Origin of the sequence: Streptomyces sp. NPDC018026 (assembly GCF_044327745.1) — a bacterium.
Classification (GTDB): Bacteria; Actinomycetota; Actinomycetes; order Streptomycetales; family Streptomycetaceae; genus Streptomyces; species Streptomyces rubrogriseus.
Window position 1 is genome coordinate 1 of sequence record NZ_JBIRFY010000012.1, and the last position, 57,198, is coordinate 57,198.

The window sequence follows — 57,198 nt, forward strand, 5'->3', positions numbered from 1 at the left end:
CTTGCGTTTCCGACTCTATCAGATCTTTCCGATCCGATTTCCTCGGTGCTTTCCAGGTTCCCGCTTTCGCGTTTCCCTTTCCGGCGGTTCCGACTTTATCAGAACTTTCGGGCCGGTCTTACCGGCCTTCGTTTCCGATTCATCGGGAGAGTGCTTCGTCGAATTCGTTGATTCGGAGAAGCTGATAGATGTTCGCTGCTGCCCTCTGGGGTGAACCCGTCTCCAGGCAACTGTTCGAATCTACCTCCCCGCTCGCTCCGTGTCAACGGCTCTTGCGGGAACGAAGAGGACACTAGCAGCTAGCCAGGGGTGGATGCACATCAGGCGGCCGTTGGCACCGTGGCGCTGCGTTCACCGGGCTCGACGTCACCCGTGTCGCCGCCGCGCACGGCACGGCCGCCCAGAACGTAGACGTAGGCCAGGAAGGCCAGCTCGGCGACGACGCCGATGGTGATGCGGGCCCAGGTGGGCAGGCCGGACGGGGTGACGAATCCTTCGATGGCGCCGGACACGAAGAGGACGAGGGCCAGGCCGACCGCCATGCCGATGGCGGCCCGGCCCTCCTCGGCAAGGGCGATGCGCCGCGTACGGGGACCTGGGTCGATCAGGGTCCAGCCCAGGCGCAGACCGGTGCCCGCGGCGACGAACACCGCCGTCAGTTCGAGCAGACCGTGCGGGAGGACCAGTCCGAGGAAGGTGTCGAGGCGGCCGGCCGACGACATCAGACCGAAGCCGACACCGAGGTTGAGCATGTTCTGGAAGAGGATCCAGATGACGGGCAGCCCCAGGAAGACGCCCAGGATGAGGCAGAGCGCGGCGGCCCAGGCGTTGTTCGTCCACACCTGTGCTGCGAACGAGGCCGCCGGGTTGCTCGAGTAGTACGTCTCGTACTGGCCGCCGGGGCGGGTGAGCTCGCGCAGTTCGCTCGGGGCGGCGATGGTGGACTGCACCTCCGGGTGGGTGCCGATCCACCAGCCCAGGAGGGCCGCGACGGCGGTCGACAGGAGGGCGGTGGGGACCCACCAGTGGCGGGCGCGGTAGACGGCCGCAGGAAACTGCTGGGTCAGGAACCGCGTGACGTCGCGCCAGGAGGCGCGTCGGGTACCTGTCACGACACTGCGCGCGCGGGCCACCAGTTGGCTGAGTCGTCCGGTCAGCTGGGGATCGGGCGCGCTGGACTGGATCAGGGACAGGTGGGTGGCCGTGCGCTGGTAGAGGGCGACGAGTTCGTCCGTCTCCGGACCGGTCAGACGACGCCGGCGCCGGAGGAGGGCGTCGAGGCGGTCCCACTCCGCGCGGTGGGCGGAGACGAAGACGTCGAGGTCCATCGGTGTGCCTGCTCCTCGGCTATCGTCGGCGGCTCGTCGTGGATCAGCTTGTCGTACTGCGGCGCGGTGCGTCCTCAGCTTGGCAGACTGGCGGGGACGGGGGCAGTCAGGGGAAGGACGGCGGGCGTGAGCGAGCTGGTGACGGGCGAGGCCGTGGCGCTGGAGCTGCGCCCCGCGAAGCTGCCCAGCAGGGCACTGGCCGTCCTGCTCGATCTGGCGGTGGCCGTGGCCGTTTACGTGGCGGTGACCGTCGCGCTGATGGTGGCCACCGCGTCCTTGGACGTGGCCGCGCAGACCGCGCTGTCGATCGCGACCTTCGTCCTCGTACTGGTGGGCGGGCCGATCGCCGTCGAGACGCTGAGCCACGGGCGGTCGCTCGGGAAGATGGCGTGCGGGCTGCGGGTGGTGCGGGACGACGGCGGGCCGATCCGGTTCCGGCACTCGCTGGTGCGGGGCTTGATCGGGGTGATCGAGATCCTGATGACGCTCGGCGTCATCGCTTGTGTCGCCTCGCTGGTGTCGGCGCGGGGACGACGGCTCGGCGACGTGTTCGCCGGGACCCTCGTCGTGCGGGAGAGGGTGCCGTTCTCGTCGGCGGGCTTCATGCCGCCGCCTCCGCCCTGGCTGGCGGGGCGGTTCTCGGGGCTCGACCTGTCCGCGGTGCCCGATGATCTGTGGCTTGCCGTCCGTCAGTACCTGGCGCGGATGGGTCAGCTGGATCCGCGGGTCGGCTGGGCCATGGCCGAGCGGCTCGCCGCGGACGTGGCGGCGCGTACGGGGGCTCCGGTGCCGCGGGAGGTGCCGCCGCCCGCGTATCTGGCGGCGGTGCTGCAGGAACGGCAGGCCCGGGAGGCCCGGCGGGCGTTCGGCGGCGCTTTGGCGGAGGAGACGGCTGCCGGGTCGGTGCCGGTGGCTCCGGCGCCGTCCGGCCGGCCGGCCGTACCGACCGCCCCGCCATCCGTGCCGACCGCCCCGCCGGTTGCCCCGCCGTCCGCGCCGTCCGCGCCGTCGGCGCCGTCGGCGGGTGGCGGCCTCGAAGCGCCGCGGGACGTGCCGTCGGATCGCCGCTCAGGTACCGGGTTCGTGCCGCCCGCGTAGGCAGGGCAGGCCGGGCCGCTCACGGGAACACGGACGGTGGTGTCTCCAGGTCCTCCAGCTCGATCCCGGGGGCCGCGAGCACGACGTCGCCGGCGATGTGCACGGCCTGCTGCTCGCCCGTGTCCAGGGCTGTGACCTGGTATTCGTCCACGGTGAGGGGGCCGTTGTCAGTGGCGTGTGCTTCTCTGTTCAGCAAGGCCCAGGACTGGTCCACGGTGCGGGGGGCGAGGACCGGGTCGGTGAGGGCGACGAGGCGTACACGAGTGGCTGATTCCGAGGGGGTGAGGCGCAGGAGACGGGCGACGGCGACGAGGAAGGCCGGGGAGGTGCCGGTGAAGGCGTGGGCGCGCGCATTGCCTTCGGTGGCATGGATTCCGGTGGGGTCGGTCCGGACCCAGGTGACGCCGTCGATGGCGGCGCCGCGGACCTGCCAGTCGGCGGCGTGGAGTTCGAGGCGGATGGGGCGGCCGAGTTCGTCGAGGGCGAGGTCGACGGAGCCGTGGTGGTCCCCGGTGGGCGTGGTCAGCCGGGAGACGTAGCGCCAGCCGGAGGGGCCGGGTGCGCATTGGAAGTGTTCTTCTGCGAGGGGGGTGTGGTCGTGCGGATCATGGAGCGAATAACGGCCGCGGGGCATGGGTGTCCTGGATGGTGACGGGCTGGTCCGGCCGCTGACGCGGCCGCGGCGCCAATGGGGCAGGCCCCCGGCACGGGGGTGCGGGGGCCTGCCTCGGAGGAACCGGTGACTCAGTAGCGGTAGTGGTCCGCCTTGTAGGGGCCCTCGACCTTGACGCCGATGTAGTCGGCCTGCTCCGGGCGGAGCGTGGTCAGCTTGACGCCGAGGGAGTCGAGGTGGAGCCGGGCGACCTTCTCGTCCAGGTGCTTGGGCAGCACGTAGACGTCGGTCGGGTACTCGTCGGGCTTGGTGAACAGCTCGATCTGGGCCAGGGTCTGGTCCGCGAAGGAGTTGGACATCACGAACGACGGGTGGCCGGTGGCGTTGCCCAGGTTCAGCAGGCGGCCCTCGGACAGGACGATGAGCACCTTGCCGTCGGGGTAGGTCCAGGTGTGGACCTGCGGCTTGACCTCGTCCTTGACGATGCCGGGGGTCTGGGCGAGGCCGGCCATGTCGATCTCGTTGTCGAAGTGGCCGATGTTGCCGACGATGGCCTGGTGCTTCATCTTGGCCATGTCCTTGGCCATGATGATGTCCTTGTTGCCGGTCGTGGTGACGAAGATGTCGGCCTTGTCGACGACCTCGTCCAGCGTGGTGACCTGGAAGCCGTCCATCGCCGCCTGCAGGGCGCAGATCGGGTCGATCTCGGTGATGATCACGCGGGCGCCCTGGCCGCGCAGGGACTCCGCGCAGCCCTTGCCGACGTCGCCGTAGCCGCAGACGACGGCGGTCTTGCCGCCGATCAGGACGTCGGTGGCGCGGTTGATGCCGTCGATGAGGGAGTGGCGGCAGCCGTACTTGTTGTCGAACTTCGACTTGGTGACCGCGTCGTTGACGTTGATCGCCGGGAACAGGAGGGTGCCGTCGCGGTGCATCTCGTACAGGCGGTGGACGCCGGTCGTGGTCTCCTCGGTCACGCCGCGGATCTCGGACGCCAGCTGGGTCCACTTCTGCGGGCTCTCGCCGACCGTGCGGGTGAGGAGTTCGAGGATGACGCGGTGCTCGTCGGACTCGGCGGTGTCGACCGAGGGGACCTTGCCGTCCTTCTCGTACTCGACGCCCTTGTGGACGAGGAGGGTGGCGTCGCCACCGTCGTCCAGGATCATGTTCGGGCCGCCGGTGGGGGTGTTGGGCCAGGTCAGCGCCTGCTCCGTGCACCACCAGTACTCGTCGAGGGTCTCGCCCTTCCAGGCGAAGACCGGGACGCCCTGCGGGTTGTCGGGCGTGCCGTTCGGGCCGACGGCGATGGCGGCGGCCGCGTGGTCCTGGGTGGAGAAGATGTTGCAGGAGGCCCAGCGGACCTCGGCGCCGAGGGCGACCAGGGTCTCGATGAGCACGGCGGTCTGCACGGTCATGTGCAGGGAGCCGGTGACGCGGGCGCCGGCGAGCGGCTGGGCCTCGGCGTACTCCTTGCGGATCGCCATCAGGCCCGGCATCTCGTGCTCGGCGAGGGTGATCTCCTTGCGGCCGAACGCGGCCAGGGAGAGGTCGGCGACCTTGAAGTCCTGTCGGCTGTCGACAGTCGTCATTACGGGCTGCTCCTCGGGTTGGGTCGAGGTGGGTACGGCTGACCTGCGCGGCGGCGGACACAGGGGTGCCCCGAAGAGGACACAGGCATGCCCGCGTACGCGCAGCGCAGTCCGTCGGAGGCCCTCTCTCCCTCGGCCGGTCCGTCCTGGACCGCCCGACCGCCATCAGCAGCGACGTCTGGCTCCGTCCCAAGCTACACCGCGGGCGCCCGCCGTCCCCAGTCCGCCTCCGAACACTTCCGGACGTTCACGCAGGGTGATGACGGTCGCGGGGCGGTCGGTCAGTGGGCGGCAGGCGGCGCGGTCGGGCCGCCGGGGGTCGCCTCGGGGTCGGGACCCTTGGCGGCCTCGGACTCGCTGTAGATGTCCGGCTCCAGGTAGATGACGCGGGCGATCGGGACCGCCTCGCGGATACGGGACTCGGCGGCGTCGATCGCGGAGGCGATCTCGGTGGCCGTGCCGTCGTGCCGGACGGCGATCTTGGCGGCGACGAGCAGTTCCTCGGGGCCGAGGTGGAGGGTGCGCATGTGGATGATGCCGGTGACGGTGTCGCCGGCCACGGCCGCGGCCTCGATCTGCTGGACCACCTCGACGCCGGCGGCCTCGCCGAGCAGCAGGGACTTGGTCTCGACGGCGAGGACCAGCGCGATCAGGATGAGCAGGATGCCGATGCACAGGGTGCCGATGCCGTCCCAGACGCCGTCGCCGGTGAGCAGGGCGAGGCCGACGCCGCCGAGGGCGAGGATCAGGCCGACGAGGGCGCCGAGGTCCTCCAGCAGGACGACCGGCAGCTCCGGAGCCTTGGCGTGGCGGACGAACTCCTTCCAGGACTTCTTGCCGCGCAGGGGGTTGGACTCCTTGATGGCGGTCCGGAAGGAGAAGCCCTCGGCGATGATCGCGAAGACCAGGACGCCCACCGGCCAGTACCAATGCTCCAGTTCGTGCGGGTGCTTGATCTTCTCGTAGCCCTCGTAGAGGGCGAACATGCCGCCGACGGAGAAGAGCACGATGGAGACGAGGAAGGCGTAGATGTAGCGCTCGCGGCCGAAGCCGAAGGGGTGCTGCGGGGTGGCCTCGCGCTGGGCGCGCTTGCCGCCCAGGAGCAGCAGACCCTGGTTGCCGGAGTCGGCGAGGGAGTGCACGGACTCGGCGAGCATCGACGACGATCCGCTGAAGAGGAACGCCACGAATTTCGCCACCGCGATCGAGAGGTTGGCGAGCAGTGCCGCCACGATCGCCTTGGTACCGCCTGACGCGCTCATGTGTCGCGTTGTCCCTTCGCCTTCAACTGTGGCCGGCTTTGCCCCGCCTTTGCGGTGCGCCATTGTTGCAGCCCGTGCGGGCCCCGGTGTGCCGGATGCCCCGTCGGGCGCGGGTCAGACGCGCACGGTGGCCCGGAAGAGCGTGCCGGTTCCGGACACTTCGGCCTTTTCGTGCGCCGGGACGAAGACGGAGCGGCCGGGGGCCAGTTCGTGCTCGCCCGCCCGTACGGTGCCTGCCGTGCAGAGCAGGATCTGCGGGGTGGGCAGGGTGAGGTCGTGGGTGCCGGTGCCCTCGGGCAGGACGTAGCGGCTCAGGCGGAACTCGTCGGTCGGGGTGTCGTAGACCTCTTCGCCGTCGGGGGACGCCTCCGGGCGCAGGATGCCGGGGTCGCCGGCCTCGAAGCGGACGATGCGCAGGAGTTCGGGGACGTCGACGTGCTTGGGCGTGAGGCCGCAGCGCAGGACGTTGTCGGAGTTGGCCATGATCTCGACGCCGAGGCCGTTGAGGTAGGCGTGGGGGATGCCGGCGCCGAGGTAGAGGGCCTCGCCGGGCTGGAGCCGGACGTGGTTGAGCAGCATCGCGGCGAGGACGCCGGGGTCGCCCGGGTAGTGGTGGGCGATGTCGGCGTACGGCCGGTAGGCGCCGCCGAGACGGTCGCAGGCGGCCGCGGTCTCGGTGACCGTGCGGGACATCTCCTCGGGGTCGGCGGTGAGGATGGCGGTGAGGACCTCGCGCAGGGCGGCGTCCTCGGGGTGGGCGCGCAGCAGGTCGACGTACGGCTTGAGGGAGGCGACGCCGAGGCCGTCGAGCAGGTCGGCCGTGTCGGCCGGGGCGCGGAAGCCGCACAGGCCGTCGAAGTCGGTGAGGGCGCAGATCAGTTCGGGCTTGTGGTTGGCGTCCTTGTAGTTGCGGTGCGGGGCGTCCAGGGGGACGCCGCGGCGCTCCTCGTCCTCGTAACCGGCCCTGGCCTGGGCGAGGTCGGGGTGGACCTGGAGGGAGAGCGGGGCGCCGGCGGCGAGGAGCTTGAGGAGGAAGGGCAGCCGGGGGCCGAACCTGGCCACGGAGGCGGCGCCCAGTTCCTTCTCGGGGTCGGCGTCCACGACCTCGGCGAGGGTGCCCCGGCCGGTGCGGGAGGGGGCGCCGGGGTGGGCGCCCATCCACATCTCCGCCTGCGGTTCGCCGGTCGGCTCGGTCCCGAGCAGGGTCGGGATCGCGGTGGTGGAACCCCAGGCGTAGGGGCGGACGGTGTTGTCGAGGCGGTCCATGGGCTCTCTCTGCCGGTGCGTGCGTGTGCGTGGGCGATGGTGCGCCGGGGTCAGGCTCCCGAGGCGAGCGCCAGGTAAACGGCGGCGAAATCCGTGATGGCGATCAGTTCGGCGAGGGTCTCGAGTTCGCCGCCCTCTTCCGGTTCCAGCTCGCTGATCGGCGTGTCGTGGCCGAGTGCCAGCTCACGGGCGTTGGGGGCGGCGGTGAGGCCACCGGTGGGCCGGTCGCGCAGGAGCACCACGCGTGCGTGGAGGGCGGCCGGTTCCTCGACGCGGTCGCGGAAGAAGTCGTCGGGGTCGGCGCCGGCGGCGAGCCGGCCGGCGAGCAGTGCGTTGTGCGCGGCGAGCGCCTCGGGCAGGTCGGCGACGACGGCGGGGGTGCCGGACAGTTCGGCGAGGGCGGCGGCGAAGCGGCGGCCCGCGGGTCCGGCGGAGGTGCCCTCGGTCCAGACGACGGGGAGGGACTCGGCCAGCTCGGACGCCAGGGTCTTGGCGGGGTTGCTGTAGGTCACGATGGCGGGCCCGCAGCGTTCGGCGACCCGGTCGAGGCGGTCGGCGACCTTGTCGATGGCCTCGGGCGGTGCCTCGAGCAGGCCGGTGCGGTCCAGCAGCGCGAGGAGCGGCGTGAGCAGCGCCCACAGGACGCCCGGGGCGGCACCGGCGAGGGGCTCGTCGTGGTCGTAGGGGGCGGTCGCCATCGGGATGAACAGGCCGCGCGAGGCGCTCACCGCATCGTTGAGCGGGGAGCGGGCGGGGGCGACGGCGACGACCGTGCAGCCCCTGCGGTACGCCTGTTCGGCGAGGAGGGACAGGCCCGGCTCGGCGCCGTCGGGGGTGGCGATCAGCAGGAGGTCCACGGAGCCGGCCCAGCCGGGCAGTTCCCAGCGCAGGGCGCCCGCGGCGGGGGCCACGCCGGTGGGGGCGAGGCGGGTGACGGGGCTGCCCGCCCCCGCGAGGGTGCCGAGGAGGTCGGCGGCGTGGGTGGCGGCGGCGCCGGGCCCCGCGATCAGTACGGCGCGGGGGCGGCCGTCCGGCTTGAGGTTGCCGACGCCGGCCTCGGCGGCGTGCCGGGCGGCGGTGCGGACGCGGGCACCGGCCTCGGCGGCGCCGCGGAGCAGGCCGCGGCGGTCGGCCTCGGTGAGGCGCTCCGGGGCGTCGAGGAGCGATTCGTCGAGCATGGCGGCAGGTCTCCGATCGCCGGGGCGTTCGTTCGGATGCGCGGGTGCGCGGGGTCGTCGCCGGGTTGCCGGTCGCCTGGGAGGCGGTTACTCGGGGCGGCGGGCCTCGTCGACGAGGAGGACGGGGATGCCGTCGCGCACCGGGTAGGCCAGGCCGCAGTCCTGGCCGGTGCAGATCAGCTCCGCGTCCTGCTCCTTGAGGGGGGCGTGGCAGGCGGGGCAGGCGAGGATCTCCAGGAGGCCGGCTTCGAGCGGCATGGGGGTTCCCTTCGGGGGCGGTGGGGCGTGTGTGGATGTGCTGGTCAGGGTACCGCCGGGGCGGGGCTCGTGCGGGTGGCCCATCTTGAACCCGGCGTTGGTGCTGGGGAGGCGGTCGCGTGGCCCGGCGCTCGCGGGGTGCCGCTGCGCCCACCCGTGCCGCCCCAGCGGCACGACTGCCCGCAGCGGCCGGGGGGGACGGCACGACTGCCCGCCGACGGCGGGGGCGGCACGGCTGCCCGCGACTAGGCGCGGATGATCGCCAAGGCTTCGTCGCGCACCTTCGTCATCGTTGCCTCGTCGCGGGCCTCCGCGTTGAGGCGGAGCAGTGGCTCGGTGTTGGAGTGGCGGACGTTGAACCACCAGTCGGCCGAAGTGACGGTGAGGCCGTCCAGGTCGTCGACGGTGACGTCGTCGCGGCCCTCGTAGGCGGCCCGGATCGCGGCGAGGCGGGCCTGCTGGTCGTCGACAGTGGAGTTGATCTCGCCGGAGCCGGTGTAGCGGTCGTAGGCGGCGACCAGGGCGGACAGCGGGCGGTCCTGCTCGCCGAGGGCGGCGAGGACGTGGAGGGCGGCCAGCATGCCGGTGTCGGCGTTCCAGAAGTCCCGGAAATAGTAGTGCGCGGAGTGCTCGCCGCCGAAGATGGCGCCGGTCCTGGCCATCTCGGCCTTGATGAAGGAGTGGCCCACGCGCGTGCGTTCCGGTGTGCCGCCGTTCTCCCGTACGACCTCCGGGACCGACCAGGAGGTGATCAGGTTGTGGATGACCGTGCCCTTGCCGCCGTTGCGGGCCAGCTCGCGAGCGGCCACCAGGGCGGTGACGGCGGACGGGGAGACCGGCTCGCCGTCCTGGTCGACGACGAAGCAGCGGTCGGCGTCGCCGTCGAAGGCGAGGCCGAGGTCGGCGCCCTCCTCGCGGACGCGCCGCTGGAGGTCGACGAGGTTGGCCGGGTCGAGGGGGTTGGCCTCGTGGTTGGGGAAGGTGCCGTCCAGTTCGAAGTACATCGGCACCAGGTCGAGGGGCAGGCCGGCGAAGACCGTGGGGACGGTGTGGCCGCCCATGCCGTTGCCCGCGTCGACGACGACCTTGAGGGGGCGGATGCCGGTGAGGTCGACCAGGGAACGCAGGTGGGCGGCGTAGTCGGCGAGGGTGTCGCGCCGGGTGACCGTGCCGGGGCGGGCGGACGGCTCCGGGGCGCCCACCTCGCTCCAGCGTTCCACCAGGGCGCGGATCTCGGCGAGGCCGGTGTCCTGGCCGACCGGGGCGGCGCCCGCGCGGCACAGCTTGATGCCGTTGTACTGGGCCGGGTTGTGCGAGGCCGTGAACATGGCGCCCGGCAGGTTCAGCGCGCCGGAGGCGTAGTACAGCTGGTCGGTGGAGCACAGGCCGATCCCGGTCACGTCGGCGCCGCGGGCCGCCGCGCCGCGCGCGAAGGCGCCGGACAGGCCCGGGGACGAGGGCCGCATGTCGTGGCCGACCACGATGGCGCCCGCGCCGGTCAGTTCGACGAAGGCCGCGCCGAACAGCTCGGCCAGCGACTCGTCCCACTGGTCCGGGACGACACCGCGCACGTCGTACGCCTTCACGATCTGCGACAGATCAGCAGCCACGGCCAACCTTCCTGAAAGTCCTGTCGGAGCCCACAAACTACCCCGTAAGGACCGACGGGCCGCCCGGACGGTTCCCTGAGGTTCCCTGAGGTCAGGGCAGCATCCAGCCCAGGACCGCCGTGGACTGCCCGACCACGATCAGGCACATGACCAGCAGCAGGCCGAGGCTCCAGGGGAGCACCTTGCGCAGCAGGTCCCCCTCGCGGCCCGCGAGCCCGACGGCGGCGCAGGCGATGGTGAGGTTCTGCGGGGAGATCATCTTGCCGAGGACGCCGCCGGAGCTGTTGGCGGCGGCCAGCAGCTCGGGCGAGAGGCCGGACTCCCGCGCGGCGGTCACCTGGAGGGCGCCGAAGAGGGCGTTGGCGGAGGTGTCGGAGCCGGAGACGGCGACGCCGAACCAGCCGAGGACCGGGGAGAGGAAGGCGAGTCCGGCACCGGCCGCGGCGACGAAGTGGCCGATGGTGGCGGCCTGTCCGGAGAGGTTCATGACGTAGGCGAGGGCGAGGACCGAAGTGACGGTGAGGATCGCGAAGCGCAGTTCGTGGACGGTCGCGAGCCACTCCTTGAACGCCACGCGCGCGTGCACGCCGAGGACGACGGCGGTGGCCAGCCCGGCGAACAGCACGAGCGTGCCGCCGGTGGAGACGATCGGCCAGGAGAACACGTTGCCGCCGACCGGCTTGCCCTCGGGGTCGAGCACGTCCAGGAACGGCCAGTCGTAGGACTGCGTGGCCTTCGCCAGCCAGTCCTTGACCGCCGGGATCTGCGCCACGGAGAACACGGCGACGATCAGCGCGTAGGGCGCGTACGCCCGCACGACCTCACGGGGGGAGTCCCGCTCGTCCAGTTCCTCGCTGCGCGCACCGGTCAGTACGGATGCCCGTACAGGCTCGGCGGCGGGCCGGCGGGAGTGCGGTACGGCGACCAGGGCACCGGCGCCGATCAGGGCGGCGGCGATGTCGGCGAGTTGGGCGGAGACGTAGTTGGAGGCGGCGAACTGGGCGACGGCGAAGGCGACTCCGCAGGCCAACGCGGGGATCCAGGTCTCGCGCAGTCCGCGCCGCCCGTCCACCAGGGCGACCAGGAGCAGCGGTACGACGAGGGCCAGCAGGGGCGTCTGACGGCCCACCACGGAGGCGACGTCGTCCAGGGGCAGCCCGGTGACCTGGGCCAGCGTCACCACCGGGGTGCCCATCGCGCCGAAGGCGACCGGGGCGGTGTTGGCCACCAGCGAGACCACGGCGGCGCGTACGGGGTCGAAGCCGAGGGCGACGAGCATGACCGAGCAGATCGCGACGGGCGCCCCGAACCCGGCGAGGGCCTCCAGGAGGGCGCCGAAGCAGAAGGCGACGACGAGGGCCTGGATGCGGGGGTCGTCGGACAGGCGGCCGAAGGAGCGGCGCAGGATGTCGAAGTGCCGGGTGCGGACGGTCATCCGGTAGACCCACAGGGCGTTCACGACGATCCACAGGATGGGGAAGAGGCCGAAAACCGCTCCCTGCACGGCACTGGAGGCGGTCTGGTCGAGCGGCATGCCGTAGGCGAGCCAGGCGACCAGTACGGCGGCCAGGAGGCCGATGAGGCCCGCCAGGTGCGCCTTCATGCGGACGCCGCCCAGCAGCACGAGGACGATCACCAGTGGCAGGGCCGCCACCAGGGCGGACAGGCCGAGCGAACCGGCGACGGGTTCCAGTTCCTGCACGTACACGGACGCCTCCCCGGATTCCGCCATGCGAAAGCGATTTCTCGCGGCTTCCGGAATGGTCGTGTCCGCGACAACGGGGCGTCAATGGGTGTGCAGCAACGGATGTGACCGAGGCCACTACGAGTGAAGGGTGCGGGTCCCCTGAACGGGGTGAACGAGGTAAACGGGCTGAACGGGGCTCAGTTGTCCGGCGAGCGCAGCACGCGCAGGTGGCCGCGGCGCGCGACCTCCATCGGATCGGCCGTGCGTGCGCCACCGCCGGCCTCGGCCGCCCGTTCCTGGGGCCGGGCCGCCTCGCGCACCGCGTTCGCAAGCGCTTCCAGGTCGTCGCCGCTGGGGCGGGCCGGGGCGGATCCGTCGAGCAGGCGGACGACCTCCCAGCCGCGCGGGGCGGTGAGGCGCTCGGAGTGCTCGGCGCACAGGTCGTAGCAGTGGGGTTCGGCGTAGGTGGCGAGCGGGCCGAGGACCGCGGTCGAGTCGGCGTAGACGTACGTCAGCGTCGCGACGGCGGGACGGCCGCAAGCGGTGCGCGAACAGCGACGTACAGGGCTCACGATGTTGGACGGTACCGCACTCTTGAGCGGGCCGCGACGACTCTCCACCGGGTCACACCCCCGTGTCGTGGCGTGAAACGTGCTACGGCCCCCTCCGAACAGGCCCCTTTGACCTGCGCGGACCCCGGTTCCGGAGGCCCCGCGCGGCCCGGGAAGCGGTCACGACCCGATACAAACAACGACATTTGCCTTGAGTTCCACGGTCGCGGAGAGATACGGAATTGAGCCCAACCTTGGCTGGAATGGTCATCCGGCGACAAGCGGGGACGGGCCGCCGCCACGCCGCCCGCGGTGCCCGTGCGGTCGGGCACGCGGCCTCGGCGGGGACTACCCTTCACCAGTGATGGACAACCCCGTGACGCCCCGTGATGCCGGCCGCCCAGGACCCCGCCGTCGTGATCGCCACGGCCGGGGCATGCGCGGTCCGGTCGCGCCGCCGCAGGTGCCGCTCGCGGCGAGCCGTGGCGAGGTGTTCGCGGACCTGGTGCAGGACTCCGTGGAGCGCCTGGAGCGGCGCTGGCCGCAGCTCGCCGACATCGACTTCCTCGTCCTCGACGTACCGCGCCCGGCCGAGGCCGGGGAGGCCTGGAACGACGAGGCGGTCCCGCTCGGGGGCATGGTGCCCTCGCGGGACGGGCGGCGGGGGCGGGTGGTCGTCTACCGGCGGCCGGTGGAGATCCGGACCAAGGGGCGGGACGAGCGGGCGCTGCTGGTGCACGAGGTCGTCGTCGAGCAGGTCGCGGAGCTGCTCGGGCTGACGCCGGAGACGGTGGATCCCCGGTACGGGGAGGACTGAGCGGCGGAGGGCCCCGCCCCCCGCCGCCGCTACTTCTGCAGCACCGACAGGTCCTCGTCCGCGTTCGGCACCGAGACCGTGCCCCGGTCGTCGGGGAGGGTCTGGACGGTGAAGGCCGCCACGTCGTCGTCCGAACCCGTCAGGGTGCGGGACGCGTGGACGGGACCGCCCGAGACGGTCTCGACGGTCAGCGCGTAGGAGCCCTTCAGTCCGGCGGGAACCGGTGCGTCGACGTTCTGGGTGGTGCCCGCCTTGACCGTGTACGTCTTGGTCGCGGCCGTGCCGCCCTCGGTGCCCGCCGATGCCGTGACCTTGACCTTCGCCGCCTCGCCGGGCGCGGAGAGGGCCAGTGTGGTGCTCTTGGCGCGGTTGTCCGCGACGGTCGCGCGCGCACCGACCGGGTCGGAGGCCGCGATGAACGCGGACTCCTGCTCGTCGCCCTTGCCCCGCACGACCCGGACCGCGGCCACGACCGGCACGGACCGGTCCGTCGGCGTCAGCACCAGCGAACCCGCCTCGCCGCGGGTGACCTCGCCGAGGTCGACGCCGGTCGTCATACCCGCCTTGACGTGCACTGTCTCATGACCGGCGGGCGTGATCAGACCGGACGGCGAGGCGAGCCGCACCTTCAGGTCGGCGTCCGTGCCGCCGGGCGTGAACAGCACCAGGCGTACGGCGGTGGCGTCCTTCGGGATGCCCGGCAGCACCAGCTCGCCCGCCGGGTCCGCGGCCGCGGTCAGCCAGTCGCCGCCGGTCTTGTCGTCCAGGGCCTGCACCGCGGCGCCGAGCCGCCCGCTGCGCACGCCGACGTGCACGGTCAGGTCGGTCTGCTTCACGTCGCTGAGCGTGGACAGCAGGAGGGACTCGCTGCCGTGCGGCGGCACCGTGACGCCCTCCCCCACCGTGGACTTGAGGGCTCCGTCCTTGCCGTACAGCTCGATGTCGACGACGGCGGCCGAGTCGTCGGGGTTCGTCAGGTGCACGTAGTCGGTGCGGCCGGCCGCCGTGCTGGCGCCCGGGAACCAGAACTCCGTGTCCGGGGCGGCGCAGTTGACGCCCTGCAGGCCCCGGCCCGTCCCGACGGCGACCTCCGTCGTCTGCTGGACCGTCCAGCCGGGCGCGCTGCTTCCCTCGGCGGTGCCGATGAGCGCGGGGGTGTCGGCGCCGGCGGCCTTCCCGGCGGCGGGAGTGCCGGGCGCCTTGGGCTGGAGGACCGGCTTCTCCTTCCCGCCGTCCTTCTCGTCCTTCTCGTCCTTCCCGCCGTCCTTGCCGTCCTCGGTGGCGTCGGCCGACTCCGCCGTCGCGAGGGCGGCGCTGCCCTTCTCGTCGGCGCCCTGTGTGACGGGCGTGAAGGACGTGTACGCGGTCTCGGCGAGGTCGGAGGTGCTGGGCGCCGGGCACAGCAGGCTGGTGCGCTCCACGGGCAGCCGGGCGGCCGGTGCGGCCGTGTCCGTGCCGGAGTCCTCCGGGGCGGACACGGCCGCGAACCCGGTGACGGCGGCGAGCGCCGTCGCACAGGCGATCAGGGACAGGGTCGTGCGCTTCACTGCTGGCTCCCGTCGGGACGCTCACTGCCCGTGCCGTGGGGCTGCTGAGGCTGCTGGGGCTGGGAAGGGTCGTACGGCGTGTCGTATCCGCCCTGTCCGTACGCCTGGTCGTAGGCGGGGTCGTACCCGCCCTCCTGAGCCTGCGTCGGGTCGCCGTAGGCGTAGGGGTCGTACTGGCCCGTCCCGTACTGCGCGCCCTGACCGCCCTCGCCGCCGTGACCGCCCTGGTAGGTGTCCGCCTGGTACGGGTCCGCCGCCTGGTAGGGCTGCTGTCCGTACGCGCCCGGGTCGTACTGCTGGGCGCCCTGGTACTGCTCACCGCCGTAGGAGCCGTCGTAGGAGCCGTAACCGGCGCCGGTGTAGCCCGTCGTGTCCCATTCGCCGTACGCCTGCTGCTGCGGGACCGGCACCGGGGCCTGCGCCGGCGGCTCGGGCACCTCGGTGGCGTCGCCCGCTGCCTCGGGGCCCGGCTCCGCCTCCGCGAAGGCCCCGGCCCCGGCCTCGATCTCGACCTCGGCTTCGGCTTCGGCTTCGGCCTGGGCCCGCAGTCGCCGGGCCCGGCGTCCTTCGCCCTCGACGGGCTGGGCGGGGACGAGCGGCTCGTCGGGCAGGTCGTCGTCGACGTCGCGGCGCCTGCCGGGCAGGGCGAGGACGACCAGGACGACGGCGAGGAGTCCCTGGGCCCACAGCCAGGCCGTGTGCGTGAACGGGTCGTCGTAGGTGACGTCCAGCCGGCCGCCGGAGGCGGGGAGTTCGAAGCCCTGGGCCCAGCCGTCGACCGTGGTGCGGGCCAGCGGCTTGCCGTCCAGGGTGGCCGTCCAGCCCTCGGCGGCGGTGTCGGCGAGCCGCAGCACGCGGCCCTCGGCGCCCGCCTCGATGTCGGTGTGGATCTCCACAGGTCCGGCCGCCACGGGCTCGGGCTCGCCGCCACCGGACTTCCCGGCTCCGGCCTTGTCGCCGGACACGATGGTCGCGCGCGCGACCTCCTGGTCCACCCGCCACAGTCCGCTGCCGTCCTGCTGGCTGAGCCTGCTCAGTCCGGGCGTGGCGTCCAGCACGCGGGTGACCTCGCGGGGGGCGCCCTTGTGCACGAGCACGTAGCGCACGGCGAACCCGCCGAGCTGGTCGGCCTGGTCGGCGCCGGAGCCGGCCACCAGGTTGGCGACGACCTTGTCCAGCGTGCCGTTCCCGCCGTCGCCGGAGGCCAGTTCGCCGTCGCCGAGGCGGGCGCCGGAGCCGCGCACCAGCATGTAGCCCACGTGCGCGGCGGAGTCGCTGTCGAGGACGAGGGTGCGGGCCTGGTCGCGGGTGTGGCTCTCCTCGGCGACGAACGCGGGCACCTGCACGGGATCGCGGCGCTCCACGGGGCCGTCGGCGCCGCCGAACATCCAGCCGGCGGCGGCGATCAGCGGGCCGAGTGCCGAGGCGAGGGCGATCAGGGCGGCGACCGGCTGGCGCCAGCCGAAGCTCTGCTCGGCCACGCGGAAGCGCGCCCCGTCGGCGCCCAGGGTCGCGGCGGACAGCAGGGCGATGCCGTACACGAGGGTGGCGGGGCCGGCCCAGGCGGACCGGTTCGACAGCACCGCGAAGACCAGGGCGACCAGGGCGACGGCCCAGGCGGTCCGGACGCCCAACTGCCGCTCGGAGCGCAGCAGGGCGGCCAGCGCGGCCAGCACGATGCCGAGGAGGAGCAGCCCGCCCACCGTGCCGGGGCCGCCGGGGCTGGCGCCGAGCAGGTCGAGGGCGGAGGCGGCCGAGGAGCCGTACTCGAGCCCGGCCTCGTCGAAGAAGCCGAACGGCAGCAGCGACAGCGACCAGGGGGCGAGCAGCAGCAGCGGGGTGCCGAGCTGGGCGAGGAAGCGCGGCCCGTACGCCGTGATCTCGCCGCGGCGCAGGGCGAGCACCCCGATGCCGAGGACCAGCGCGACGGGCCACACGACGGGCGTGAAGGCGGTGGTGACGGTGAGGAGCAGGGCGTACGCCCAGGTGGCGCGCCAGCTGCCGCGGGCACCCGAGGAGCCGGACAGGCCGGCCGCCGCGACGCCCGCGCGCGCGATGAGCGGCAGCAGTACGGCGAGGACGGCGGTGCCGATGCGGCCGCCGGCGAGCGCGCCGGTGGCGGCGGGCAGGAAAGCGTAGGCGACGGCGGCCCAGGCGCGCAGCAGCCGGGACGGGACCAGCGGGCGGGAGGCGAAGTAGGCGGTGGCACCGGCCAGGGGCACCGAGCAGACCATCAGCAGGGTGACGGCGAGTCCGGTGGAGCCGAGCAGCAGGGACGCGACGGTGGCGACGATCGCCAGGTAGGGCGGTGCGGAGGCGGTGCCGCCGGTGCCCACCGTGTGCCAGGCGTCCACGTACCGCGACCACAGCTCACCGGCGCCGGCCGGTGCGGGCAGCAGCGCGCCGCCCGCCAGGGCGCCGCCGCCGAGCAGCGCCCGGCAGGCGGCCAGTGAGACCAGCAGCAGCACCAGGAAGAGCACCGGTCCTGGCTTGCGGGCGATGCGCTTGAGGCGGGCGAACTGCTCGATCTCCAGGAAGTCGGCGTCGTCGCCGCCCGGTCCGGACTCGATGCCTCCGCCGTGCCGTCCGGCGCCCGCGGCGGCCTCGGCGTCGGAGCTGCCGAAGAGGTCGCCCGCGACCTGCTCGACGGTGGCCCGGACGGTCGCGCCCGGGGGCGGGAACAGGGGCCGCAGTTCGTCCTTCTCGACCTGCGGGCGGCCGCGTTCGCGACGGCCCGCGATGATCCGCTCGGGCCGCAGCAGGACGCCCAGCAGGCCCCGGATCTCGTCGAGGGCCTGGCCGGGGACCTTGCCGACGAGGTAGGCGACGGTGCGCAGCAGCGTGCCGAGGACGACGCGCAGCAGCACCCACGGCAGGACGGCGGTGCGGACGTTGACCAGGAGGGTGTGGACGGCACCGGCCTTGTCCACCTTGTGCGGTGAGGCGGTGGTGCGCCCCGCGCAGTCGACGGCGCGGCGTTCGCGCGAGGCCGCCTCGGCGTGCCGGACGACCGCCTCCGGGGCGACGAGGACACGCAGTCCGGCGGCGTGCGCGCGCCAGCACAGGTCGACGTCGTCGCGCATCAGGGGCAGCCTGCGGTCGAATCCGCCGAGCCGCTCGAAGACGTCGCGCCGGATCAGCATGCCGGCGGTGGACACCGACAGCACGGTCCTGACGTGGTCGTGCTGGCCCTGGTCCTGCTCGCGACGGTCCAGGCCGGTCCAGCGGCGGCCGGAGTTGGCGATGGAGACGCCGACCTCCAGCAACTGCCTGCGGTCGTACCAGCCGCGCAGCTTGGGGCCGACGACGGCGACGTCGTCGCGGCCGAGTTCGTACTCGGTGTCCACGACGCGCAGCAGTTGGGCGAGGGCGTCGGGTTCGGGGGCGCAGTCGTCGTGCAGCAGCCACAGCCACTGGACGGGCTCTCCGTGGGGCAGCTCCGGCATGTCGTAGGCGTCGTCGCGCCAGGAGCGGGTGACGGGGTCCCAGCCGCTGGGCCGCCTCAGGTACGGCAGGTCCTCGGGGGTGAGGACGGGGGCGGTGCGGGTGGCCTCCTCCACGGCCTGGCCGAAGCCGGTGCGCCGGGCGAGGTGGAGAACGCGGTCGTCGCCGAGGGCTTCGGCGACCAGCCGGGAGGAGTCGTCGGCGCTGCCGGTGTCGGCGGCCACGGCGTACTGGACGGGGCGCTCCTGGCCCAGCAGCCCGGCGAGCGCGTCGGGCAGCCAGCGGGCTCCGTCATGGGCGACGAGGACCGCGGTCACCACGTGACGCGGGAACTCAGGTGTGGCAGCGAGGTCTTGCTGGGCTGCCGTGTGACTCTGCACGGACATCGAGGTACGGGCCCCGGTTCGGTGGACTGCGGTGGACGCCCGTGCCCGTTGAGGGTGGCGGGGCGTCTCGGACGAGCGCCCACACTATCGGCTGGGCAGCAAGAGGGCCCGCCGCCTGTGGACAACCCACCCGCGACGGGCCGTTCTCGCTGTTCGGGCCGTTTCTGCCGCTGCGTCGGGCGGCGCTTTCAGACCGCGGCCTTCTTGAGCCGGCGGCGTTCCCTCTCGGACAGGCCGCCCCAGATGCCGAAGCGCTCGTCGTTGGCAAGGGCGTACTCGAGGCATTCGGAGCGGACCTCACAGGCGAGGCAGACCTTCTTGGCCTCGCGGGTGGAGCCGCCCTTCTCGGGGAAGAAGGACTCGGGGTCGGTCTGGGCGCACAGTGCGCGCTCCTGCCAGCCGAGTTCCTCGTCCGCGTCGTCGACCAGCAGTTGCTGCACCAGCTCGGTCATGTGCGCCCCTCGTCTGTCTTTCGCGTCCCCGTGATCTAGCCGTTACCGATTCCGGCTGAACGACACGAGTGAAATTACAAGTGTGCTGCTCCGGGCGAGTCAAGCCGAGATCTGCTATTGGGCCTCTTATTCACTCTGCGGAACCAAGCCCGTGCAGTAAGTGTTCAAATCGCCATAAACTTCGACATACCGATGAGGCCCACCGGGACACCTGTCCCGATTCACACCCGCACCAGGAAGGACGCCCCGGCGTTCGATCCCGTTCCGATACACGCGCCGAAGCGAACCTGATCACATTCGGATCACGGGATCGCAACGGGGGTTGTGCGCCCGGCTTGTGCGCCATGTGTCCCGGAAGCCGGCTGAGCAAACCTTTCGGCAGGACGATCAACCGGATGAGGTGAAACATGTCCCACATAACGGTCATCGAGTTGACAGTGCCTGTGTGAACCGCTGTCCTTGGGGGCATGCTCGCGAACTTGGCGCTCGCCTCGACCCGCATCGCCGGGTCCCACGGTGCTGCCCGCGCTCGCTGTAGCTGTTGCCGCTGTTCCAGCTGTTGAGCCAACCGCGCTCCGGCTGTCCCCGAGTCCACGCGACTCGACTGCTCCGTTCCCGCCCCACCAGGGCGTGCTTCGTCCTCGCTCCGCTCAGCCGCACTCTTCCGTTGAGGAACCACCGCACCCATGAACAGCGACAGCGACCTCCAGATCGCCGGCGACATCCTCGAAGTCCCCCACCTGCTGCAGGCTCCGCGCGAGCACCCGGTCACCGTCGCCGAGTTCGCCGGTCTGCTCCGCGCGGTCGCCGCCGACCGCGCCGAGTGGGGCCACCTCGTCCGGTACGACGCGACGACCCGCTGGTACCACCGGCTGCGCACCGGCCCCGGGTACGAGGTCTGGCTGCTGTCCTGGGTGCCGGGACAGGGCAGCGGACGCCACGACCACGGTCCCTCCTCCGGCGTGTGGACGGTCCTGGAGGGCACTCTCACCGAGCACACGGAGCGCGGCACGCGCGCGTTGGACGCCGGTACGCAGCGCGTGTTCGCGCCGGGGTACGTGCACGAGGTGGTCAACGACGCGCTGGAGCCTGCGGTCAGCCTGCACGTCTACTACCCGGGCCTGACCGAGATGCCCATGCACTCCCCGCAGTGCTCGGCCGCCGCGGTGACGACCGGCTGACGCGGTGACGACTGGCTGACGCACTGTCGTACCCGCCTGCAAGACTGGGGCCATGCGCATTGTGGTTCTGGCAGGCGGCATCGGTGGTGCCCGGTTCCTGCGTGGTCTCAGGCAGGCCGCGCCGGACGCGGACATCACGGTCATCGGCAACACCGGGGACGACATCCACCTCTTCGGGCTGAAGGTCTGCCCGGACCTCGACACGGTGATGTACACGCTCGGCGGCGGCATCAACGAGGAGCAGGGCTGGGGTCGCGCCGACGAGACCTTCCACCTCAAGGAGGAACTGGCGGCGTACGGCGTCGGCCCCGAGTGGTTCGGCCTCGGCGACCGCGACTTCGCCACGCACATCGTGCGGACGCAGATGATCACCGCGGGTTTTCCGCTGAGCGCGGTGACCGAGGCGCTGTGCGACCGCTGGAAGCCCGGTGTGCGGCTGATCCCGATGACCGACGACCGCGTGGAGACGCATGTCGCGGTCGAGCTGGACGGGGAGCGCAAGGCGGTCCACTTCCAGGAGTACTGGGTGCGGCTGCGCGCCTCCGTGCCCGCCGAGGCGGTCGTGCCGGTCGGCGCCGAGCAGGCCAAGCCGGCCCCCGGCGTCCTGGAGGCCATCGGGGAGGCGGACGTGATCCTCTTCCCGCCGTCCAACCCGGTCGTCTCCATCGGCACGATCCTCGCCGTGCCCGGCATCCGCGAGGCGATCGCCGACGCCGGGGTGCCGGTGGTGGGCCTCTCCCCCATCGTCGGCGACGCACCCGTGCGCGGGATGGCCGACAAGGTGCTCGCCGCGGTCGGCGTGGAGTCCACGGCCGCCGCGGTCGCCGAGCACTACGGCTCGGGCCTGCTCGACGGCTGGCTGGTCGACACGGTCGACGCGGACGCCGTCACCCGGGTCAGGGCGGCCGGCGTCCTCTGCCGCGCCGTACCGCTGATGATGACCGACCTCGACGCGACGGCCCAGATGGCCCGGGAGGCGCTGACGCTGGCGGCGGAGGTGCGGGAGGCATGAGCGACGAGAAGCGCGACGACGCTCCCGGCCGCCGGGGCGGCGACCGGGACGGCTACCGGGTGTGGGCCCTGCCCGGACTGCCCGAGGTGCGGCCCGGCGACGACCTGGCCAAGCTGATCGCGGCCGCCGAGCCCGCGCTGGCCGACGGGGACGTGCTGCTCGTCACGTCCAAGATCGTGTCCAAGGCCGAGGGCCGGGTCGTCGAGGCCGCCGACCGGGAGGCCGCCATCGACGCCGAGACGGTACGGGTGGTGGCCCGGCGCGGCCCGCTGCGCATCGTCGAGAACCGCCAGGGCCTGGTCATGGCGGCCGCGGGCGTCGACGCCTCCAACACCCCGGCCGGGACCGTGCTGCTGCTCCCCGAGGACCCCGACGCCTCCGCGCGCGGCATCCGCGAGGGACTTCGCGACACGCTCGGCGTGGACGTCGGCGTCGTCGTCACCGACACCTTCGGGCGCCCCTGGCGGGCCGGGCTCACCGACGTGGCGATCGGTGCCGCGGGCGTCCGCGTCCTCGACGACCTGCGCGGCGGCACGGACGCGCACGGCAATCCGCTCGGCGCCACCGTCGTCGCCACCGCGGACGAGCTGGCCGCGGCGGGCGACCTGGTCAAGGGCAAGGCCGCGGGCCTGCCCGTCGCCGTCCTGCGCGGGCTGCCGCAGGTAGTCGCCGAGGACGACGGCGAGGGCGCGCGGGCGCTGGTGCGCGGCGCGCGCGACGACATGTTCCGCCTCGGCACCTCGGAGGCGGTACGCCAGGCGGTCAACCAGCGCCGTACGGTGCGGGCCTTCACGGACGAGCCGGTCGATCCCGGTGCCGTACGGCGGGCGGTGGCCGCGGCGGTGACCGCACCGGCGCCGCACCACACGACGCCGTGGCGGTTCGTGCTCCTGGAGTCCCAGGAGACCCGCACCCGGCTCCTCGACGCGATGCGCGACGCCTGGATCGCGGACCTGCGGCGCGACGGCAAGAGCGAGGAGTCCGTCGCCAAGCGCGTGCGGCGCGGCGACGTCCTGCGCAACGCGCCCTACCTCGTCGTCCCCTGCCTGGTCATGGACGGCTCGCACACCTACGGGGACGTGCGCCGCGACGCGGCCGAGCGGGAGATGTTCGTGGTCGCCACCGGCGCGGGGGTGCAGAACCTGCTCGTCGCGCTCGCCGGGGAGCGGCTGGGCTCCGCGTGGGTGTCCTCGACGATGTTCTGCCGGGACGTGGTGCGGGAGGTGCTGGGGCTGCCGGGCGACTGGGACCCGATGGGGGCGGTGGCGGTCGGCCATCCCGCCGAGGAGCCGAAGGCCCGGCCGGAGCGGGACGCGGAGGCGTTCGTCGAGGTGCGGTGAGCCCTCTACTCTCGTAGGGGCTCCCTTCTCCCTCCCGTCCGTCCCTCCCTTTCCTCCCTCCTCTGTCTCTTTCTCTTTCGCCCCTTCCCCTTTCGCCCAAGGACCTCACTCGTGGCAGGACGTTTCGCTCCCCGGCCCCCGCGCGCCGTCGTGCGCGACGGGATACCCCGGCAAGCACTCGCGCCGGGCCGGGTACGGGTGTGGGTGCCGGACGGGCCGCTGGACCTGGGGCTGGTGCTCGGTCCGCTGCGGCGCGGGCCGGGCGATCCGACCTTCCGGACGATGCCGGACGGGTCGGTGTGGCGGGCCGGCCGGACGCCCGCCGGGCCGGGCACGCTGCGGGTCACCGCGCGCGGCGGCGAGGTGCGGGGCGAGGCCTGGGGGCCGGGGGCCGAGTGGCTGCTGGAGCAGCTGCCGCTGATGCTGGGCGCCGAGGACGACCCGACCGCGTTCGTGCCGCGGCACCGGCTGCTGGCGGTCACGGCCCATCGGCGGCCGGGGCTGCGGCTGACGCGGACCGGGCTGGTGCTGGAGTCGTTGATCCCGTCGGTCCTGGAGCAGAAGGTCACGACGCTGGAGGCGTATCAGGCGTGGCGGCTGCTCGTACGGAAGTTCGGGGAGCCGGCGCCGGGGCCCGCGCCCGGGCGGATGTGTGTGATGCCGGCGGCGCGGACGTGGGCGCTGATCCCGTCCTGGGAGTGGCATCTGGCCGGGGTGGACGACAAGCGGGCGTCGACGATCCTGCGGGCCGTGCGGGTCGCCGCGCGGCTGGAGGAGGCGGCGGGGATGGAGCCGGCGGCGGCGCGGGAGCGGCTGGAGCTCGTACCGGGGGTGGGGCCGTGGACGTCCGCGGAGACCGTGCAGCGCAGTCATGGGGCGCCGGACGCGGTGACGGTGGGGGATCTGCATCTGCCGGGGATCGTGGGGTTCGCGCTGGGTGGGGACCGGTACGCGGATGACGCGGAGATGCTGCGGTTGCTCGAGCCGTATGCGGGGCAGCGGCATCGGGCGGCTCGGTTGGTGTTGCTGAGTGGGCGGGTGCCGCAGCGGCGGGCGCCGCGGATGGCTCCGCGGGGCATTGAGCGGTTGTAGGTGGTCCCGGGCTGCCTTGGCGCCCGGGGACTACGTGTCCGGGGAGAAGCGGAGGGATGCCGGGGGGATGTGGGCGTCGCACCAGATGCGGGCGCCGGAGCGGAGTTCGTTGTCGGCGCCGATGACCGCGCCGTCGCCGATGACCGTGTCGGCCAGGACCGAGCGGGTGCCGATGCGGGCGCGGGTGCCGATGAGGGAGTCGGTGATGACGGCCCCCGGCTCGATGACGGCGCCCGGCAGGATCGTGCTGCCGAAGACGCGGGCCCCCTCCGCCACGAAGGCGCCCTCGCCGACCACCGTGCCGCCGGTCAGCTTGGCGTCGGGGGCGACCTGTGCCGTGGGCAGCACCAGGCGGTCGCCGCAGCGGCCCGGTACGGCCGGGGACGGGGCGCGGCCCAGGACCAGGTCGGCCGAGCCGCGGACGAAGGCCGCCGGGGTGCCCAGGTCCAGCCAGTACGTGGAGTCGACCATGCCCTGGAGGTGCGCGCCGGTGGCCAGGAGTTCCGGGAAGGTCTCGCGTTCGACCGAGACCGGGCGGCCCGCCGGGATCGTGTCGATGACGGAGCGGCGGAAGACGTACGCCCCCGCGTTGATCTGGTCGGTGACGATCTCCTCGGGGGTCTGGGGCTTCTCCAGGAAGGCGAGCACTCGGCCGGTGCCGTCCGTGGGGACCAGCCCGTACGCCCTCGGGTCGGTCACCTGCGTCAGGTGCAGGGAGACGTCCGCGCCCGTCGTCTCGTGGGTGCGCACCAGCGCGCCGATGTCCAGGCCCGTCAGGATGTCGCCGTTGAAGATCAGTACCGGCTCGTCAGGGCCCGAGTGCAGCCGGGACGCCACGTTGCGGATCGCGCCGCCGGTGCCGAGCGGCTCCTTCTCCGTGACGTACTCGAGGTGCAGGCCCAGTGCGGAGCCGTCGCCGAAGTACGGCTCGAAGACCTCGGCCAGGTAGCTCGTCGCGAGCACGATGTGCTCGACGCCGGCCGCCTTGGCCCGCGCCAGCTGGTGCGTGAGGAACGGCACTCCGGCGGCCCGGACCATGGGCTTGGGCGTGTTCACCGTGAGCGGGCGCAGCCGCGTGCCCTTGCCGCCGACCAGGAGGATCGCTTCTGTCACCTGTCGTCTCTGCTTCCTGCCGGGACCGGCCGAACTGTCTTTCGGCGGGCCAGTGTATGCAGACCGTTCCACGGTGCCTTCGACGACCGCGCGGTGCCCGCCCTCAGCGGCCCTGGTAGTGCGCCGCCTTCGAACGGGCGGTGCCGAGCCTGGCGTAGAGCTTCGTGCCGGGGCAGTTCGTGGCGAAGCCGTCACGGTGACCGGAGATGACGTTCAGTCGTACCTTCTTGCCCTTTCGGTAGAGGTTGCCACCTCCGGACTTCAGGTATGTCTTCCCGCGCGGATTCATGCCGTAGAGCCCGACCTTCCATGCGGTGAGCCGGGCGATCGCCTTCAGCGCGGCAGACGACGGCTTCTTCGAGCTGTACGTGCCGAGCACCGCGATTCCCATGCTGTTGGAGTTGAACCCCAGGGTGTGGGCGCCCAGCACCGGCTTGGACACGCCGCCGGCCCGGCCCTCGTAGATGCGTCCGCACTTGTCGACGAGGAAGTTGTAGCCGAGGTCGCGCCAGCCCGTGCTCCGGACGTGGTAGCGGTGGATACCGCGGATGACGGACGGTGCCTGCGAGCAGCGGTAGTTGTTGCCGGTGGCCGAGTGGTGCACGAAGGCCGTCTTGACCTTCTTCGTGTACACGAACCCCTTCTCGCGCAGCTTCTCGTCGGCGCCCCAGCCGCGGCGGGTGGTGATGCTCGGGCGGGGGCCGATGTGCGGGCCGGCCTTCTGTCGCGCGCCGAGCGCGGGAGGTGCGGGGAGTGCGGGAAGTACGGAGGGTTCCGTCCGGGTCTGGGGCTGCGCGCGGTTCGTCGGCGGCGGGGCGCCCTCGCCGGGGTCGACGAGTTCGAGGCGCAGGCCGGCGGGGAGCGGCGAGGCGGACCGGGCGGTGCCGGGCTCGTGCCCGGCCCGTACCCGGACCTCGACGCCGTCGGACTCGCCCACCCACAGCGGTGCGGTGGCCCCGCGGACATGGCCCGAGGCGCTCTCCGGGGTGCCCGGGTCGGCGGCGTGGTCGGCGTTGTGGGTCTCCAGTTCCTGCCAGCCGGACCAGGCGCCGGTGGCGGTGGCACGGGTACGGACCTCGACGTGGCCGTGGAGTTCGGTGGCGGGGCTGTCCCAGACGACGCCGACGAGCGAGAAGCGCCGTACGTCCGAGCGTCGCAGGCCCTGTTCGACCGCACCGGGTGCGCCGGGTGCCCGGTCGCGGGCGAGGGGGGCGAGGGGCAGGGACTGGGTGCCGCCGGGGGCGTACGCGCCGGGCCGTGCGGTGGAACTCGTCGCGGGTGGGGCCGAGGAGGTGGCGGCTGCCGCGGGCGGGGCGAGCGGGAGGGCCAGGGCCGCCGCGCACGTGACGCCGGTCGAGGAAGCTAGGAATCCACGCATGCCCCTGATACTGGACATGATCGTACAAATATTTCCATTTGAGATCTGACGGGGCGTAGGGCGCCTTGGTCCGAACCGGTGGTGGCCCGGTCCGCCGTGCGCTCGGTGCGCGTTGCCCGTCCCGCGTACGCTTGCGCGGGTGAACGCGACCGACCGCACCCCTGCCGACCTGCTGAGTTCCGCGCTCGCCGCGGACCCGGGACGCCCCCTGGTGACCTTCTACGACGACGCCACGGGCGAACGCGTCGAACTGTCCGTGGCCACCTTCGCCAATTGGGTGGCCAAGACCGCGAACCTGCTCCAGGACGAACTCTCCGTCGAACCCGGCGACCGGGTGGCGCTGCTGCTGCCCGCGCACTGGCAGACGGCCGTGTGGCTGCTGGCCTGCGCGTCGGTGGGTGTCGTCGCCGACGTGGCGGGTGATCCGGGGGCGGCGGACGTGGTCGTGAGCGGGCCGGAGCCGGAGTCGCTGGAGGCGGCGCGGGCGTGCTCGGGCGCGCGGATCGCGCTGGCGTTGCGGCCGCTGGGGGGTCGGTTCGCGCCGGCGCCGCCGGAGGGCTTCGCCGATTACGCGGTGGAGGTGCCGGGGCAGGGGGACCGGTTCGTGGCGTACGCGCCGGTGGACCCGGAGGCGCCGGGGCTGATCGTGGCGGGGCGGGAGTTCAGTGGGGCGGAGGTCGTGGAGCGGGCTCGGGCGGAGGCGTCGGGGCTGGGGCTCACGGGGCCGGGGGTGCGGATTCTGTCGGGGTTGCCGTACGACACGTGGGAGGGGTTGAGCGCGGGGTTGTACGGGCCGCTGGCGAGTGGGGGGTCGGTGGTGCTGTGCCGGCATCTGGAGCTGGCGGGGGTGGGTGTGGTGGATCAGCGGATCGAGGCGGAGCGGGTTTCGGCGACGGCGCGGTGAGTTTCTGCCGGGTGGCTGGTGAACCGGCGTGGAGGTGACGCCGGGGAGTCGGTGACCGGTGCGGTCGGTGCCCGGCGTCGGTGTCGGCGCGGGGTGGGGTGGGGTGCGCGGCCCGGCGCTGACGGGGTGCCGCCTGCGCCCACCCGTGCCGCCCTAGGCGGCACGAATGCCCGCAGGTTGTGGGGGGGGAGGAGGGCGCCTCGCGTGCTCGCGGGTTGCGCGGGAGGGGGGCCTCGCGTGCGCGCAGGTTGCGGGGGGGGAAGGCGGAGGCGCCTCGCGTGCGCGGTTGCGGGGGGGTAGGCGCCTCGCGTGCTCGTGGGTTGCGGGGGGGGGTGCCCGTTCGGGCTAGTTGCGTTCTGTCTTTTGGGGCCGCTCGGGGCATGGTCGTACCAGCGTGCGGGTGTGGACGGAGGCAGGTGTGGGCGACGACGCGGGCACGGCGGGCTCCGGCGGGGGTCCGGGGGACGGGGCGTCCGCGAGCGGGGTCGGGCTGAAGCGGCGGCGGCGCAGGCGACGGCTGGGGATCGCCGGGATCGTGGTCGTCGCGCTGGCCGGGGGCGCGGTGGGCGTCGGGTGGGCGGTGTACGCCAAGCTGAGCGGCAACATCACCGCGGACGAGGCGGCCGCGGCCGAACTCGCCCGGTACGAGAAGGAGCGGCCCACCTCGCTGGTGCGCGGCGCGCAGAACGTCCTGCTGATCGGGTCGGACTCGCGATCCGGGGACGGCAACGCCCGCTACGGGCGGGACTCCGGGACCGAGCGGTCGGACACCACCATCCTGCTGCACCTGGCCGCGGGCCGGGACAGCGTCACCGCCGTCTCCCTCCCCCGCGACCTGATGGTGCGGGTCCCCGGCTGCCACCGGCCGGACGGGTCACTCACCGAACCGGCGCTCCAGCAGTTCAACTACGCCTTCGCCGCGGGCGGTTCGGCGTGCTCGATCCGTACGGTGGAGAAGCTGACCGGCATCCGGATCGACCACCACGTCGTCGTCGACTTCGAGGGTTTCAAGGAGATGGTCGACGCGCTCGACGGCGTCGAGGTGTGCCTGCGCAAGCCGGTCGACGACAAGGACGCCAAGCTGAAACTGCCCGCGGGCCGGGTGACGCTCGACGGGGAGCAGGCGCTCGGGTACGTCCGGGCGCGGAAGTCGCTCGGCGACGGCAGCGACACCGACCGGATGGACCGGCAGCAGCGCTTTCTGGGAGCGCTGGTGAGCAAGGTGCAGAGCAATGACGTGCTGCTGAATCCGGTGAAGCTGTACCCCGTTCTGGACGCCGCCACGTCGTCGCTCACCACGGATCCGGGTCTGGCGAGTCTGCGCGATTTGTACGACCTTGTGCGCGGGCTGCGCGGGATTCCCACCGAGCGCGTGCAATTCCTGACCGTCCCCCGGGAGTCCTACTCGGGCGACGCCAATCGGGACCAGCTCGTGCAGCCCGCCGCGGAGAAGCTGTTCACCCGGCTGCGGACGGACGAGCCCGTGACGGTCACGGCTTCCCGGCGGGACTCGACGGGCGGTACGGCGAATTCCGGCGAACCCCGTGCCGCCGATTCCCCGGCGCCCACGTTCAGCGGGAACACCGCCGACGAGGACGTCTGCGAGTAAAGCGCATTCCAAGAAGGAGCCACCCGTGAGCAAGGCGGGCACGAACGCGCGGACAATTGTCCAAGAAATGCGCCGGATTGCCCAGTTGTAAGGTTCGTGGAATGCGTCACTGCCATCGCCCTACGCCGAAGAGGGCGGTTAGTGTGAGCGATCCGGTGTGCCCGGCCGCGGACTTCTGCCCGGCCACGCACTGAACTGACTTGAGTGAGACCGGGTGCCCGGAGGGGAGGGCGCCGCGTGGCCCCGACGGAGGATTCGGACAACCGTGGACGCGCAAGGCCGTGGGCGGGCGGAGGACATCGACCCCGCAGACCAGTGGGTACTCAATCCGGACACCGGTGACTACGAACTGCGACTGCCCCCTTCCGCACCGCAGTCACCCGTTCCGAGGCCCCGCCGGGCCACCTCCGCACCGGCCCCCGAGGCTCCCGCGCCCCGCAGACGCCGCGCGACGCCCGAGGAGCCGCCACCGCCCGGCCGGCGTGGCCGCGAGGAGCCGCCGCCCGGCCGCCGGGATCGCCGGCGGCCGGCGAAGAAGAAGTCGAGGGGCAAGAAGATCCTCCTGTGGACCACCGGCACGATGGCGTTCGTCGTCCTCGCCGTCGGCGCCGCCGGATACCTCTACCTGCAGCACCTCAACGACAACATCGAGTCCCTCCCCGACGACGGCGCGAGCACCGGCGGGTTCCAGAAGGACCAGGCGATCAACATCCTGCTGATCGGCACGGACAAGCGCACCGGTTCCGGCAACGACGGCTACGGCGACAAGGGCAGCGCGGGCCACGCCGACACCACGCTCCTGCTGCACGTCTCCAAGGACCGCTCCAACGCGACCGCCCTCAGCATCCCGCGCGACCTGATCGTCGACGTCCCCGACTGCCCGACCACGCAGGAGGACGGGAGCAAGAAGGTCATCCCGGGCTCCACCGGCGTCCGCTTCAACACCAGCCTCGGCCAGAGCGGCCGTACGCCCAGCTGCACCATGCGGACCGTCACCGAGCTGACCGGCATCACGCCCGACAACTTCATGGTGGCCGACTTCAACGCGGTCAAGACCCTCTCCTCGGCGGTCGGCGGGGTCGAGGTCTGCCTGGCCAAGGACATCGACGACCCCGACTCGCACCTGAACCTGCCGGCGGGCAAGCACACCATCGAGGGGGAGGAGGCGCTCGCCTTCGTCCGCACCCGGCACTCCGTCGGATTCGGCGGCGACCTGAGCCGTATCGAGCTGCAGCAGCAGTTCCTCAGCTCGCTGATGCGCAAGCTGAAGTCCAACGACACGCTCACCAGCCCGACGAAGATGGTGAAGCTGGCCGAGGCGGGCACCGACGCGCTGACCGTCGACGCCAAGCTGAAGAGCATCGGCAAGCTGAAGGACCTCGGTCTGGAGCTGGGCAAGCTCGACACCAAGAACCTCACCTTCGCCACGGTCCCGGTGAAGGACAACCCGGCCGAGAAGACCCCGGTGACCGTCGTCCTCAAGGACGGCCCCGCCCAGCAGGTCTTCGACATGGTCAAGAACGACGTCTCCTTCACCGAGGTCAAGAAGCAGGAGAAGGAGAAGAAGGACAAGGAGGACGCCGCGGTCGCCGCCCGCCTCGAGGGCGCGAAGTCCGAGCCCTCCGAGGTCCGCGTCCGCATCCTCAACGGCGGCGCCTCGTCCGGCAGCGCGGGGCGGGAGCTGACCTACCTCCAGAACGAGGCGGGCGTCACCAAGTCGGAGAACGCGGGCAACGCCCCCGCCGACATCGCCAAGACCACCCTGGAGTACGCCCCCGACCAGGCCGACCAGGCCCGTGCCCTCGCCGAGATCCTCGGCCTGACCGGCGCCGCCATGAAGCCCGGCGAGAGCGTCACCAACTCCCAGGGCCTGCCCGCCATGACCCTCACCCTCGGCAAGGACTTCAAGGGCGCCGGCGTCAAACTCGACGCCACTTCCGCGAAGGCGCCGGAGGACCTCCAGAAGTCCACGGCGGACAAGGTCGAGTGCGCGAAGTGACCTGAGGGGCTCCAAGCCCGTCTGACAGTACGACAGTCCATCGGTCGACCGGTTCAACCGCGAACAAACCACCGGGCGTCGTACAGCCAACGCGCGGCCTCGTACGTCCAACTGTGCGAACAGGTCGCGTGCGGGAGCACGTTCGCGGGTCCGAGGGTGGGAGAGGCATGACGCAGAGCAGTGTGCGCGGGGAGGGAACGCGACCCGACACGGTCCGGCACGCCCGCGGCAGGCGAGCCGGACGCCGCGGCCGTGACGAAGGCGGAACGGGAACGGCCGGGCACGGGGGCTCGGGCGGCAACGGCGGCAACGGCGGCAACGGCGGCAACGGCGGACGCTCCGGGTGGCGGCGCGCGGGGGGACGCCGGCACCGGGCGTTGCGATGGTCCGCGACGACCCTCGCGGTGCTGATACTCGGCACGGCCGGCGCCGGATACCTCTACTACCAGCACCTGAACGGCAACATCGACAAGGGCGAGCGCAGCAGCGGCGACTCCAAGGCGCACAAGGCCGAGCCGAACGCCGCCGGACAGACGCCGCTGAACATCCTGCTGCTCGGCTCCGACAGCCGCGCCTCCGACGCCAACGTGGCCCTCGGCGGCGGCAAGAACCACCGCGACAACCCGCCGCTGGCCGACGTGCAGATGCTGATCCACCTGTCCGCCGACCGCGAGAGCGCCTCGGTGGTGAGCATCCCCCGGGACACCCGGGTCGACATCCCCGCGTGCAAGGACCCCGAGACCGGGGAGAAGTTCCCGGCGACCAACGCCATCATCAACACGTCGCTGGCCCGCGGCGGCGCCGGCTGCACCCTGGCCACCTGGGAGAACCTGACCGGCGTCTACATCGACCACTGGATGACCATCGACTTCGCGGGCGTCGTCTCGATGGCGGACGCCATCGGCGGGGTCGAGGTCTGCGTCAACCAGAACGTGTGGGACCGCCCGCTGCCCCAGGTGTCCGGCGGCTCCGGCCTGAAGCTGACGGCCGGCCGGCACAAGGTCAAGGGCGAGCAGGCGCTGCAGTGGCTGCGCACCCGGCACGCCTGGGGCAGCGACCCGCTGCGGGCCCGGGCCCAGCACATGTACATGAACTCGATGATCCGCACGCTGAAGAGCCAGAACGTCTTCACGGACGCGGGGAGGCTGATGGACCTGGCCGAGGCCGCGACGAAGTCGCTGACGGTCTCCGAGGAGATCGGCACCGTGAAGAAGCTGTACGACCTGGGCATGCAGCTCAAGACGGTGCCCACGGACCGTCTCACCATGACGACGATCCCCACCGTCGAGGACCCCGAGGACGAGAACCACCTGCTGCCGGCGCCCGACGCCGACAAGATGTGGGCGATGCTCCGCGACGACGTGTCCTTCGACGACAAGGGCAAGAAGGAGAAGAAGGGCACGGGCACGGGCACGGGCGACGACACGGCCGCCGCCGGAGACGACGACGCCGCGCAGGGCGATGCCGGGCAGCCCTCCGACGAACCCGCCGCCGACTCCGAGATCGGCGTCCTGGTCCAGAACGCCACCCGCTCGGCCACCCTCGGCCCGGTCACCGGCCGGGCCGGTGACATCGCCGGGACGCTGGTGGACAAGGGCTTCGCCAAGGCGGTCAAGGACACCTCGGCGGCGCTCTCCGAGGAGCGGACCGTAGTCCGGTACCCGAGCGCCGAGTTGGCGGGCGACGCGCGACGCGTCGCCGAGGCGCTGGGGATCCCCGCGAACGCGGTGCGCAAGTCCACGGACGTGTCCGGGATCACTCTCGTCGTGGGAGCTGACTGGCGCGGGGGGACGTCCTATCCGAAGCAGAAGACGCCCGAGGCGGGAGACCTGCCGGAGACCAGCGACGCCATCAACGGCTCGGACACCAGCAAGTGCATGGACGTCTACAAGCCCTACCGATGGTAGGAGTTCACGAAAATAGGAGGGAATGCCCTGTTGTAGGGGTGACGATCGTGACACCGGACTCGTTCGACGCCGAACCGGGCGGATAGTGTGAGCGCTCCGGTGCCCCCTGCCGCGAGGTCCGCCCTGGCGTCGTGCACTTGTTGACTCTTTACCGGGCACCTTCAGAGGAAGGTGCCGCGTGGCCCCCGACGGAGGATTGGGAGACCGTGGACGCGCAAGGACGTGGGCGGGCAGACGACGTGGATCCCGCAGACCAGTGGGTGCTGAATCCGCGGACCGGTGAATACGAACTGCGACTGTCCCCCTCCGCACCGGAGTCGTCCGTCCCGGGGCCCCGCACGCAAGGACCCCGAACGCAAGGGCCCCGCACGCAAGGACCTGGCACGGAAGGACCCCGCACGGCGGGGCGCCGTACGACCGCTCCGGGCCGTGAGGTGCCGCCCCAGCGGCGGCGCCGTCCGGAGCCCGAGGCGCCGGCGCCCGGACGGCGCGGCCGCCGGCCGGAGAAGAAGAAGTCCAGGGGCAAGCGGGTCCTGCTGTGGACCGGCGGCAGCATGGCCTTCGTGGTCCTGGTGGCCGGTGTGGGCGGCTACGTCTACCTCAAGCACCTGGAGGGGAACGTCTCGACGACGGACGTGGGCACGGCCGGAAGCAGCAGCTTCAAGAAGGACGAGGCCTTCAACATCCTCATCATCGGCACCGACAAGCGCACCGGTGAGGGCAACGAGGGCTACGGCGACAAGGGCAGCGCCGGACACGCGGACACCAACATCCTGCTGCACGTCGCCGAGGACCGCTCCAACGCCACGGCGCTCAGCATCCCGCGCGACCTGATCGTCGACATCCCCGACTGCGAGACCGTGCAGGAGGACGGGACGAAGAAGGTCATCCCCGGTACCTCCGGCGTCCGCTTCAACCAGAGCCTGGGCGACTTCGGCCGGGACGCGGGCTGCACGATGCGCACGGTGGCGGAGACGACCGGCATCAAGCCGGACCACTTCATGATGGCCGACTTCAACGCGGTCAAGACGCTGACCACCGCGGTCGACGGGGTCGACGTGTGCGTGGAGCACGCCGTGGACGATCCGAAGTCCCATCTCAAGCTGCCCGCGGGCGAGTCCAAGGTCGAGGGCGAGCAGGCCCTGGCCTTCGTCCGCACCCGGCACGCCTTCGGCAACGAGGGCGACCTGGACCGCATCAAGGTGCAGCAGCAGTTCCTGGGCTCGCTCATGCGCAAGATGGCCTCCGGCGACACCCTCACCAGCCCCACCAAGCTGGTGAAGCTCGCCGAGGCCGCGACCAAGGCCCTGACCGTGGACAAGGCCATCGGCAAGGTGGGCACGCTCAAGGACATCGCCCTGGAGCTGAAGAAGGTGCCGACGAAGAACATCACGTTCACCACGGTGCCGGTGATCGACAACCCCGCCGAGAAGGTCAAGGCGACGGTGGTCGTGAACGAGGCGAAGGGCCCCCAGGTCTTCGACATGATCAAGAACGACATCTCCTTCACCGAGGTCGAGCAGAAGAAAAAGAAGGAGAAGGCCGCGGTCGCCGCCCGGCTCAAGGGCGCGAAGTCCGAGCCCGGCGAGGTCCGGGTCCGCGTCATGAACGGCGGCGCCCCGACCGGCAGCGCCCAGCAGGAACTGGCCTACCTGCAGACCCAGGCCGGGGTCTCCAAGTCGGAGAACGCGGGCAACGCCCCCGCCGACATCGCCAAGACCACCCTGGAGTACGCCCCCGACCAGGCCGACCAGGCCCGCGCCCTCGCCGAGATCCTCGGCCTGACCGGCGCCGCCATGAAGCCCGGCGAGAGCGTCACCAACTCCCAGGGCCTGCCCACCATGACCCTCACCCTCGGCAAGGACTTCAAGGGCGCCGGCGTCAAACTCGACGGCTCGGTCAAGAAGCCGGAGCTGGACACCGAGTCCACGGCCGACCAGAAGCTGTGCGCCAGTTGACCTGAGGGGCCTGTCGTACGTCTGACAGGGCGGCGACGGGCCCACGCGGTGGCCCGGGGGCGGGGAGGGACGCGGAAGTGACGCGGAGCAGTGTGCAGGGGGAGGACACGGACGAGGGCGCGGCGGACGCCCCCGAAGGTGCGCAGACCGTCCGGGGGGACGGCGACAACGGTGTCGACGGCGCCAAGGACGGACCCGAAGGCGACACCGAGGACGGACCCGAAGGCACCGCCGTCGGCGCCGAAGGCGACACCGAGGACCGCACCGAAGGCGAGCCCGTCGCCCCCCGTCCGCGCAGGCGACGGCGGGTCCTGCGCTGGACCGCGGTGGTGCTCGCCGTGGTCCTGGCCGGCCTGGCCGGGGCGGGTTACCTCTACTACGAGCACCTCAACGACAACATCAAGCAGGACGCCCTGAACCTGGGCGACAACAAGGTCGCCGCGCCGACGCCGAACGCGGCCGGGCAGACCCCGCTGAACATCCTCGTCATCGGCTCGGACGCCCGGGACAGCGAGGAGAACCAGCAACTCGGCGGCGCCCGCGAGACGTTCGGCTCCACGCCGCTGGCCGACGTGCAGATGCTGGTGCACCTGTCGGCCGACCGCAGCAACATGTCGGTGGTCAGCATGCCGCGCGACACCCTGCTGGAGATACCCAAGTGCACCGACCCGGACGACGGCGAGGTGTACCCGGCGAGCGAGGGCCGGGTGATGACCAACCAGAGCCTCGGCCACGGCGGTCCCGGCTGCACGGTGGCCACCTGGCAGGAGCTGACCGGCATCCACATCGACCACTTCGTGATGGTCGACTTCGCGGGCGTGGTCTCGATGGCCGACGCCGTCGGCGGCGTCCCGGTCTGCGTGGACGCCAACATCCACTCGCGCGACGCCGGGGGCCACGGCTCCGGTCTGAAGCTGGCGAAGGGCACGCACCCGGTCAAGGGCGAGCAGGCCCTGCAGTGGCTGCGCACCCGGTACGGCTTCGAGGACGGCAGCGACCTGGCGCGGGCCAAGGCCCAGCACATGTACCTGAACTCGATGGTCCGGGTGCTGCGCGAGAACGCGACCCTCAGCAGCCCGAACAAGCTGCGCAGGCTCGCCGAGGAGGCCACCGAGGCGCTCACCGTCGACCCGGGCCTGGACTCCGTCAAGCAGCTGTACGACCTCAGCACCGAGCTGCGGAAGGTGAAGCCCGAGCGCATCACCATGACCACGATGCCCAACCGGTACGTGGGTGCCCGCGTCGAGCCGACCGAGGACTCGGAGCAGTTGTTCCGGCTGGTGCGCGAGGACATCGCGCTGGACGGCAAGGACGCGAAGAAGAAGCCCGCCGCGGAGCCGGAGCTCCCGGCCGACCCGGCCGCACCCGACGACGAGATCGCGGTACAGGTCCGCAACGGCACCCGCACCGACGAACTGGGCACGGCCCCCGGACGCGCGAACACGGTCACCGGGTTCCTGGTGGAGCGGGGCTTCGCGAAGGCGGTCGCGGACCCGTCGGTGCTGCCGAGCGAGGACCGTACGGTGATCCGCTACCCGAGCGCCGACCTGGAGGGCGACGCGCGCCGCGTCGCCAAGTCCCTCGGGATCCCGGCGAGTTCGGTGAAGCGGTCGACGGACGTCTCCGGCGTCACGCTCGTCGTGGGCGCCGACTGGCGCGAGGACACGGCGTACCGGGCGCCCGGGAGCGACGACCGGATCCCCGAGTCGGCCGAGGCCCTCAACGGCGCGGACGACAGCGCCTGCATGCACGTGAACCCGGCGTTCACCTGGTCCTGACGGCCGGCCGGCCGGACACGATCACGGAAACGGCGGGCCGACGCACGTCGGACCCGGCCTTCACCGGTGCTCCCGTTACCGCGAACGGGGGACACGGGTGCGCGCCGCGGGGCCACAGCCCCGGGCAGCAGATCGTATGGGCCTACGGTGCTCACGAATCCCACGTACGGCCTCACGGTGCACGCCCAGGGCCCCGTCCCCGCGGAGGTGTTCCCCTTGCCCACGCCGCCCCGCTCGTCCCGGGTCCCGGCCTCGACCCACCGGGGCGGGCCCCCGCCGCAGCGCGGTGGCCCCCGGCCGGCCGGGCGTCCGCCGAGGCCCCCCGTACGGCGGAAGAAGCCGCGCTGGGCCGTGCGGGCGGTGACCGCGCTGTCGGTGGTGGTGCTCGCCTCCGCCGGGATCGGGCACGCGGTGCTCTCGAGTCTGGACTCGGACATCTCGCGGTTCGACGCGTTCAAGGACATGAAGAACCGGCCGCGGGCGGGCGACGGCATGAACGTCCTGATGGTCGGCACCGACGGCCGGGACGAGATCACCGAGGAGGAGCGGCGCAAGTACCGGCTGGGCGGCGCCCCCTGCCACTGCACCGACACCATCATGATCGTGCACATCTCGGAGGACCGGGAGCGCGCGAGCGTGGTCAGCCTGCCGCGCGACTCGTACGCCGAGACGCCCGGCCACACCGACCGCACCACCGGCGAGCACCACAAGGGGCATCCGCTCAAGCTGAACGCGGCCTATGCCGAGGGCGGCCCGCAGCTGACGATCCGCACCGTGGAGAACATGACCCGGGTGAAGATCGACCACTATCTGGAGGTCGACTTCACCAGCTTCATGAAGACCGTGGACGTCCTCGGCGGTGTGAAGATCTGCACGGTCCAGCCGCTCAAGGACAGCTACACCGGACTCGACCTGCCGGCCGGCTCCCACACCCTGATGGGCGGGCAGGCACTGCAGTACGTGCGGGCCCGCCACCTCGACGGCGCCTCGGACCTGAGCCGGATGAAGCGCCAGCAGCGCTTCCTGGCCGCCCTGATCGACCGGGCGACCTCCTCGGGGATCCTGCTGAACCCGCTGAAGTTCCGCGACGTCACCCGGGCCGTGCTCGGCTCGGTCCGGGCCGACCAGGACTTCGGCACCGACGAGTTGCTGACGCTCGGGCGGGCGATGCGGAACTTCTCGCCGTCGTCCTCCGAGTTCACCACCGTACCGATCGGGCAGATGGGCTACGCCGTCAAGGGCGTCGGTTCGACGCTGAAGTGGGACCCGGCCAAGTCGCAGCGGCTCTTCGACGCCCTGCGCGAGGACCAGCCGCTGGCCGCGCCGAAACCGAGGCCGAAGGGTCCGGCGCCGGTGCGGGTCCCGGTGGACCCGAAGCAGATCCGGGTCCAGGTGGAGAACGGCACCCGCACCTCCGGGCTGGGCAAGCGGGTGGACGACGCGCTGGCCGCGACCGGGTTCCGCACCACCAAGGCACCGCGGAACGCCGCGGACCGGGCGGTCGGGCGGACCGTCGTCGCCTACGACCCGCGCTGGGACCAGTCGGCGAAGTCACTGGCCGCCGCACTGCCCGGCAGCGAGCTGAAGCCGGTCAAGGGGCAGGGCGCCACGCTGAAGGTGATCGCGGGCGCCGACTTCGAGAAGGTGGCGAAGGTGCGGCCGGCCGACCCGCCGCAGGAGTCGGGCACGGTGGTGCGGGGCGACGAGGTGGTCTGCGGCAAGGAGTGAGGCGCGCCGATGTTCACCGGCGCGCCCCGCTGAATTGCCGCTCAGTCGCCGCTCAGTTGCCGGAGACGGTGACCTTCTCGTCGTTCTTCAGTTCCTCGACGAGCTTCTTCACCTTCGCGTCGTCCCACTTGAGGTTGCCGCCGACGCTGCCCGAGATCGGCATGTTCATCGAGGTGCCCTCGCCGCCGCTGACGCTCTTCATCGCCCAGAACATGCTCGCCAGGTCGAACAGGCCCATGTCCTTGTCGACGATGAGGGAGTCCAGGCCGGCGCCCATGGTCGGGTAGAGCTTGAACGGGTTGAGGACCGTCGACGGGGTGGCCACCTGGCTCGCCAGCGCCGACAGGAACTTCTGCTGGTTCTTGGTGCGGTCCAGGTCGGAGCCGGCCAGCGCGTACCGGGTGCGGACGAAGGCGAGGGCCTCCTGGCCGTCCAGGGTCTGCTTGCCCTTCTTGAGGTCGGCGCCGGACTTCTTGTCCTTGATGTCCTGCGGGATGTCGATCTCGACCCCGCCGACCGCGTCCACGATGTTCGCGAAGCCGCCGAAGCCGATCTCCACGTAGTGGTCCAGGCGCAGCCCGGTGTTGTGCTCGACGGTGCGCACCAGCAGCTCGGGGCCGTCCTCGGCGTAGGCGGCGTTCAGCTTGGTGTGCCGGCCCGTGCCCGGGTACTTCTTGCCGGACTCGGAGCCGACGAAGCTCGGGATCTCCACGTCGGAGTCGCGGGGCAGGGAGATCAGCGTCGACCCGTTGTCCCCGGTGTGCAGGATCATCATCGAGTCGGTGCGCTTGCCCTCGGCGTAGCCGGTGTGCAGGTCCTTCATCTGGTCCTTGGACATGCCCTCGCGGCTGTCGGACCCGACGATGAGGTAGTTCGTGCCCTCGCCGGCCGCGGGCCGCTCGATGACCTTGGACAGGTCGACGTCGCGGTTGAGCTTGGAGTCGGCCCAGAAGTAGGTGCCGACGGTGGTGACGACCAGCACGGTCACCACCGTGATCGCGGTCCACTTGATCCGGCGCCGCCAGTTCGGCGCGGGCCGGCCCGGTGCCTGGCGGCCGCCGGGTCCCTGGCCACCGCCGCCGCCGTAGACCTGGCCGGTGTTGTAGCCGCTGTCGTACCCGTCGCCGCCGTGCCCCTGGCCGTCGGTGTACGACGGCTGCTGGGGCACCCCGGCGCCGTACGGCGGGGCCGACGGGCCCGGGCCGGGCGGCGTCGCGCCGCGGCGGACCTGACGCATCACGCGTGCGCTCTCGGGCCGTGCGCTCGCGCTGCCGCGCCCGTAGCCGCTGCCGCGGTTGTCACCGGACCATCCCTCGGGCCAATCATTCATGCGCACCAGTGTGCAGGGCTGCCCTGTGGGCGTTACAAGGTATGTCGGAAAATCAGGGCAGTGCTGTTGCGAACCCGACACAAAATCACGCCGGTGCAGCCCCGGCATAAGGTGGAGGCCATGACAGACCAGGCAGAACAGGCCTCGGCCGCGCAGTCGCCGGCCCCGGAGATCCCGGGCAAGCCGACCTCGGCGTCCCGCACCACCCTCAGTCACATCATGACGCACAGCGACACCAACCTTCTGGGCACGGTGCACGGCGGTGTGATCATGAAGCTCGTCGACGACGCGGCGGGCGCCGTGGCCGGACGGCATTCCGGCGGACCCGCCGTCACCGCGTCCATGGACGAGATGGCGTTCCTCGAACCGGTCCGCGTCGGCGACCTCGTCCATGTGAAGGCCCAGGTCAACTGGACCGGCCGCAGTTCCATGGAGGTGGGCGTCCGGGTCCTGGCCGAGCGCTGGAACGAGTCCACCCCGGCCACCCAGGTCGGCTCGGCCTACCTGGTCTTCGCGGCCGTGGACGCCGACGGCAAGCCGCGCACGGTGCCGCCGGTGCTGCCCGAGACCGAGAAGGACAAGCGGCGCTACCAGGAGGCCCAGATCCGCCGCACCCACCGCCTGGCCCGCCGCCGGGCGATCATGGAACTGCGGGAGCGGCGGGTGGCGGAGGGGTACGAGGACTGACCTCCGCCCGGGGGCGGCGCCACCCCGGGCGCCGGCGGTGTCCGAGGCGTCAGAGCATGAGCAGGAGCCGCGTGTTCGGTACGAGCTTCCGGTTCACGCTCGTGCTCTGCACGAAGATCGTGAATTCGTCGTTGTGGTCGGGCTTGATGCGGACCTCCACGTCCGGCAGGCCGAGCAGCGCGCGGGCCTCGGGCCCCGTGTACACCCGGTCCGTCTTCTTCTCCAGCACCGATATCTGCTTCTTCGGCTGGACCTTCTCCGACTTGCTCAGCTGGTAGAAGGCGCCACCGGTGCGGTAGGTGTGCCCGCGCTCGACGACCCAGTCGCGGATCGCCACGTCGCGGGTGACGTCGATCAGCTGGTACTTCGACGACTCCACCGGCGTGAGGCCGGCCGCCTTGATGGTGTCCTTGTTGACCGCGTCCCCGCCCGTGGAGAACACGGCCCTCGATCCGCGGATGCCCTTGGTGCGGCCCACCATGAACTTCTCGGTGGCCTCCTGGATGACCTGTCCGGCCTCCTCGAGGCCCTGGGTGCTCGTGGCGTCCCAGATGGCGATGTTGTCCTTCGGGAACCCGTACTGCATGGCCTCGCGCTTGCCCATCTGGTCCGGCACGAGGACGGCCAGCGTCCAGTTGTCCGCCTGCGTCTCGATCATCCGGGACACGGCCTCGATCAGTGCGCGCGGGTCCCTGGCGGGGGCGTCCGGGCAGCGGTGGCTCACGTTCTCCTGTCCGTCCGTGAGGACGAAGGTCAGGAAGCTGTGGTCGCCGTACAGCTGGGCCGTCTGCGCCAGCTCCCGCTGCGACTTGAGCGTGGCCGCCAGCAGCGCCGTCATGCCGCCGACCCGGTACATCTGCTTCAGCGACGGCATTCGCAGCACGTCCTTGTCGTAGATGACGCACTCCACCTGGTCGGCGAAGACGTACACCGTGACGCGGGTCTCCTGGTCCAGCTCCTGCGAACGGCGGGCCAGGTAGGCGATCTGCTGGTCGGCGACCTCGACCACCTTGTGGCTGAGGCGCCGCATGGACGAACTGGCGTCCAGCACGAGAGCGACGTGGTTGATGTAGTTCTGGCTCTTGGACATGGCGGCTCCCCCTACTACGTACCGATTGCCGCTCGGCGGCTTCCCGACTCGATGGACCTACCGTCTCATCCACCACTGACAATCGGTCACGACGAGCGAGGGGCGCCCGGCCGGCGGACGCCCCTCGCTGACAAGTCCCCGGCCCCTACGGCAGGTTGCGCGCCATGACGATGCGCTGGACCTGGTTGGTGCCCTCGTAGATCTGCGTGATCTTGGCGTCGCGCATCATGCGCTCCACCGGGTAGTCACGGGTGTAGCCGTAGCCGCCGAGCAGCTGGACGGCGTCCGTGGTGACCTCCATGGCCACGTCCGAGGCGAAGCACTTGGCGGCGGCGCCCTGGAAGGTGAGGTCGCTGTCCCCGCGCTGCGACTTGGCGGCCGCCGCGTACGTCAGCTGGCGGGCGGCCTCGATCTTCATGGCCATGTCGGCCAGCATGAACTGGATGCCCTGGAAGTCGGCGATCGGCTTGCCGAACTGCTTGCGCTCCTGGACGTAGCCCTTGGCGTAGTCGAGGGCGCCCTGGGCGATGCCGAGGGCCTGGGCGGCGATGGTGATGCGGGTGTGGTCCAGCGTCTTCATCGCGGTGGCGAAGCCGGTGCCCTCCGCGCCGATCATGCGGTCGGCGGGGATGCGGACGTTGTCGAGGTAGACCTCGCGGGTCGGGGAGCCCTTGATGCCGAGCTTCTTCTCCGGGGCGCCGAAGGAGACGCCCGCGTCGGACTTCTCGACCACGAAGGCGGAGATGCCCTTGGAGCGCTTGCTCGGGTCGGTGACCGCCATGACGGTGTAGTACTCGCTGACGCCGGCGTTGGTGATCCAGCGCTTGACGCCGTTGAGCACCCAGAAGTCGCCGTCGCGGACGGCCTTGGTCTTCATGCCGGCCGCGTCGGAGCCCGCGTCGGGCTCGGAGAGGCAGTAGGAGAACATGCCGTCGCCCTTGGCGAGCGGGGTCATGTACTTCTTCTTCAGCTCCTCGGAGCCGGAGAGGATCACCGGGAGCGAGCCGAGCTTGTTCACGGCCGGGATGAGGGAGGAGGACGCGCAGGCGCGGGCCACCTCCTCGATCACGATGACCGTGGCGAGCGCGTCGGCGCCCGCGCCGCCGTACTCCTCGGGGACGTGCACCGCGTGCAGGTCGTTCGCGGTGAGGGCGTCCAGCGCCTCCTGCGGGAAGCGGGCCTCCTCGTCCACCGCGGCGGCGTACGGCGCGATCTTCGCCTCGGCCAGCGAGCGGACGGCGTCCCGGAGCATGTCGTGCTCCTCGGACGGGCGGTACAGGTCGAAGTCAGCCGATCCGGCCAAGGTGTCTCACGCTCCAAAACGCTGTGATGCTGGGCACGCTAACTACCGTTAAGTAACCCAAATTTTAGAGCCCGCCCGCGTTCGTGGATAGGTGAGCTTGACGACAGCCGGCCCAAAGCCCTCGAAAGGCTTTTCCGGTGTCCCCGATATGCTCGGGCGCGCAACCGTGCCGTACACCTCTGGAGCGCATCCATGGCCCTGAAGATCACCGTGATCGGTACCGGCTATCTCGGCGCCACCCACGCGGCGGCCATGGCCGAGCTCGGTTTCGAGGTGCTGGGTCTCGACGTGGTGCCCGAGAAGATCGAGATGCTCCAGCGGGGCCAGGTCCCGATGTACGAGCCGGGCCTTGAGGAGCTGCTGGCCAGGCACGTCGCCGGGATCGAGGGCTCCAGCGGGAGGCTGCGCTTCACCACCGACTTCGCCGAGGTCGCGGCCTTCGGCGACGTGCACTTCCTGTGTGTGAACACCCCGCAGAAGCACGGCGAGTACGCCTGCGACATGTCGTACGTCGACTCCGCGCTGGCCTCGCTGGCACCGCACCTGACCGGCCCCGCGCTGGTCGTCGGCAAGTCGACCGTGCCGGTGGGCTCCGCCGACCGGCTGGCCGCCTACCTGGCCGAGCACGCGCCGGCCGGCGACGGGGCCGAGCTGGCCTGGAACCCGGAGTTCCTGCGCGAGGGCTTCGCCGTCGAGGACACCCTGCACCCCGACCGCCTGGTGGTCGGGGTGCGCAGCGAGCGGGCCGAGCGGCTGCTGCGCGAGGTGTACGCGACGCCGATCGAGGAGGGCTCGCCGTTCGTCGTCACGGACTTCCCGACGGCCGAGCTGGTGAAGACCGCCGCGAACTCCTTCCTCGCCACCAAGATCTCCTTCATCAACGCGATGGCGGAGGTCTGCGAGGCGGCGGGCGGCGACGTCGCCAAGCTGGCGGAGGCGATCGGGTACGACGACCGGATCGGCAAGAAGTTCCTGCGGGCCGGGATCGGCTTCGGCGGCGGCTGTCTGCCGAAGGACATCCGGGCGTTCATGGCGCGCGCCGGTGAGCTGGGCGCCGACCAGGCACTGACCTTCCTGCGCGAGATCGACTCCATCAACATGCGCCAGCGCGGCCAGATGGTGGAGCTGACCCGGCAGGCGCTGGGCGGCGGCCCCTTCCTCGGCAAGCGCGTCGCGGTGCTCGGCGCCACCTTCAAGCCCGACTCGGACGACGTACGGGACTCCCCCGCGCTGAACGTCGCCGGGCAGGTGCACCTCCAGGGCGCCCAGGTGACGGTGTACGACCCCAAGGGCATGGAGAACGCCCGGCGGCTCTTCCCGACCCTCGGCTACGCCGACTCGGCGCTGGCGGCGGTGCGGGGCGCGGACGTGGTCCTGCACCTCACCGAGTGGCGGGAGTTCCGCGAGCTGGACCCCGAGGTGCTGGGCGAGGCGACGGCGGCCCGGGTGATCCTGGACGGGCGCAACGCCCTGGACCCGGCGCTGTGGCGGAAGGCCGGCTGGACGTACCGGGCGATGGGCCGTCCGACGGCCTAGTCCGTCAGGGCGGGTGCGGATGCGGGTGACGCCGGTTCGGCCGAGGCTCAGTCGGCCGAACCGGCGTCCGTCCGCATTCTGCCGCAGGGTGCGGCCGGGCGGCCCGTGAAACGGGCGGTGTTTACGAGTCCTTGGCCCGGTACCGGCGCATCTTGGCGCGGGCCCCGCACACCTGCATGGAACACCAGCGGCCGCGTCCCCCGGGGCTGCGGTCGTAGTACGCCCAGTGGCAGTCGGCGGCCTCGCACGCCTTGAAGCGGCTCCAGGTGCCGGCCACCAGCGCCTGAGCGACTGCGGCGGCGACGCGGGCGGTCAGGGAGCCCTCCCCGGCCGGGGCGAGGGCGGCTGAGCCGTCGGCCGGGTCGACGGTGACGACCAGCGGGACGGCGGCCAGCAGCTCGCCCAGCGGCGTCACCGCGCGGTGCGGCGGGTGGCCGGCGTGGGCGAGCAGGGTCGCGCGCAGGGACTCGCGCAGCTCCCGGGCCGCGGGTACGTCGTCCTGCGTCAGGCCGAGCGGTGCCCGGCCCTCCTCCGTGTCCAGCGAGTCGGCGCCCGTCTCGAGGTCCAGCGTGTTCACCAGGGTCTCGACCAGGCCCAGGCCGCCCGGTGCGGGCGATCTCTCACTCATGCTTGCGACGTTACCGCCAATACGGCAGCATGCAGTAACCGTTACCGGTTACCCGCACTGTGCTGGTAACCGTGCCAATGGTGCCGACAACCGAAGACCGCGTACTTCAAGGAGGAAGTCATGGCTGTCGCCGAACTGGGCGCCGTCGTCCTGGACTGTCCCGAGCCCCGTGCACTGGCCCGCTTCTACGCCGACGTGCTCGGCGGCACCGTCGAGGGCGAGGGCGACTGGGTGGACCTGACGCTGCCGGACGGACGGGCGCTGGCCTTCCAGGCGGCCCCCGGGTTCGTGCCGCCGAAGTGGCCCGCGCCCGACGACTCGCAGCAGTTCCACCTCGACCTCACCGTCCCGGACCTGGACGCGGCCGAGAAGGACGTCCTCGAGCTGGGCGCGAGGCCGCTGGACACGGAGGACCGCACCCGCACCTTCCGGGTCTACGCCGACCCGGCCGGGCATCCGTTCTGCCTCTGCGCCTGCTGAGCGCCTGCCGGACCGCGCGCGCGTGACACTCGCGCCGACTATCCGTCCAGGTCGGCGATGGTCGCCGTGGACGGCTCGCGGCGCAGCTGGGCCGCCTTCGCCGTGAAGGCGGCGGCACGCAGGACCCGCTGGACGTTGCCCCAGGTCAGCAGGGCCACGTCCGCCTCGTCCCAGCCGCGGCGGAGCAGTTCGGCGATCAGCCGGGGGTAGCAGGAGGGGTCGCCCAGCTCCAGCGGGTGGGCGGTGCCGGTGTCGTAGGTGCCGGACAGGCCGACGCTCTCCGGGCCGGCCACCGTCCGGACGTGGTCGAGGTGGTCGGCGACGTCCCGGACGGTCGGGCCGGTCTGCTCGGCGGTCAGCGGCACCATGCACAGACCGCCGGCCGCGCCCAGCTCCACCAGCAGGTCGTCGGGCAGGTTGGCGGGGTGCGGGCGCAGGGCGCGGGCGGCGGAGCGGGTGCACAGCACCGGCGCCTTGGACACCGCGAAGGTGCGGCGGACGGTCTCGGCACCGGCGCCGGAGAGGTCGGCGACCACACCGAGCCGGTTCATCTCCCGGACGACCTCCTCGCCGAACCGGGTCAGCCCCGCCTCGCTCGCCCAGCTCGCCCCGGACAGCGTCAGTACGCGCAGGCCGAGGGCGTGCAGGGAGCGCAGGATGCCGAGGCGGTCGCCGAGGGCGGCGGCGCCCGCGGGACCGGGCAGCACGGCGACCCGGCCGCAGTTGCGGGCGTCGATGGCCTGCCCCGCGTCGTACGCCAGGCGCAGCCCCTCCGGGTGGGCCCGCACGACCGTCTTGACCAGGTCGAGCTGCTCCAGCGTGGCGCCGACCGCGCGGTCCCCGTCGAGGGACTCGGGCAGGTGCAGCGACCACAGCAGCGCCCCCACGTGTCCCTCGCGCAGCCGCGGCACGTCGGTGTCGACGGCGCTCTCGCCCAGCTCCAGGTCGTACCAGGGCAGGTGCCTGAGCGCCCAGGGCAGGCCGTTGCAGCCGTCGGCGACGGGATGGGCGGCCAGCACGGCGTGCGCCCGGGTCAGCGGCTCGTCGTCGGGGTCGGACACGGGAGCGTAGGGCTCCGGCGGAAAGGCCTCCGCGGCGAGCGGCACGGGCAGGTCGTCGAGCCCACCGGCCTCGGTACCGGTGTGCAGGTCGTCCTGGAGGTCTGCCATGACGGGCTCCGTACGGTCGTCGTGAGGTACGGCCACCGTGGCACGCGGCGGTAAGGGCTTCCTGGTGGGTGGGGCGTTCGGGGGTACGCGGCTCGGCCCTCCCCCGGACACGAGTGGGCGGGGCGACCGGATACACCGGCTGCCCCGCCCTGGGAGAGGTGACGGCTCAGCCGTCGAGCTCCTCCAACGACGCGTTGGACGGCCCCCGCGTCGCCTGAAGCCCCCGGGCCACGTCCTCGGCGGCGTCGAGTACGCGGACCGCGTTCTTCCAGGTCAGCTTGGCCAGGTCGGACTGGGACCAGCCGCGCTCCAGCAGCTCGGCGATCAGGTTCGGGTAGCCGGAGACGTCGCCGAGGCCTTCCGGGGTGAAGGGCGTGCCGTCGTAGTCGCCGCCGAGGCCGAGGTGGTCGATGCCGGCGACCTCGCGCATGTGGTCGAGGTGGTCGGCGACCGTGGACACGGTGGCGACGGGGCGGGGGACGCGCTCCTCGAAGGCGGCGTGCACCTTCATCGCCTCGGCGCTGGAGTCGAGGTGGTGGAAGCCGTGCGCGCGCATGTTGTCGTCGGCCTCGGCGGTCCAGTCGACCGCGGCCTGGAGCACGAACTTCGGCACGAACGTCACCATCGCCATGCCGCCGTTGGCCGGCAGCCGCTCCAGGACGTCGTCCGGGATGTTGCGCGGGTGGTCGCACACCGCGCGGGAGGACGAGTGCGAGAAGATCACCGGCGCGGTGGAGGTCTCCAGCGCGTCACGCATGGTCGTCGCCGCGACGTGCGAGAGGTCGACCAGCATGCCCTCGCGGTTCATCTCCCGCACGACCTCGCGGCCGAAGGCCGACAGGCCCCCGACACCGGGCTCGTCGGTCGCCGAGTCCGCCCACGCGACGTTGTCGTTGTGGGTGAGGGTCATGTAGCGCACGCCGAGCGCGTACAGGGCGCGCAGGGTGGCCAGCGAGTTGTCGATGGAGTGGCCGCCCTCGGCGCCCATCAGGGACGCGATCCGGCCCTCGGCGCGGGCGGCCTCCATGTCGGCGGCGGTCAGGGCGGCCCGCAGCTCGCCGGGGTGGCGGTCGATCAGCCGCCGTACGCAGTCGATCTGCTCCAGCGTCGCCGTCACCGCGCCGGGCAGGTCGGAGCGGACGTACACCGACCAGTACTGCGCGCCGACGCCGCCGGAGCGCAGCCGGGCCAGGTCGGTGTGCAGGTGGGCCGACTGGTCGGCGGCGATGTCGCGGGCGTCGAGGTCGTAGCGGACCTGTTCGCGCAGCGCCCAGGGCAGGTCGTTGTGCCCGTCGACGACCGGGAACTCGCGCAGCAGTTCCCGGGCCCGGTCCAGCGAGGTCATCCGCGTTCCCTCCGTCACTTTCCGAATCCGAAACCGGCCGCCGAGCCGGCGACCTTGTTGCGCAGTCGCTTGCCCTTCTCGGTGGCCTGGTCGTTCAGCTCCTGCTGGAACTCGCGCATCCGGCCGAGCAGTTCCTCGTCGTGGGCGGCCAGGATGCGGGCGGCCAGCAGACCGGCGTTGCGGGCGCCGCCGACGGAGACCGTGGCCACGGGGACGCCGGCCGGCATCTGCACGATGGACAGCAGGCTGTCCATGCCGTCCAGGTACTTCAACGGCACCGGGACGCCGATGACCGGCAGCGGCGTGACCGAGGCGAGCATGCCGGGCAGGTGGGCGGCGCCCCCGGCCCCGGCGATGATCGCCTTGAGGCCGCGTCCGGCGGCCTGCTCGCCGTACGCGATCATCTCGTGCGGCATGCGGTGCGCGGAGACGACGTCGACCTCGTAGGGGACCTCGAACTCGTCGAGGGCCTTGGCGGCGGCCTCCATGACGGGCCAGTCGGAGTCCGACCCCATGACGATGCCTACGACCGGGGTCACCGGGCTGGCCTGGCTCATTCGGTGATCGTCCCTCTCAGGTAGCCGGCAGCGTGACGGGCGCGCTCCAGCACGTCGTCCAGGTCGTCGCCGTAGGTGTTGACGTGGCCGACCTTGCGGCCGGGCTTCACGTCCTTGCCGTACATGTGGATCTTGAGCTGCGGGTCGCGGGCCATGCAGTGCAGGTACGCGGAGTACATGTCCGGGTAGTCGCCGCCCAGGACGTTGACCATCACCGTCCACCTGGCGCGCGGGCGCGGGTCGCCGAGGGGGAGGTCGAGGACCGCGCGGACGTGGTTGGCGAACTGCGAGGTGATCGCGCCGTCCATGGTCCAGTGGCCGGAGTTGTGCGGGCGCATCGCCAGTTCGTTGACCAGGACGCGGCCGTCGCGGGTCTGGAACAGCTCGACGGCGAGGTGGCCGACGACGCCCAGCTCCTTGGCGATGCCGAGCGCCATCTCCTCGGCGCGCAGGGCCAGCGCCTCGTCGAGGTCGGGGGCGGGCGCGATCACCGTGTCGCAGACGCCGCCGACCTGCTGGGACTCGACGACCGGGTAGGCGACCGCCTGGCCGTGCGGGGAGCGGACCACGTTGGCGGCCAGCTCGCGGACGAAGTCGACCTTCTCCTCCGCCAGCACGGGCACTCCGGCGCGGAACGGCTCGGCGGCCTCCTCGACGGAGTCCACGACCCACACGCCTTTGCCGTCGTACCCGCCGCGGACCGTCTTGAGGACGACGGGGAAACCGTCCCCCTCGTCCGCGAAGGCGGCCACGTCGGCCGGATCGCGCACGATCCGGTGGCGCGGGCAGGGCACGCCGATCGCGTCGAGCTTCGCGCGCATCACGCCCTTGTCCTGGGCGTGCACGAGCGCCTCGGGACCGGGGCGGACGGGGATGCCGTCCGCCTCCAGGGCCTTGAGGTGCTCGGTCGGCACATGTTCGTGATCGAAGGTGATCACGTCACAGCCGCGCGCGAACTCGCGCAACGTGTCCAGATCGCGATAGTCGCCGACGACGACTTCGTTCACGACCTGCGCCGCAGAGTCCTGGGGAGTGTCACTGAGAAGCTTGAACCTGATGCCCAACGGGATGCCCGCCTCGTGTGTCATACGAGCGAGCTGGCCACCGCCGACCATGCCGACTACCGGGAACGTCACACCCCTAGCGTATCGGCCGCACGCGGCCCACCTGTTTACCGGCCGTTTCCCGCCGGTCCCGGCGCCCGTTCCGGCCCGCGTGGGTCCGTCCGCAGGAAGATCGCGCGTCCGGGTGGTTAGCATGAACGGATTGACGCCAACCCTGGACGGGGGCCTGCACGACCATGGGACATGGTTCCTCGGGTGCTCAGACGGCTCCCTCCGCGCCCGACGCGCCCCGTGCCGGGACCCGGGAGCGGGCCGGGATGCGGGAGCGGATCGACGGTCTCGTGCGCGAGGTCGTGAAGTTCGGCGCCGTGGGCGGCGCGGGGGTGCTGGTCAACCTCCTCGTCTTCAACTTCGTACGGCACACCACCGACCTCCAGGTGGTGCGGGCCAGCATCATCGCCACGGTCGTCGCGATCGTCTTCAACTACGTGGGCTTCCGCTACTTCACCTACCGCGACCGGGACAAGAGCGGCCAGACCCGCGAGATGTCGCTGTTCCTGCTGTTCAGCGCGGTCGGCCTGGTCATCGAGAACGGCGTGCTCTACACGGCGACGTACGGGTTCGGCTGGGACAGCCCGCTGCAGAGCAACATCTTCAAGTTCCTCGGCATCGGGATCGGCACCCTGTTCCGCTTCTGGTCGTACCGCAGCTGGGTCTTCCGCGCGCTGCCCGCCCGTGAGCCGGTGACGCGGGCGGAGACCTTCCTGGAGCACGAGCACCCGACTGCGGTCCCTCGCGCGGACGGCGCGCCCGCCGGCCACCGCTGACGCGCTCCCCTCACCCGAGGGGGGCGCTCAGCGCACGGTCTCCCCACCGTCCGCCGAGGACTTCTTCGAGGGCGGCGTGCGGGACAGGAACAGCCCGAAGACCGGCGGACGCCCCTGGAGCAGTTCGAGGCGGCCGCCGTCCGCCTCCGCGAGATCGCGGGCGACGGCGAGCCCGATGCCGGTGGAGTTGCGCCCGCTGATCGCGCGCTCGAAGATCCGCGCCCCCAGGTCGCCCGGGACGCCGGGGCCCTCGTCGGTGACCTCGACCACGGCCTGGTTGCCGGTCACCCGGGTCCGCAGGGCCACCGTGCCGCCGCCGTGCATCAGGGAGTTCTCGATCAGCGCGGCCAGCACCTGCGCCACGGCGCCCGGGGTGCCCACGGCCGTCAGATGGCGCTTGCCGGAACTGACGATGGCCCGCCCCTCACTGCGGTAGGCCGGGCGCCATTCGGCGATCTGCTGCTGGATGACGTCGTCCAGCTCGAAGGTGACGGCGGAGCCGCTGCGCGGGTCGCGGGAGTTGGTGAGCAGCCGGTCCACGACATCCGTCAGCCGTTCCACCTGCGACAGCGCGATCGTCGCCTCCTCCTTCACCGTCTCCGGCTCGTCGGTCAGGGTGATCTCCTCCAGCCGCATCGACAGCGCGGTCAGCGGCGTGCGCAGCTGGTGGGAGGCGTCGGCGGCCAGCCGGCGCTCGGCGGTGAGCATCCGGGCGATGCGCTCCGCGGAGGAGTCCAGCACGTCCGCGACCCGGTCCAGCTCGGGGACGCCGTACCGCTTGTGCCGCGGGCGCGGGTCGCCGGAGCCGAGGCGTTCGGCGGTCTCGGCGAGGTCGGTGAGCGGGGAGGCGAGGCGGTTGGCCTGCCGGATCGCCAGCACTACGGCGGCGATCACCGCGAGCAGCGCCACCAGACCGATGATCAGCAGGGTCCGCCCGACCTCCCGGGTCACCGAGGAGCTGGGCTCCTCGACGAGGACCGTCTCGCCCTCCTCGCCGGTGGCCCTGCCCTGGAGGACATCCCCCGTCGGCTTGCTGCCGACCTCGACGACCGGCTCGCCGGGGATGCGGATCACGGCGTACCGGGCGTCGCGGATCTGCTCCCGCAGGAAGTCCTCGTCGACGGAACCGGTGCCGATGAGCCGGCTGTCGACGATGCTGGCCAGCCGCACCGCTTCCAGGTCGACCCGTTCCTGGGCCGTGCTGCTGATGGTCCGGGTCTCGACGATGACGAGGGAGACGCCGAAGACGGCGATCACCACGAGCACCACGGCGAGCGTGGACTGGATCAGTCGACGGCGCATGTCCTCTTACCCGCGAGGCCCGCTCGGGGCTCGCTCAGTTCTTCTCGAAACGGAAGCCCACGCCGCGCACGGTGGCGATGTAGCGCGGGTTGGCCGCGTCGTCGCCCAGCTTCTTGCGCAGCCAGGAGATGTGCATGTCGAGGGTCTTGGTCGACGACCACCAGGTGGTGTCCCAGACCTCGCGCATCAGCTGGTCGCGGGTGACGACCCGGCCGGCGTCGCGCACCAGGACCCGCAGCAGGTCGAACTCCTTCGCGGTGAGCTGGAGCTCCTCCTCGCCCATCCAGGCCCGGTGCGACTCGACGTCGATGCGCACACCGTGGGTGGCGGGCGGCTGCGGCGGCTCGGCGGCACCGCGGCGCAGCAGGGCCCGGACCCGGGCGAGCAGTTCGGCGAGGCGGAAGGGCTTGGTGACGTAGTCGTCGGCGCCCGCGTCCAGGCCGACGACGGTGTCCACCTCGTCGGCGCGCGCGGTCAGGATCAGGATCGGCACGGCGTGGCCCTCGGACCGCAGCCGGCGGGCGACCTCGAGTCCGTCCATGCCCGGCAGGCCCAGGTCCAGCACGACCAGGTCGATGCCGCCCTGCAACCCAGCGTCGAGTGCGGTGGGTCCGTCCTCACGCACCTCGACCTCGTACCCTTCCCTGCGCAGTGCGCGGGCCAGCGGCTCCGAGATGGACGCGTCGTCCTCGGCGAGCAGTACACGGGTCATGGCCTGATGGTAGACCGCTCGGAGCAACGCCCGGGGCAAGATCGCCCCGCGGACCGCCGCACCCCGCCACCCCCGCGTCCGGACCTGCGGCTGTGGGGTGCCATCCTGGAGGAAACCTTCGAAAGATCGTTCACGGTTCCACTATTACCTGTGATCCGCGTCTCAAGTCCTTCCATACCGGGCGGTGTCCTGCCGTATGGTGAATCAGCGCCTGTAGCACCCAGCGGACCTTTGGCGACAGTTCGACGCTGAAGGTCTTTTTTGTGTGCGGGCCGACCCCCACGGTCGGCCTTGAAAGGAATGACCTGTGGCCGGGCCTCACCGCGTGCAGTGACGCGCGCAGAGGCGTGGATCCCGGTGGCCGCCGCCCACCGCTTCGCAATCCGGAGCGGATCCCTCAGGCGTGGGACGGGCGGGGAAGGCCGCCGGTGCCGGCCGCCCCCCACCGGGCGCGCATCGCCTCATGAGCGCGTCCCGACCAGCAAGGATCGACCATGGCGTCCAGCCTGACGAAGGACTCGGTCACCCCGGGCACCCCCGGCACCGAGAAGACCTTCTTCGGCCACCCCCGCGGACTGGCCACACTCTTCATGACCGAGATGTGGGAGAGGTTCTCCTACTACGGCATGAGGGCTCTGCTCCCGCTGTACCTCGTCGCCCCGGGTGGCCTCGGCCTCGGCGCCGGCACCGCGACCGCGATCTACTCGGTGTACCTCTCGCTGGTGTACCTGCTCACGATGCCGGGCGGCTGGTTCGGCGACCGAGTCTGGGGTCCCCGCAAGACCGTCGCCATCGCCGGCGGCGTGATCATGCTCGGCCACCTCACGCTGGCGCTGCCGTCCTCCGGCACGTTCTACGCGGGCCTCGGCCTGGTCGCCATCGGCTCGGGTCTGCTGAAGGCCAACATCTCCACGATGGTCGGCCAGCTCTACGACGGACCCGACGACCCGCGCCGCGACGGTGGCTTCACCGTCTTCTACATGGGCATCAACCTCGGTGCCTTCGCCGCGCCGCTGACCATCGGCACCATCGGCGAGAACGTCAACTGGCACCTGGGCTTCGCGCTCGCCGCGGTCGGCATGGGCCTGGGCGTGCTCCAGTTCCTGATCGGCAGCCGCCACCTGGCCGCGCACTCCAGCGTGGTCCCCAAGCCGCTGTCCGTCGAGGAGAAGACCTCGACGCTGCGCAAGGCCGCCTTCTGGGCCGCGCTGGCCGTCGTCTTCTACGCGATCGTCGGCTTCTCCGGCCACTACACCCTGAACTGGATCCTGGTTCCGCTGACCCTGCTCGGCGTGATCATCCCGGTGCTGGTGCTGACCAACATCAAGCGCGACAAGTCCCTGGACCGCGCCGAGCAGTCCAAGATGTCGGCGTACATCTGGTTCTTCGTCGCCGCCGCCGTGTTCTGGATGATCTACGACCAGGGCGGCTCGACCCTGTCGCTGTTCGCCGACTCCTCGGCCAACAACAGCGTCTTCGGCTGGAGCTTCCCGGTCTCCTGGTACCAGTCGGTCAACCCGGTCATCATCATGGCCCTGGCCCCGGTCTTCGCCACGGTGTGGCTGGCGCTCAACCGCCGGGGCAAGGAGCCCAGCACGGTCGTCAAGTTCTGCGGCGGTCTGGTCCTGGTCGGCGCGTCCTTCTTCCTCTTCCTGGCCCCGCTGGGCATCGCGGAGGGCGGCCACAAGGCCGCTGCCATGTGGCTGGTGGCGATCTACTTCGTCCAGACCTGCGGTGAGCTGATGCTCTCCCCGGTCGGCCTGTCGGTGACGACGAAGATGGCGCCGGTGAAGTACGCCTCGCAGATGATGGGCGTCTGGTTCCTGGCCGTCACCGCCGGTGACGCCACGACCGGCCTGCTCTCCATCGCCGGCGTCGACCTCAACCGGACGGGCATCGTCGCCGCGGAGGCCACTCTCGCGGTGGTCGCGGGCGTCGCGATCTGGATGTACCGCAAGCGCGTCAAGGAACTCATGGGCGACGTGCGCTGAGCCCCGCGGGCCCGCCCGCTTCTTCTCGGAGGGTCACCTCATCCGACGGATGGGGTGACCCTCCGGGCGTTCGGTGGTGGACATGTCGGGCGGCGGCCTCTTGGCCGGTCGAGACGGGTGGACGAGTAGACGAGTAGACGGGTCGGCAACGACCCGCGCGAGCGCCGCAGGCCTACGCGGGAGCCCCCAGCTCCGCCCACACCCGCTTGCCCGCGACCCCCGGCGTCCGTACGACGCCCCAGTCCAGGCACAGCCGCTGCACGATGAACATGCCGTGACCGCCGGGGCGCCCCGCGCGGTGCGGGGTCCGCGGCGCCGGCTGCCCCGTACCGCGGTCGGAGACCTCCAGCCGGATCACCTTCTTCTCGCAGGTGATCGACAGCTCGTCCGGGCCCTCCGCATGGAGACACGCGTTGGTGACCAGCTCGGAGACCACGAGCAGGACGTCCTCCGCGGCGGCACGCTGGTCCGCGGTGGCGGAGGGCAGCCAGCCCCAGGCGTACAGCGCCTCGCGGGTGAAGTCACGGGCCAGCGGGACGACCCCGCTCGCGTCCTCGAAGCTCAGCCTGCGGGACTGCCGCCCGCCGCCCTCCCCGGACGCGGAGGCGGGCGCGGACGCCGCCCCGGAAGCGCCGCCGGGCTCCGGACCGCGGTCGCCCGGCGGGTAGGGCCGGGTGGTGCTCATCAGCGCTTCACCTCACCGATTCACCAGTTCACGTTTCAAAGTCGTAGACAGCCGTGTCGTACACAGCCGGTTCAGGGTGTCTCCTGCCCGACCGGATCGCACGAACACCCCTGTATTGCGCACGAAACCCGGCGCGGGGTGAGAACACCCGCTCCGGGAAGCACACGCGCCCCTCCGTCGGCCGGACAAGGACGGCTCAGTCGGACGCGTCGGCCAGGGCGGCCGCAAGCGTGTCATGAAGGGTGAAGACCGCTTCGGCCCCCGTGATCTCGAACACGCGCGCCACTACCGGCTGCATGGCCACCAAATGCACTCCGCCCCCCGCGGCCTCCGCCTTCAACCGGGCGCCGAGCAGGACGTTGAGCCCCGTGGAGTCGCAGAACTCCAGCCGTGAGCAGTCCACGACGAGCCGGTTGAATCCCTTGTCGAGACAGTCCTCCAGCGGCTCGCGCAACAGATCGGCGGTGTGGTGATCCAGCTCACCCGCCGGGGTCACGACGGCGCTGGCGCCCTCTTCCCGTACCTCGACCAGAAGCCGGCCCGACTGGGCACTGCCGACCGTCCCGCGGTCCATGCCGTTTCTCTCTCCCGAGGTCGTGACTGCTTGCTGACGCACTCGAACACTACGCCTTCCCACCGCACTCCGACACCCGAACAACCGCACACAAACGGACATACCCGCACAGAACACACTTGCGGTCAGCTCGGTAAACCCGGTAGGGCTAGTAGGACACGTAAACCGACACGGCCGGCTTTGGAGGCGCCGCACACCGCAGTGCACGAATTTGGCTTCGGCAGCCGTATGCCGAGAACGATGGAGGACATCATGTCACCCCGGCTCGACGGATCGCGTACCCAAGAAGCGACGTCGACACTCCCTCCGGAACATCTGGATCCCATCGAGCACCATGACGCGGTCGTCGACGACGGCGCACTCGCCGGGCTTCCGGACATCCCCGCGTACGACGAGGTCGCTCCGGCGGACGCCAGGGCCCTGTCCAAGACCCTCTTCGAGCGGCTGGAGTCGCTGGAGGAAGGCACCCACGAGTACGCGTACGTCCGCAACACGCTCGTCGAGCTGAACCTCGCGCTGGTCAAGTTCGCCGCCTCCCGCTTCCGCTCGCGCAGCGAGCCGATGGAGGACATCATCCAGGTCGGCACCATCGGCCTGATCAAGGCGATCGACCGCTTCGAGATGTCGCGCGGTGTGGAGTTCCCCACGTTCGCGATGCCGACCATCATCGGCGAGATCAAGCGCTTCTTCCGCGACACCTCGTGGTCCGTGCGCGTCCCGCGCCGCCTCCAGGAGCTGCGGCTCGACCTGGCGAAGGCCGGTGACGAGCTGGCCCAGCGCCTCGACCGCGCCCCCACGGTGACCGAGCTGGCCGAGCACCTCGGCCTGTCCAAGGACGAGGTCGTCGAGGGCATGGCGGCGTCCAACGCCTACACCGCCTCCTCGCTGGACGCCCAGCCGGAGGAGGACGACGCGGAGGGCGCGCTCGCCGACCGCATCGGCTACGAGGACCACGGGCTCGAAGGCATCGAGTACGTCGAGTCGCTGAAGCCGCTGATCGCCGAGCTGCCCTCCCGCGACCGGAAGATCCTCTCCCTCCGTTTCGTCGCCGGCATGACCCAGTCGGAGATCGGCGAGGAGCTGGGCATCTCCCAGATGCATGTCTCGCGGCTGCTGTCGCGCACACTCGTACGGCTGCGCAAGGGGCTCACGGTCGAGGAGTAGTCCTCGTCATCGCCGTGTGACGCTTGCCCTCCAGGGGGGCGGTCCGAAGCCGGGCCGCCCCCCTTCGGGCTGCCGTGGGCCCTCACACGGAGTTGGCGACCAGGGCGGCCGTCGGCAGGAACGGCACCAGGACGCACAGCAGCCAGAACGGGCGCGGGGCGAGGGAGGTCCCGCGCCGCAGGGGTCTGTTGGCCAGCCACCAGACGATCCCGAACAGCGCGACGACCGGGACGACGATCACCAGCCACAGCGCCATGCCGTCGTTCTCCGTCGGCTCGCGCACGGTCCAGCCGAGCTCGGCCAGCGGCCAGTTCGCCAGCAGGTACCAGACGAGCCAGATCGGCACCACGGCCGGAACGCCGAGGAGCAGGTTCACCAGGAACGGCGCACCCCATGCCCGCCAGTGCCTCGCCATCCGCCTCGCCCCCGCTCCCCGGTTCACACGCGGGTCACAGCTTACGCACGCCCCGCCGCCACACCCCCGCGACCAGGGGCACCCCGGGCCGGTAGGCCAGGTGGACGTGGCTCGGGGCGTCGAGCAGCGTCAGGTCGGCGTACGCGCCGGGGACCAGGCGGCCGACGTCCTCGCGGCGCAGGGCCGCGGCACCGCCCGCGGTGGCCGACCAGACCGCCTCGTCCGGCGTCATCCCCATGTCCCGTACCGCGAGC

48 protein-coding genes (1 of these 48 only partly in view) are annotated in these 57,198 nt (G+C 71.8%); 19 read left to right on the forward strand and 29 right to left on the reverse strand.

Annotated features, from left to right (window positions below):
- Positions 1-320: 320 nt before the first annotated feature.
- On the reverse strand, positions 321-1,328 hold the full coding sequence (locus ACH4D3_RS30200) for a stage II sporulation protein M (protein ID WP_398328483.1): 1,008 nt from the start codon (positions 1,326-1,328) through the stop codon (positions 321-323).
- A 126-nt stretch (positions 1,329-1,454) separates the two neighbouring features.
- Here ACH4D3_RS30200 and ACH4D3_RS30205 point away from each other — a divergent pair, with 126 nt between their 5' ends.
- Positions 1,455-2,426, forward strand: coding sequence for an RDD family protein (locus ACH4D3_RS30205; protein ID WP_398328486.1), 972 nt, complete (start codon positions 1,455-1,457; stop codon positions 2,424-2,426).
- A gap of 19 nt (positions 2,427-2,445) precedes the next feature.
- Here ACH4D3_RS30205 and ACH4D3_RS30210 read toward each other — a convergent pair whose 3' ends face one another.
- The 9 genes from ACH4D3_RS30210 to ACH4D3_RS30250 form a co-directional block, all read right to left on the reverse strand.
- Positions 2,446-3,060 (reverse strand): hypothetical protein, encoded by a 615-nt coding sequence (locus ACH4D3_RS30210; RefSeq protein WP_398328489.1) that lies wholly within the window; start codon positions 3,058-3,060, stop codon positions 2,446-2,448.
- 110 nt (positions 3,061-3,170) lie between these two features.
- Complete coding sequence (ahcY, locus tag ACH4D3_RS30215) at positions 3,171-4,628, reverse strand: adenosylhomocysteinase (RefSeq protein WP_398328492.1); 1,458 nt, start codon at positions 4,626-4,628, stop codon at positions 3,171-3,173.
- 281 nt (positions 4,629-4,909) lie between these two features.
- Positions 4,910-5,890 (reverse strand): cation diffusion facilitator family transporter, encoded by a 981-nt coding sequence (locus ACH4D3_RS30220; RefSeq protein ID WP_398328495.1) that lies wholly within the window; start codon positions 5,888-5,890, stop codon positions 4,910-4,912.
- Positions 5,891-6,004: 114 nt separating this feature from the next.
- Positions 6,005-7,156, reverse strand: coding sequence for a mannose-6-phosphate isomerase, class I (gene manA / locus ACH4D3_RS30225; RefSeq protein ID WP_398328498.1), 1,152 nt, complete (start codon positions 7,154-7,156; stop codon positions 6,005-6,007).
- A gap of 50 nt (positions 7,157-7,206) precedes the next feature.
- Positions 7,207-8,334 (reverse strand): SIS domain-containing protein, encoded by a 1,128-nt coding sequence (locus ACH4D3_RS30230; RefSeq protein WP_398328501.1) that lies wholly within the window; start codon positions 8,332-8,334, stop codon positions 7,207-7,209.
- Between the two features lie 87 nt (positions 8,335-8,421).
- Entirely contained in the window at positions 8,422-8,592 is a 171-nt protein-coding gene (locus ACH4D3_RS30235; RefSeq protein WP_007450268.1) for a Trm112 family protein, read from the reverse strand.
- 245 nt (positions 8,593-8,837) lie between these two features.
- Entirely contained in the window at positions 8,838-10,202 is a 1,365-nt protein-coding gene (locus ACH4D3_RS30240) for a phosphomannomutase/phosphoglucomutase (RefSeq protein WP_398328505.1), read from the reverse strand.
- Positions 10,203-10,293: 91 nt separating this feature from the next.
- The gene (locus ACH4D3_RS30245; RefSeq protein WP_398329043.1) at positions 10,294-11,910 is read right to left on the reverse strand and encodes an L-lactate permease; all 1,617 of its coding nucleotides are present in this window, start codon (positions 11,908-11,910) and stop codon (positions 10,294-10,296) included.
- A gap of 176 nt (positions 11,911-12,086) precedes the next feature.
- Entirely contained in the window at positions 12,087-12,509 is a 423-nt protein-coding gene (locus ACH4D3_RS30250) for a DUF3499 domain-containing protein (protein WP_102928736.1), read from the reverse strand.
- Positions 12,510-12,804: 295 nt separating this feature from the next.
- Here ACH4D3_RS30250 and ACH4D3_RS30255 point away from each other — a divergent pair, with 295 nt between their 5' ends.
- Positions 12,805-13,257, forward strand: a complete 453-nt coding sequence (locus ACH4D3_RS30255) for a metallopeptidase family protein (protein WP_063628643.1) — start codon at positions 12,805-12,807, stop codon at positions 13,255-13,257.
- Positions 13,258-13,286: 29 nt separating this feature from the next.
- Here the strand turns inward: ACH4D3_RS30255 and ACH4D3_RS30260 are convergent, their stop codons facing one another.
- From ACH4D3_RS30260 to ACH4D3_RS30270, 3 genes are all read right to left on the reverse strand, one after another.
- Positions 13,287-14,804, reverse strand: a complete 1,518-nt coding sequence (locus ACH4D3_RS30260; protein WP_398328508.1) for a DUF5719 family protein — start codon at positions 14,802-14,804, stop codon at positions 13,287-13,289.
- Positions 14,801-18,634 (reverse strand): glycosyltransferase, encoded by a 3,834-nt coding sequence (locus ACH4D3_RS30265; RefSeq protein ID WP_398328511.1) that lies wholly within the window; start codon positions 18,632-18,634, stop codon positions 14,801-14,803. The genes ACH4D3_RS30260 and ACH4D3_RS30265 overlap by 4 nt, the downstream gene beginning before the upstream one ends.
- Before the next feature lie 188 nt (positions 18,635-18,822).
- On the reverse strand, positions 18,823-19,086 hold the full coding sequence (locus ACH4D3_RS30270; protein ID WP_003975777.1) for a WhiB family transcriptional regulator: 264 nt from the start codon (positions 19,084-19,086) through the stop codon (positions 18,823-18,825).
- Positions 19,087-19,772: 686 nt separating this feature from the next.
- Here ACH4D3_RS30270 and ACH4D3_RS30275 point away from each other — a divergent pair.
- The 4 genes from ACH4D3_RS30275 (at position 19,773) to ACH4D3_RS30290 (ending at position 23,711) form a co-directional block, all read left to right on the forward strand.
- Complete coding sequence (locus tag ACH4D3_RS30275; RefSeq protein ID WP_398328514.1) at positions 19,773-20,267, forward strand: cysteine dioxygenase; 495 nt, start codon at positions 19,773-19,775, stop codon at positions 20,265-20,267.
- Positions 20,268-20,319: 52 nt separating this feature from the next.
- The gene (cofD, locus tag ACH4D3_RS30280) at positions 20,320-21,279 is read left to right on the forward strand and encodes a 2-phospho-L-lactate transferase (protein WP_398328517.1); all 960 of its coding nucleotides are present in this window, start codon (positions 20,320-20,322) and stop codon (positions 21,277-21,279) included.
- Positions 21,276-22,619 (forward strand): coenzyme F420-0:L-glutamate ligase, encoded by a 1,344-nt coding sequence (locus ACH4D3_RS30285; protein ID WP_398328520.1) that lies wholly within the window; start codon positions 21,276-21,278, stop codon positions 22,617-22,619. The genes cofD and ACH4D3_RS30285 overlap by 4 nt, the downstream gene beginning before the upstream one ends.
- 111 nt (positions 22,620-22,730) lie before the next feature.
- A complete protein-coding gene (locus tag ACH4D3_RS30290; RefSeq protein ID WP_398328523.1) occupies positions 22,731-23,711 on the forward strand; it encodes a DNA-3-methyladenine glycosylase family protein in 981 nt (326 codons plus the stop codon).
- Positions 23,712-23,741: 30 nt separating this feature from the next.
- Here the strand turns inward: ACH4D3_RS30290 and ACH4D3_RS30295 are convergent, their stop codons facing one another.
- Positions 23,742-24,824 (reverse strand): sugar phosphate nucleotidyltransferase, encoded by a 1,083-nt coding sequence (locus ACH4D3_RS30295; RefSeq protein WP_398328526.1) that lies wholly within the window; start codon positions 24,822-24,824, stop codon positions 23,742-23,744.
- A 103-nt stretch (positions 24,825-24,927) separates the two neighbouring features.
- Positions 24,928-26,202, reverse strand: coding sequence for a peptidoglycan recognition protein (locus ACH4D3_RS30300; protein ID WP_398328529.1), 1,275 nt, complete (start codon positions 26,200-26,202; stop codon positions 24,928-24,930).
- 139 nt (positions 26,203-26,341) lie between these two features.
- Between ACH4D3_RS30300 and ACH4D3_RS30305 the strand changes: the two genes are divergently transcribed.
- The 7 genes from ACH4D3_RS30305 (at position 26,342) to ACH4D3_RS30335 (ending at position 38,085) form a co-directional block, all read left to right on the forward strand.
- Entirely contained in the window at positions 26,342-27,106 is a 765-nt protein-coding gene (locus ACH4D3_RS30305) for a TIGR03089 family protein (protein WP_398328532.1), read from the forward strand.
- Between the two features lie 418 nt (positions 27,107-27,524).
- Complete coding sequence (locus ACH4D3_RS30310; protein ID WP_398328535.1) at positions 27,525-28,715, forward strand: LCP family protein; 1,191 nt, start codon at positions 27,525-27,527, stop codon at positions 28,713-28,715.
- Between the two features lie 265 nt (positions 28,716-28,980).
- Positions 28,981-30,714: an LCP family protein gene (locus ACH4D3_RS30315; protein WP_398328538.1), complete on the forward strand. Its 1,734-nt coding sequence runs from the start codon at positions 28,981-28,983 to the stop codon at positions 30,712-30,714.
- Positions 30,715-30,881: 167 nt separating this feature from the next.
- Positions 30,882-32,621, forward strand: a complete 1,740-nt coding sequence (locus ACH4D3_RS30320) for an LCP family protein (RefSeq protein WP_398328541.1) — start codon at positions 30,882-30,884, stop codon at positions 32,619-32,621.
- A gap of 206 nt (positions 32,622-32,827) precedes the next feature.
- Positions 32,828-34,579, forward strand: coding sequence for an LCP family protein (locus tag ACH4D3_RS30325; RefSeq protein ID WP_398328544.1), 1,752 nt, complete (start codon positions 32,828-32,830; stop codon positions 34,577-34,579).
- 77 nt (positions 34,580-34,656) lie between these two features.
- Positions 34,657-36,357, forward strand: a complete 1,701-nt coding sequence (locus tag ACH4D3_RS30330; protein WP_398328547.1) for an LCP family protein — start codon at positions 34,657-34,659, stop codon at positions 36,355-36,357.
- Between the two features lie 351 nt (positions 36,358-36,708).
- Positions 36,709-38,085 carry an LCP family protein gene (locus tag ACH4D3_RS30335; protein ID WP_398328550.1) on the forward strand — a complete coding sequence of 459 codons (1,377 nt, stop codon included), beginning with the start codon at positions 36,709-36,711 and terminating at the stop codon, positions 38,083-38,085.
- A gap of 52 nt (positions 38,086-38,137) precedes the next feature.
- Here ACH4D3_RS30335 and ACH4D3_RS30340 read toward each other — a convergent pair whose 3' ends face one another.
- Positions 38,138-39,415, reverse strand: a complete 1,278-nt coding sequence (locus tag ACH4D3_RS30340) for an LCP family protein (RefSeq protein WP_398328553.1) — start codon at positions 39,413-39,415, stop codon at positions 38,138-38,140.
- Positions 39,416-39,535: 120 nt separating this feature from the next.
- On the opposite strand from ACH4D3_RS30340, the gene ACH4D3_RS30345 reads away from it, so the two are divergent.
- On the forward strand, positions 39,536-40,102 hold the full coding sequence (locus ACH4D3_RS30345) for an acyl-CoA thioesterase (protein WP_398328556.1): 567 nt from the start codon (positions 39,536-39,538) through the stop codon (positions 40,100-40,102).
- Positions 40,103-40,151: 49 nt separating this feature from the next.
- Here the strand turns inward: ACH4D3_RS30345 and ACH4D3_RS30350 are convergent, their stop codons facing one another.
- Together ACH4D3_RS30350 and ACH4D3_RS30355 are read right to left on the reverse strand one after the other, a co-directional pair.
- Positions 40,152-41,192 carry a vWA domain-containing protein gene (locus ACH4D3_RS30350; RefSeq protein WP_398328559.1) on the reverse strand — a complete coding sequence of 347 codons (1,041 nt, stop codon included), beginning with the start codon at positions 41,190-41,192 and terminating at the stop codon, positions 40,152-40,154.
- A 145-nt stretch (positions 41,193-41,337) separates the two neighbouring features.
- Entirely contained in the window at positions 41,338-42,495 is a 1,158-nt protein-coding gene (locus tag ACH4D3_RS30355) for an acyl-CoA dehydrogenase (RefSeq protein WP_398328562.1), read from the reverse strand.
- A 192-nt stretch (positions 42,496-42,687) separates the two neighbouring features.
- Here ACH4D3_RS30355 and ACH4D3_RS30360 point away from each other — a divergent pair, with 192 nt between their 5' ends.
- A complete protein-coding gene (locus tag ACH4D3_RS30360) occupies positions 42,688-44,031 on the forward strand; it encodes a UDP-glucose dehydrogenase family protein (protein ID WP_398328564.1) in 1,344 nt (447 codons plus the stop codon).
- Between the two features lie 121 nt (positions 44,032-44,152).
- Here the strand turns inward: ACH4D3_RS30360 and ACH4D3_RS30365 are convergent, their stop codons facing one another.
- On the reverse strand, positions 44,153-44,659 hold the full coding sequence (locus tag ACH4D3_RS30365; RefSeq protein ID WP_398328566.1) for a CGNR zinc finger domain-containing protein: 507 nt from the start codon (positions 44,657-44,659) through the stop codon (positions 44,153-44,155).
- Between the two features lie 120 nt (positions 44,660-44,779).
- Between ACH4D3_RS30365 and ACH4D3_RS30370 the strand changes: the two genes are divergently transcribed.
- On the forward strand, positions 44,780-45,139 hold the full coding sequence (locus ACH4D3_RS30370; RefSeq protein ID WP_398328568.1) for a VOC family protein: 360 nt from the start codon (positions 44,780-44,782) through the stop codon (positions 45,137-45,139).
- A 38-nt stretch (positions 45,140-45,177) separates the two neighbouring features.
- On the opposite strand, the gene ACH4D3_RS30375 is transcribed toward ACH4D3_RS30370, so the two are convergent.
- The 4 genes from ACH4D3_RS30375 to ACH4D3_RS30390 all read right to left on the reverse strand — a co-directional run bounded on the left by ACH4D3_RS30375 (position 45,178) and on the right by ACH4D3_RS30390 (position 49,346).
- Positions 45,178-46,308, reverse strand: a complete 1,131-nt coding sequence (locus ACH4D3_RS30375; RefSeq protein ID WP_398328571.1) for a dipeptidase — start codon at positions 46,306-46,308, stop codon at positions 45,178-45,180.
- Between the two features lie 166 nt (positions 46,309-46,474).
- Positions 46,475-47,653, reverse strand: a complete 1,179-nt coding sequence (locus tag ACH4D3_RS30380) for a dipeptidase (protein WP_398328574.1) — start codon at positions 47,651-47,653, stop codon at positions 46,475-46,477.
- Between the two features lie 14 nt (positions 47,654-47,667).
- Positions 47,668-48,210, reverse strand: a complete 543-nt coding sequence (gene purE, locus ACH4D3_RS30385) for a 5-(carboxyamino)imidazole ribonucleotide mutase (protein ID WP_398328577.1) — start codon at positions 48,208-48,210, stop codon at positions 47,668-47,670.
- Entirely contained in the window at positions 48,207-49,346 is a 1,140-nt protein-coding gene (locus tag ACH4D3_RS30390; RefSeq protein ID WP_398328580.1) for a 5-(carboxyamino)imidazole ribonucleotide synthase, read from the reverse strand. Before ACH4D3_RS30390 ends, purE begins: the two co-directional genes overlap by 4 nt.
- A gap of 164 nt (positions 49,347-49,510) precedes the next feature.
- Between ACH4D3_RS30390 and ACH4D3_RS30395 the strand changes: the two genes are divergently transcribed.
- Positions 49,511-50,101, forward strand: coding sequence for a GtrA family protein (locus ACH4D3_RS30395; RefSeq protein WP_398328583.1), 591 nt, complete (start codon positions 49,511-49,513; stop codon positions 50,099-50,101).
- A gap of 27 nt (positions 50,102-50,128) precedes the next feature.
- Here ACH4D3_RS30395 and draK read toward each other — a convergent pair whose 3' ends face one another.
- Complete coding sequence (draK, locus tag ACH4D3_RS30400; protein WP_398328586.1) at positions 50,129-51,403, reverse strand: two-component system sensor histidine kinase DraK; 1,275 nt, start codon at positions 51,401-51,403, stop codon at positions 50,129-50,131.
- 34 nt (positions 51,404-51,437) lie between these two features.
- Complete coding sequence (locus ACH4D3_RS30405) at positions 51,438-52,115, reverse strand: response regulator transcription factor (protein ID WP_115742474.1); 678 nt, start codon at positions 52,113-52,115, stop codon at positions 51,438-51,440.
- A 494-nt stretch (positions 52,116-52,609) separates the two neighbouring features.
- On the opposite strand from ACH4D3_RS30405, the gene ACH4D3_RS30410 reads away from it, so the two are divergent.
- Positions 52,610-54,106: an MFS transporter gene (locus ACH4D3_RS30410; protein ID WP_398328590.1), complete on the forward strand. Its 1,497-nt coding sequence runs from the start codon at positions 52,610-52,612 to the stop codon at positions 54,104-54,106.
- A gap of 172 nt (positions 54,107-54,278) precedes the next feature.
- On the opposite strand, the gene ACH4D3_RS30415 is transcribed toward ACH4D3_RS30410, so the two are convergent.
- Positions 54,279-54,791: an ATP-binding protein gene (locus tag ACH4D3_RS30415; RefSeq protein ID WP_398328593.1), complete on the reverse strand. Its 513-nt coding sequence runs from the start codon at positions 54,789-54,791 to the stop codon at positions 54,279-54,281.
- A 196-nt stretch (positions 54,792-54,987) separates the two neighbouring features.
- Positions 54,988-55,365, reverse strand: coding sequence for an STAS domain-containing protein (locus ACH4D3_RS30420; protein WP_398328596.1), 378 nt, complete (start codon positions 55,363-55,365; stop codon positions 54,988-54,990).
- A gap of 240 nt (positions 55,366-55,605) precedes the next feature.
- On the opposite strand from ACH4D3_RS30420, the gene ACH4D3_RS30425 reads away from it, so the two are divergent.
- On the forward strand, positions 55,606-56,529 hold the full coding sequence (locus tag ACH4D3_RS30425; RefSeq protein WP_398328599.1) for an RNA polymerase sigma factor SigF: 924 nt from the start codon (positions 55,606-55,608) through the stop codon (positions 56,527-56,529).
- Positions 56,530-56,611: 82 nt separating this feature from the next.
- Here ACH4D3_RS30425 and ACH4D3_RS30430 read toward each other — a convergent pair whose 3' ends face one another.
- Both ACH4D3_RS30430 and hutI read right to left on the reverse strand, forming a co-directional pair.
- Positions 56,612-56,944, reverse strand: a complete 333-nt coding sequence (locus ACH4D3_RS30430) for a hypothetical protein (protein WP_398328602.1) — start codon at positions 56,942-56,944, stop codon at positions 56,612-56,614.
- A 34-nt stretch (positions 56,945-56,978) separates the two neighbouring features.
- On the reverse strand, positions 56,979-57,198 hold the final stretch of the coding sequence (gene hutI / locus ACH4D3_RS30435; protein WP_398328604.1) for an imidazolonepropionase. It continues 956 nt past the right edge of the window; 220 of the gene's 1,176 nt are visible here — the last part of the coding sequence; its start codon lies beyond the right edge, outside the window — the gene reads right to left on this strand; it ends in the stop codon at positions 56,979-56,981.

Excerpts from the sequence above, each read along its gene's own strand:
- ACH4D3_RS30230 (WP_398328501.1), bottom strand. The coding sequence starts at position 8,334 with ATGCTCGACGAATCGCTCCTCGACGCCCCGGAGCGCCTCACCGAGGCC.
- ACH4D3_RS30365 (WP_398328566.1), bottom strand. The coding sequence starts at position 44,659 with ATGAGTGAGAGATCGCCCGCACCGGGCGGCCTGGGCCTGGTCGAGACC.
- ACH4D3_RS30410 (WP_398328590.1), top strand. The coding sequence starts at position 52,610 with ATGGCGTCCAGCCTGACGAAGGACTCGGTCACCCCGGGCACCCCCGGC.
- ACH4D3_RS30380 (WP_398328574.1), bottom strand. The coding sequence starts at position 47,653 with ATGACCTCGCTGGACCGGGCCCGGGAACTGCTGCGCGAGTTCCCGGTC.
- cofD (WP_398328517.1), top strand. The coding sequence starts at position 20,320 with ATGCGCATTGTGGTTCTGGCAGGCGGCATCGGTGGTGCCCGGTTCCTG.
- ACH4D3_RS30320 (WP_398328541.1), top strand. The coding sequence starts at position 30,882 with ATGACGCAGAGCAGTGTGCGCGGGGAGGGAACGCGACCCGACACGGTC.
- ACH4D3_RS30200 (WP_398328483.1), bottom strand. The coding sequence starts at position 1,328 with ATGGACCTCGACGTCTTCGTCTCCGCCCACCGCGCGGAGTGGGACCGC.
- ACH4D3_RS30415 (WP_398328593.1), bottom strand. The coding sequence starts at position 54,791 with ATGAGCACCACCCGGCCCTACCCGCCGGGCGACCGCGGTCCGGAGCCC.
- ACH4D3_RS30275 (WP_398328514.1), top strand. The coding sequence starts at position 19,773 with ATGAACAGCGACAGCGACCTCCAGATCGCCGGCGACATCCTCGAAGTC.
- ACH4D3_RS30425 (WP_398328599.1), top strand. The coding sequence starts at position 55,606 with ATGGAGGACATCATGTCACCCCGGCTCGACGGATCGCGTACCCAAGAA.
- ACH4D3_RS30220 (WP_398328495.1), bottom strand. The coding sequence starts at position 5,890 with ATGAGCGCGTCAGGCGGTACCAAGGCGATCGTGGCGGCACTGCTCGCC.
- ACH4D3_RS30285 (WP_398328520.1), top strand. The coding sequence starts at position 21,276 with ATGAGCGACGAGAAGCGCGACGACGCTCCCGGCCGCCGGGGCGGCGAC.
- ACH4D3_RS30420 (WP_398328596.1), bottom strand. The coding sequence starts at position 55,365 with ATGGACCGCGGGACGGTCGGCAGTGCCCAGTCGGGCCGGCTTCTGGTC.
- ACH4D3_RS30370 (WP_398328568.1), top strand. The coding sequence starts at position 44,780 with ATGGCTGTCGCCGAACTGGGCGCCGTCGTCCTGGACTGTCCCGAGCCC.
- ACH4D3_RS30255 (WP_063628643.1), top strand. The coding sequence starts at position 12,805 with ATGGACAACCCCGTGACGCCCCGTGATGCCGGCCGCCCAGGACCCCGC.
- ahcY (WP_398328492.1), bottom strand. The coding sequence starts at position 4,628 with ATGACGACTGTCGACAGCCGACAGGACTTCAAGGTCGCCGACCTCTCC.
- ACH4D3_RS30300 (WP_398328529.1), bottom strand. The coding sequence starts at position 26,202 with ATGCGTGGATTCCTAGCTTCCTCGACCGGCGTCACGTGCGCGGCGGCC.
- ACH4D3_RS30395 (WP_398328583.1), top strand. The coding sequence starts at position 49,511 with ATGGGACATGGTTCCTCGGGTGCTCAGACGGCTCCCTCCGCGCCCGAC.
- ACH4D3_RS30350 (WP_398328559.1), bottom strand. The coding sequence starts at position 41,192 with ATGTCCAAGAGCCAGAACTACATCAACCACGTCGCTCTCGTGCTGGAC.
- draK (WP_398328586.1), bottom strand. The coding sequence starts at position 51,403 with ATGCGCCGTCGACTGATCCAGTCCACGCTCGCCGTGGTGCTCGTGGTG.
- purE (WP_398328577.1), bottom strand. The coding sequence starts at position 48,210 with ATGAGCCAGGCCAGCCCGGTGACCCCGGTCGTAGGCATCGTCATGGGG.
- ACH4D3_RS30270 (WP_003975777.1), bottom strand. The coding sequence starts at position 19,086 with ATGACCGAGCTGGTGCAGCAACTGCTGGTCGACGACGCGGACGAGGAA.
- ACH4D3_RS30210 (WP_398328489.1), bottom strand. The coding sequence starts at position 3,060 with ATGCCCCGCGGCCGTTATTCGCTCCATGATCCGCACGACCACACCCCC.
- ACH4D3_RS30405 (WP_115742474.1), bottom strand. The coding sequence starts at position 52,115 with ATGACCCGTGTACTGCTCGCCGAGGACGACGCGTCCATCTCGGAGCCG.
- ACH4D3_RS30360 (WP_398328564.1), top strand. The coding sequence starts at position 42,688 with ATGGCCCTGAAGATCACCGTGATCGGTACCGGCTATCTCGGCGCCACC.
- ACH4D3_RS30430 (WP_398328602.1), bottom strand. The coding sequence starts at position 56,944 with ATGGCGAGGCACTGGCGGGCATGGGGTGCGCCGTTCCTGGTGAACCTG.
- manA (WP_398328498.1), bottom strand. The coding sequence starts at position 7,156 with ATGGACCGCCTCGACAACACCGTCCGCCCCTACGCCTGGGGTTCCACC.
- ACH4D3_RS30340 (WP_398328553.1), bottom strand. The coding sequence starts at position 39,415 with ATGAATGATTGGCCCGAGGGATGGTCCGGTGACAACCGCGGCAGCGGC.
- ACH4D3_RS30345 (WP_398328556.1), top strand. The coding sequence starts at position 39,536 with ATGACAGACCAGGCAGAACAGGCCTCGGCCGCGCAGTCGCCGGCCCCG.
- ACH4D3_RS30375 (WP_398328571.1), bottom strand. The coding sequence starts at position 46,308 with ATGGCAGACCTCCAGGACGACCTGCACACCGGTACCGAGGCCGGTGGG.
- ACH4D3_RS30235 (WP_007450268.1), bottom strand. The coding sequence starts at position 8,592 with ATGCCGCTCGAAGCCGGCCTCCTGGAGATCCTCGCCTGCCCCGCCTGC.
- ACH4D3_RS30265 (WP_398328511.1), bottom strand. The coding sequence starts at position 18,634 with ATGTCCGTGCAGAGTCACACGGCAGCCCAGCAAGACCTCGCTGCCACA.